General features: G+C 64.4%; 48 protein-coding genes, 1 tRNA gene and 3 pseudogenes (2 of these 52 running past the window's edge). 27 read left to right on the forward strand and 25 right to left on the reverse strand.

Annotated features, from left to right (window positions below):
* On the forward strand, positions 1 to 958 hold the 3' portion of the coding sequence (locus tag AC5Y4F_RS15250; RefSeq protein WP_067939882.1) for a YibE/F family protein. It extends 308 nt beyond the left edge of the window; only the last 958 of its 1,266 coding nucleotides appear in the window; the start codon falls outside the window, past its left edge; its stop codon occupies positions 956 to 958.
* Here AC5Y4F_RS15250 and rfbA read toward each other — a convergent pair.
* The 10 genes from rfbA to AC5Y4F_RS15300 all read right to left on the reverse strand — a co-directional run bounded on the left by rfbA (position 900) and on the right by AC5Y4F_RS15300 (position 12,532).
* Positions 900 to 1,775 (reverse strand): glucose-1-phosphate thymidylyltransferase RfbA, encoded by an 876-nt coding sequence (gene rfbA / locus AC5Y4F_RS15255; protein WP_067939870.1) that lies wholly within the window; start codon positions 1,773 to 1,775, stop codon positions 900 to 902. The two genes, AC5Y4F_RS15250 and rfbA, sit on opposite strands and share 59 nt — an antisense overlap.
* A gap of 29 nt (positions 1,776 to 1,804) precedes the next feature.
* Complete coding sequence (locus AC5Y4F_RS15260; RefSeq protein WP_067939874.1) at positions 1,805 to 2,176, reverse strand: hypothetical protein; 372 nt, start codon at positions 2,174 to 2,176, stop codon at positions 1,805 to 1,807.
* 29 nt (positions 2,177 to 2,205) lie between these two features.
* On the reverse strand, positions 2,206 to 2,961 hold the full coding sequence (locus AC5Y4F_RS15265; protein ID WP_499997505.1) for a maleylpyruvate isomerase family mycothiol-dependent enzyme: 756 nt from the start codon (positions 2,959 to 2,961) through the stop codon (positions 2,206 to 2,208).
* Between the two features lie 226 nt (positions 2,962 to 3,187).
* Positions 3,188 to 4,513: a UDP-glucose dehydrogenase family protein gene (locus AC5Y4F_RS15270; RefSeq protein WP_499997506.1), complete on the reverse strand. Its 1,326-nt coding sequence runs from the start codon at positions 4,511 to 4,513 to the stop codon at positions 3,188 to 3,190.
* A gap of 90 nt (positions 4,514 to 4,603) precedes the next feature.
* Positions 4,604 to 6,061 carry a DUF7159 family protein gene (locus AC5Y4F_RS15275; protein WP_499997507.1) on the reverse strand — a complete coding sequence of 486 codons (1,458 nt, stop codon included), beginning with the start codon at positions 6,059 to 6,061 and terminating at the stop codon, positions 4,604 to 4,606.
* Between the two features lie 165 nt (positions 6,062 to 6,226).
* The gene (locus tag AC5Y4F_RS15280) at positions 6,227 to 7,372 is read right to left on the reverse strand and encodes a DUF7159 family protein (RefSeq protein WP_499997508.1); all 1,146 of its coding nucleotides are present in this window, start codon (positions 7,370 to 7,372) and stop codon (positions 6,227 to 6,229) included.
* Between the two features lie 181 nt (positions 7,373 to 7,553).
* Positions 7,554 to 9,008 (reverse strand): DUF7159 family protein, encoded by a 1,455-nt coding sequence (locus tag AC5Y4F_RS15285; protein ID WP_499997509.1) that lies wholly within the window; start codon positions 9,006 to 9,008, stop codon positions 7,554 to 7,556.
* Between the two features lie 246 nt (positions 9,009 to 9,254).
* On the reverse strand, positions 9,255 to 11,162 hold the full coding sequence (locus AC5Y4F_RS15290; RefSeq protein ID WP_499997584.1) for a DUF7159 family protein: 1,908 nt from the start codon (positions 11,160 to 11,162) through the stop codon (positions 9,255 to 9,257).
* Positions 11,163 to 11,294: 132 nt separating this feature from the next.
* Positions 11,295 to 11,867 (reverse strand): dCTP deaminase, encoded by a 573-nt coding sequence (gene dcd / locus AC5Y4F_RS15295; RefSeq protein ID WP_067936810.1) that lies wholly within the window; start codon positions 11,865 to 11,867, stop codon positions 11,295 to 11,297.
* Positions 11,868 to 11,896: 29 nt separating this feature from the next.
* Positions 11,897 to 12,532 (reverse strand): VldE C-terminal domain-containing protein, encoded by a 636-nt coding sequence (locus tag AC5Y4F_RS15300; protein WP_499997510.1) that lies wholly within the window; start codon positions 12,530 to 12,532, stop codon positions 11,897 to 11,899.
* A 219-nt stretch (positions 12,533 to 12,751) separates the two neighbouring features.
* Here AC5Y4F_RS15300 and AC5Y4F_RS15305 point away from each other — a divergent pair.
* Positions 12,752 to 12,825: transfer RNA gene (locus AC5Y4F_RS15305), tRNA-Gly, on the forward strand.
* Positions 12,826 to 12,906: 81 nt separating this feature from the next.
* On the opposite strand, the gene AC5Y4F_RS15310 is transcribed toward AC5Y4F_RS15305, so the two are convergent.
* Together AC5Y4F_RS15310 and AC5Y4F_RS15315 are read right to left on the reverse strand one after the other, a co-directional pair.
* A complete protein-coding gene (locus tag AC5Y4F_RS15310) occupies positions 12,907 to 14,076 on the reverse strand; it encodes a tyrosine-type recombinase/integrase (RefSeq protein ID WP_499997511.1) in 1,170 nt (389 codons plus the stop codon).
* Complete coding sequence (locus AC5Y4F_RS15315; protein ID WP_499997512.1) at positions 14,069 to 14,614, reverse strand: hypothetical protein; 546 nt, start codon at positions 14,612 to 14,614, stop codon at positions 14,069 to 14,071. The genes AC5Y4F_RS15310 and AC5Y4F_RS15315 overlap by 8 nt, the downstream gene beginning before the upstream one ends.
* 54 nt (positions 14,615 to 14,668) lie before the next feature.
* Here AC5Y4F_RS15315 and AC5Y4F_RS15320 point away from each other — a divergent pair, with 54 nt between their 5' ends.
* From AC5Y4F_RS15320 to AC5Y4F_RS15375, 12 genes are all read left to right on the forward strand, one after another.
* Positions 14,669 to 14,863 carry a hypothetical protein gene (locus AC5Y4F_RS15320; RefSeq protein ID WP_499997513.1) on the forward strand — a complete coding sequence of 65 codons (195 nt, stop codon included), beginning with the start codon at positions 14,669 to 14,671 and terminating at the stop codon, positions 14,861 to 14,863.
* Positions 14,864 to 15,098: 235 nt separating this feature from the next.
* Entirely contained in the window at positions 15,099 to 15,911 is an 813-nt protein-coding gene (locus AC5Y4F_RS15325) for a hypothetical protein (RefSeq protein WP_499997514.1), read from the forward strand.
* On the forward strand, positions 15,881 to 16,306 hold the full coding sequence (locus AC5Y4F_RS15330) for a helix-turn-helix domain-containing protein (protein ID WP_499997515.1): 426 nt from the start codon (positions 15,881 to 15,883) through the stop codon (positions 16,304 to 16,306). Before AC5Y4F_RS15325 ends, AC5Y4F_RS15330 begins: the two co-directional genes overlap by 31 nt.
* Positions 16,303 to 16,467 carry a hypothetical protein gene (locus AC5Y4F_RS15335; protein ID WP_499997516.1) on the forward strand — a complete coding sequence of 55 codons (165 nt, stop codon included), beginning with the start codon at positions 16,303 to 16,305 and terminating at the stop codon, positions 16,465 to 16,467. Before AC5Y4F_RS15330 ends, AC5Y4F_RS15335 begins: the two co-directional genes overlap by 4 nt.
* A gap of 22 nt (positions 16,468 to 16,489) precedes the next feature.
* Positions 16,490 to 16,843: a hypothetical protein gene (locus tag AC5Y4F_RS15340; protein WP_499997517.1), complete on the forward strand. Its 354-nt coding sequence runs from the start codon at positions 16,490 to 16,492 to the stop codon at positions 16,841 to 16,843.
* 25 nt (positions 16,844 to 16,868) lie between these two features.
* Complete coding sequence (locus tag AC5Y4F_RS15345; protein ID WP_499997518.1) at positions 16,869 to 17,432, forward strand: hypothetical protein; 564 nt, start codon at positions 16,869 to 16,871, stop codon at positions 17,430 to 17,432.
* 173 nt (positions 17,433 to 17,605) lie between these two features.
* Entirely contained in the window at positions 17,606 to 17,938 is a 333-nt protein-coding gene (locus AC5Y4F_RS15350; protein ID WP_499997519.1) for a hypothetical protein, read from the forward strand.
* A 230-nt stretch (positions 17,939 to 18,168) separates the two neighbouring features.
* Entirely contained in the window at positions 18,169 to 18,363 is a 195-nt protein-coding gene (locus tag AC5Y4F_RS15355; RefSeq protein WP_499997520.1) for a helix-turn-helix domain-containing protein, read from the forward strand.
* A 2-nt stretch (positions 18,364 to 18,365) separates the two neighbouring features.
* Positions 18,366 to 21,635, forward strand: coding sequence for a helicase-related protein (locus tag AC5Y4F_RS15360; protein ID WP_499997521.1), 3,270 nt, complete (start codon positions 18,366 to 18,368; stop codon positions 21,633 to 21,635).
* Positions 21,632 to 22,288: a DUF4391 domain-containing protein gene (locus tag AC5Y4F_RS15365; RefSeq protein WP_499997522.1), complete on the forward strand. Its 657-nt coding sequence runs from the start codon at positions 21,632 to 21,634 to the stop codon at positions 22,286 to 22,288. The genes AC5Y4F_RS15360 and AC5Y4F_RS15365 overlap by 4 nt, the downstream gene beginning before the upstream one ends.
* A 3-nt stretch (positions 22,289 to 22,291) precedes the next feature.
* Positions 22,292 to 24,241: a site-specific DNA-methyltransferase gene (locus tag AC5Y4F_RS15370; RefSeq protein ID WP_499997523.1), complete on the forward strand. Its 1,950-nt coding sequence runs from the start codon at positions 22,292 to 22,294 to the stop codon at positions 24,239 to 24,241.
* A gap of 4 nt (positions 24,242 to 24,245) precedes the next feature.
* The gene (locus AC5Y4F_RS15375; protein ID WP_499997524.1) at positions 24,246 to 27,338 is read left to right on the forward strand and encodes a type III restriction-modification system endonuclease; all 3,093 of its coding nucleotides are present in this window, start codon (positions 24,246 to 24,248) and stop codon (positions 27,336 to 27,338) included.
* A gap of 34 nt (positions 27,339 to 27,372) precedes the next feature.
* On the opposite strand, the gene AC5Y4F_RS15380 is transcribed toward AC5Y4F_RS15375, so the two are convergent.
* The gene (locus AC5Y4F_RS15380; RefSeq protein ID WP_499997525.1) at positions 27,373 to 28,377 is read right to left on the reverse strand and encodes a hypothetical protein; all 1,005 of its coding nucleotides are present in this window, start codon (positions 28,375 to 28,377) and stop codon (positions 27,373 to 27,375) included.
* 531 nt (positions 28,378 to 28,908) lie between these two features.
* On the opposite strand from AC5Y4F_RS15380, the gene AC5Y4F_RS15385 reads away from it, so the two are divergent.
* Together AC5Y4F_RS15385 and AC5Y4F_RS15390 are read left to right on the forward strand one after the other, a co-directional pair.
* Entirely contained in the window at positions 28,909 to 32,064 is a 3,156-nt protein-coding gene (locus tag AC5Y4F_RS15385) for an adenylate/guanylate cyclase domain-containing protein (RefSeq protein ID WP_067938209.1), read from the forward strand.
* A gap of 16 nt (positions 32,065 to 32,080) precedes the next feature.
* Positions 32,081 to 33,319 carry a glycosyltransferase gene (locus tag AC5Y4F_RS15390; protein WP_499997526.1) on the forward strand — a complete coding sequence of 413 codons (1,239 nt, stop codon included), beginning with the start codon at positions 32,081 to 32,083 and terminating at the stop codon, positions 33,317 to 33,319.
* An 89-nt stretch (positions 33,320 to 33,408) separates the two neighbouring features.
* Here AC5Y4F_RS15390 and mtnA read toward each other — a convergent pair whose 3' ends face one another.
* A complete protein-coding gene (mtnA, locus tag AC5Y4F_RS15395) occupies positions 33,409 to 34,389 on the reverse strand; it encodes an S-methyl-5-thioribose-1-phosphate isomerase (protein WP_499997527.1) in 981 nt (326 codons plus the stop codon).
* 126 nt (positions 34,390 to 34,515) lie between these two features.
* A complete protein-coding gene (locus AC5Y4F_RS15400; RefSeq protein WP_067938214.1) occupies positions 34,516 to 35,175 on the reverse strand; it encodes a cutinase family protein in 660 nt (219 codons plus the stop codon).
* Positions 35,176 to 35,336: 161 nt separating this feature from the next.
* On the opposite strand from AC5Y4F_RS15400, the gene AC5Y4F_RS15405 reads away from it, so the two are divergent.
* From AC5Y4F_RS15405 to AC5Y4F_RS15420, 4 genes and pseudogenes are all read left to right on the forward strand, one after another.
* The gene (locus AC5Y4F_RS15405) at positions 35,337 to 36,680 is read left to right on the forward strand and encodes a lipase family protein (protein WP_067938216.1); all 1,344 of its coding nucleotides are present in this window, start codon (positions 35,337 to 35,339) and stop codon (positions 36,678 to 36,680) included.
* 713 nt (positions 36,681 to 37,393) lie between these two features.
* The gene (locus tag AC5Y4F_RS15410) at positions 37,394 to 38,218 is read left to right on the forward strand and encodes an ANTAR domain-containing protein (protein ID WP_499997528.1); all 825 of its coding nucleotides are present in this window, start codon (positions 37,394 to 37,396) and stop codon (positions 38,216 to 38,218) included.
* Positions 38,219 to 38,322: 104 nt separating this feature from the next.
* A pseudogene (locus AC5Y4F_RS15415) lies at positions 38,323 to 38,420 on the forward strand (WhiB family transcriptional regulator); the annotation flags it as partial.
* 248 nt (positions 38,421 to 38,668) lie between these two features.
* On the forward strand, positions 38,669 to 41,872 hold the full coding sequence (locus AC5Y4F_RS15420; RefSeq protein WP_499997529.1) for a Kelch repeat-containing protein: 3,204 nt from the start codon (positions 38,669 to 38,671) through the stop codon (positions 41,870 to 41,872).
* Positions 41,873 to 41,890: 18 nt separating this feature from the next.
* Here AC5Y4F_RS15420 and AC5Y4F_RS15425 read toward each other — a convergent pair whose 3' ends face one another.
* The 3 genes and pseudogenes from AC5Y4F_RS15425 to AC5Y4F_RS15435 all read right to left on the reverse strand — a co-directional run.
* Positions 41,891 to 43,012 (reverse strand): ABC transporter permease, encoded by a 1,122-nt coding sequence (locus AC5Y4F_RS15425; protein WP_499997585.1) that lies wholly within the window; start codon positions 43,010 to 43,012, stop codon positions 41,891 to 41,893.
* A 42-nt stretch (positions 43,013 to 43,054) separates the two neighbouring features.
* Positions 43,055 to 43,573, reverse strand: a pseudogene (locus tag AC5Y4F_RS15430) (ATP-binding cassette domain-containing protein); the annotation flags it as partial.
* 18 nt (positions 43,574 to 43,591) lie between these two features.
* A pseudogene (locus AC5Y4F_RS15435) lies at positions 43,592 to 44,515 on the reverse strand (FHA domain-containing protein); the annotation flags it as partial.
* A gap of 301 nt (positions 44,516 to 44,816) precedes the next feature.
* On the opposite strand from AC5Y4F_RS15435, the gene AC5Y4F_RS15440 reads away from it, so the two are divergent.
* A complete protein-coding gene (locus AC5Y4F_RS15440) occupies positions 44,817 to 45,635 on the forward strand; it encodes a L,D-transpeptidase (RefSeq protein WP_067938224.1) in 819 nt (272 codons plus the stop codon).
* 180 nt (positions 45,636 to 45,815) lie between these two features.
* On the opposite strand, the gene AC5Y4F_RS15445 is transcribed toward AC5Y4F_RS15440, so the two are convergent.
* Both AC5Y4F_RS15445 and AC5Y4F_RS15450 read right to left on the reverse strand, forming a co-directional pair.
* On the reverse strand, positions 45,816 to 46,355 hold the full coding sequence (locus AC5Y4F_RS15445; RefSeq protein ID WP_067938261.1) for a hypothetical protein: 540 nt from the start codon (positions 46,353 to 46,355) through the stop codon (positions 45,816 to 45,818).
* 260 nt (positions 46,356 to 46,615) lie between these two features.
* Entirely contained in the window at positions 46,616 to 47,392 is a 777-nt protein-coding gene (locus AC5Y4F_RS15450; protein ID WP_067938225.1) for an SDR family oxidoreductase, read from the reverse strand.
* Positions 47,393 to 47,614: 222 nt separating this feature from the next.
* Here AC5Y4F_RS15450 and AC5Y4F_RS15455 point away from each other — a divergent pair, with 222 nt between their 5' ends.
* The 4 genes from AC5Y4F_RS15455 to AC5Y4F_RS15470 all read left to right on the forward strand — a co-directional run bounded on the left by AC5Y4F_RS15455 (position 47,615) and on the right by AC5Y4F_RS15470 (position 51,378).
* The gene (locus AC5Y4F_RS15455) at positions 47,615 to 47,956 is read left to right on the forward strand and encodes a DUF732 domain-containing protein (RefSeq protein WP_067938227.1); all 342 of its coding nucleotides are present in this window, start codon (positions 47,615 to 47,617) and stop codon (positions 47,954 to 47,956) included.
* A 186-nt stretch (positions 47,957 to 48,142) separates the two neighbouring features.
* Entirely contained in the window at positions 48,143 to 48,487 is a 345-nt protein-coding gene (locus AC5Y4F_RS15460; RefSeq protein ID WP_067938228.1) for a DUF732 domain-containing protein, read from the forward strand.
* A gap of 48 nt (positions 48,488 to 48,535) precedes the next feature.
* Entirely contained in the window at positions 48,536 to 49,939 is a 1,404-nt protein-coding gene (locus AC5Y4F_RS15465; protein ID WP_499997530.1) for a mannitol dehydrogenase family protein, read from the forward strand.
* The gene (locus AC5Y4F_RS15470; protein WP_067938231.1) at positions 49,936 to 51,378 is read left to right on the forward strand and encodes a xylulokinase; all 1,443 of its coding nucleotides are present in this window, start codon (positions 49,936 to 49,938) and stop codon (positions 51,376 to 51,378) included. Before AC5Y4F_RS15465 ends, AC5Y4F_RS15470 begins: the two co-directional genes overlap by 4 nt.
* Here the strand turns inward: AC5Y4F_RS15470 and AC5Y4F_RS15475 are convergent.
* Positions 51,323 to 52,822 carry a bifunctional phosphatase PAP2/diacylglycerol kinase family protein gene (locus tag AC5Y4F_RS15475; RefSeq protein ID WP_067938233.1) on the reverse strand — a complete coding sequence of 500 codons (1,500 nt, stop codon included), beginning with the start codon at positions 52,820 to 52,822 and terminating at the stop codon, positions 51,323 to 51,325. The genes AC5Y4F_RS15470 and AC5Y4F_RS15475 overlap by 56 nt on opposite strands.
* A 28-nt stretch (positions 52,823 to 52,850) precedes the next feature.
* Between AC5Y4F_RS15475 and AC5Y4F_RS15480 the strand changes: the two genes are divergently transcribed.
* Entirely contained in the window at positions 52,851 to 53,624 is a 774-nt protein-coding gene (locus tag AC5Y4F_RS15480) for a hypothetical protein (protein WP_067938263.1), read from the forward strand.
* Here the strand turns inward: AC5Y4F_RS15480 and AC5Y4F_RS15485 are convergent.
* The 3 genes from AC5Y4F_RS15485 to AC5Y4F_RS15495 form a co-directional block, all read right to left on the reverse strand.
* Positions 53,612 to 54,283, reverse strand: coding sequence for a GAP family protein (locus AC5Y4F_RS15485; RefSeq protein ID WP_067938265.1), 672 nt, complete (start codon positions 54,281 to 54,283; stop codon positions 53,612 to 53,614). The two genes, AC5Y4F_RS15480 and AC5Y4F_RS15485, sit on opposite strands and share 13 nt — an antisense overlap.
* Positions 54,284 to 54,349: 66 nt before the next feature.
* Positions 54,350 to 55,003 (reverse strand): GAP family protein, encoded by a 654-nt coding sequence (locus AC5Y4F_RS15490; RefSeq protein WP_197520660.1) that lies wholly within the window; start codon positions 55,001 to 55,003, stop codon positions 54,350 to 54,352.
* Between the two features lie 72 nt (positions 55,004 to 55,075).
* The gene (locus AC5Y4F_RS15495) at positions 55,076 to 55,381 is read right to left on the reverse strand and encodes a hypothetical protein (protein WP_067938237.1); all 306 of its coding nucleotides are present in this window, start codon (positions 55,379 to 55,381) and stop codon (positions 55,076 to 55,078) included.
* Between the two features lie 171 nt (positions 55,382 to 55,552).
* Between AC5Y4F_RS15495 and AC5Y4F_RS15500 the strand changes: the two genes are divergently transcribed.
* Positions 55,553 to 57,055, forward strand: a complete 1,503-nt coding sequence (locus AC5Y4F_RS15500) for a glycosyltransferase family 39 protein (protein WP_499997586.1) — start codon at positions 55,553 to 55,555, stop codon at positions 57,053 to 57,055.
* Here the strand turns inward: AC5Y4F_RS15500 and AC5Y4F_RS15505 are convergent, their stop codons facing one another.
* On the reverse strand, positions 57,056 to 57,671 hold the 3' portion of the coding sequence (locus AC5Y4F_RS15505; RefSeq protein WP_499997531.1) for a glycoside hydrolase family 16 protein. It continues 206 nt past the right edge of the window; only the last 616 of its 822 coding nucleotides appear in the window; the start codon falls outside the window, past its right edge — the gene reads right to left on this strand; it ends in the stop codon at positions 57,056 to 57,058.

Raw genomic sequence — 57,671 nt, forward strand, 5'->3', positions numbered from 1 at the left:
GACCCAGGTTTCGATCGATTCCGGACCAAACGCCGGGGCCCAGACACTCCTGGAGTCCTCCCCGGGTCCGGGTCAGCCGAAATTCGCTGTGGGCGACCACATTCGGCTCGTCCGTCAGGTCGACGACCAGGGCACCACCAGCTATGCGTTCTACGACTTCGAACGCGGCTGGGCGCTGGGCGGTTTGGCGATCGCATTCGCGGTGGTGATCGTGGCCGTGGCCCGCTGGCGCGGGCTGCTGGCGCTGGTGGGCATCGTGGTCGCGTTCGTGGTGCTGGTGACGTTCCTCCTGCCGGCGCTGCGCGACGGCGCTCCGGCGGTTCCGGTGGCGCTGGTGGCGTCGGCGGCGATCCTGTACGCGGTGATCTATCTCGCGCACGGGGTGAACCTGCGGACCAGCGCCGCACTGCTGGGCACCCTGTCAGCGCTGCTGCTCGCCGCCGGATTATCATGGGCGGCAATACAGTTGGCGCACCTGACCGGGCTGTCGGACGAACAGAACAGCACCGTCAGCGCGTATCTGGGCAGCGTGTCGATCGGCGGCCTGCTGCTCGCCGGCTTCATCATCGGGTCGCTGGGCGTGCTCAACGATGTGACGGTGACCCAGGCCTCGACCGTGTTCGAGCTTGCCCACCTCGGGGGCTCGCGGCGGGCGATTTTTTTGGGCGCCATCCGCGTCGGCCGAGATCACATCGCCAGCACGGTCTACACGCTGGTGCTGGCATACGCGGGCAGTTCGCTGCCGCTGCTGTTGCTGTTCAGCGTCGCCAACCGGTCATTGACCGACGTGCTGACCAGCGAGAGTGTGGCGATCGAGATCGCCCGCTCGGCGGTTGGTGGGATGGCGCTGGCGCTCTCGGTGCCGTTGACGACGGCGATCGCCGCGGTGCTGGCCAAACCTACTGAAATCGACTCCGCTCCAACAGGTCCAGCAGATAGCCGCCGTAGCCGGACTTGAGCAGCCCATGTGCACGCTCGGCCAGCTCGTCGTCGGTGATCCAGCCTCGCCGCCACGCCACCTCCTCGGGGACGCTGACCTTCAGGCCCTGCCGTCGCTCCAGGGTGCGCACGAAATCGCTGGCGTCTAGCAGCGAGTCGAACGTCCCGGTGTCCAGCCAGGCCGTGCCGCGGGCCATCACCTCGACCGAAAGCCGGCCCCTGCTCAGATAGATCTGGTTGACCTCGGTGATTTCGTACTCACCGCGCGCCGATTTCTTCAGGCCCTTCGCGATCTCGACCACGTCGTTGTCGTAGAAGTACAAACCCGGCACCGCATAGTTGGATTTCGGCGTCTTGGGCTTCTCCTCCAGCGACAGCGCCCTGCCGTCGTCGCTGAACTCGACGACGCCGTATGCCGAGGGGTTGGCGACCCAGTATGCGAAAACCGCTCCCCCGGTTACGGATTGGAAGCGGCTCAGGCTGGTGCCCAGGCCCGGGCCGTAGAAGATGTTGTCTCCCAACACCAACCCCACCGCATCGTTGCCGATGTGCCTGGCGCCCAAGACGAACGCCTGGGCCAGGCCATCCGGCTCTTCCTGCGCTACGTAGGTGATGTTGACGCCGAACTGCGAGCCGTCGCCCAGCAGTCGCTGGAATCCGGGCGCGTCATGTGGCGTGGTGATCACCAGGATGTCGCGGATTCCGGCCATCATCAGGGTGGACAGCGGGTAGTAAACCATCGGTTTGTCATAGACCGGCAGCAGCTGCTTACTTATCCCCGTGGTGATCGGATGCAGGCGGGTGCCCGATCCGCCGGCCAAGATGATTCCGCGCATTAATTCAGCTCCTGTTGCCGTGATCGGCCCTATTCGACGGCGTCGGCCTCGGTGAGCTCGGTGGCCGCCAGCGCCGTCGCCAGGCTGTCGTGCCGGAAGACCGAGGTGACATGGTCACGAACAACGCGGAATGCCAGCGCGTCGGTGGCCGCGCCGGGACCGTCAGGACTGCCCAGTTTTTGTTCGGCGACGACGACGCCGTCATGCACATACAGCTGGCCGAGCTGCGCTGTCGACCGGTGCGAGGTGGCCCAGTCGCGCAGCGCCTGATGGCCCTGCGCGGCGCCGTGCGCGTCGCCGATCTCGATGTCTTCGCTGGACAAGGACTCCAGGGTGGCCAGGTCAGAAGCGCTGAGTGCGTCGTGCCATGCCAGTACGGTTGCGATCTCCGATGTGGTCATGGTGTGCAAGTTACCGTGCGATCCCTCGCCTAGAGAGGCGTACGGGCCAACCAGCGCTCCCACACGGCGTCGTCACCGAACAGCTCGATGCCCGTCTCGGCCAGCGGCCGACGGCGCAGAATCGCCAGCAGCAACTCGGTCGCGCCACCGCGAAGCGCGGCGCTGCCCTTGCCGTGTTGGTGCGACCAGGTGATCCGGCCCTGCTCGACGGCGATCGTCCACTCGCCGTCGTCCCCCAACCCGGCATCGGTGGCGTGCAGATGCAGAGTGTCGCCCTCCTCGAGCGGAAGCGGAGCGCCCTCCCCACCGGCCTGGAGCGCCACCCGCTCCAGCCATTCGGTGATCCCGTCGGCGGCCACGCCCGGTTCCAGAGCGAAATCGCTGCCCAGTGCGATCGCCGCGTCGGCGCGGTGCACCGCGACCTCGTGCAGGCGGCGCCGGACCCACCAGTTCGCCGGGCGCGCCCCGAGGAAGGTCCAGACCGGTGTTTCCACACCGGTCAGCTCGACCGCGTCGATCAGCCGCTGAGCACCGCCATGCAACCAGGCAATGGCGCCGGCCGGATCGGGCGGTGGCTTGCCGCCCTCCACCGTGCGGGGATCGACGTAGCTGTCGGGTCGCTCGCGGACGATCTGTGCCGCCCAGCGATCGCCGCGACCGACGTGCCGAAATAGTTGGCGCAGGGTCCAGCCGGGGCAGGTGGGTACCGGCGTCGCCTCATCGACATCCTGAAAAAGCTCTGCGAAGGCTCGATTCTCCTCGAGGAATGCGCCGGCGAAGTCCACGCGGGTCACGCTACCCGCATGGCGTGCGCACCGGCACGCCCACAAGCCGCCTCCCCCTCCGACTTTCGCCGAAATGGTGAACGCGGCGCAGCATGCACCCCCAGCCACCGCGACACCGCGACACCGCGACACCGCGACACCGGCAAGCAGCCCTTCGCCCACCGCAACACCCGCCAGCAAGCAACCGGGTGCCCGCACCGCGACCCGCAAGTGTCGACCCGTTCTCCTAGGGTCGCGGGGCGCCCAGTCGGTATACCCGCCAGCCCGCTCGCCGCCAGCGGGCTGTTTCCAGGCAGTTGCGGCCGTCCACGATGACGCGGGCCCGCACGCGGTCGGTTAGGTCGTTCGGGTCCATCTCGACGAATTGGCGCCACTCGGTGAGCACCAGGACCGCATCCGCTCGCTCGCAGGCCTCTTCGACCGAGACGGCGTAGTTCAGAGTTGGGAACAGGCGCTGCGCGTTGTCGAGGGCCTTGGGGTCATAGACGTTCACCGCCGCCCCGTTGAGCTGCAGCTGGCCGGCGACGTTTAGCGCGGGCGAGTCACGCACATCGTCCGATTCAGGCTTGAACGCCGCGCCTAGCACCGCAACGTTGGCGCCCAGCAGCGAGCCACCACAGGCCGCGCTGGCCAGCTCCACCATCCGCGTGCGGCGCCGCATGTTGATGCTGTCCACCTCGCGCAGGAACGTCAGTGCCTGGTCGGCCCCCAGCTCGCCGGCGCGCGCCATGAACGCGCGGATGTCCTTTGGCAGGCATCCGCCGCCGAAACCCAAACCGGCATTGAGGAATTGGCGTCCGATCCGGGTATCGTAGCCGAGCGCATCCGCCAACAGGCTGACGTCCGCGCCCGCCGCCTCGCACACCTCGGAAATTGCGTTGATGAATGAAATCTTGGTCGCCAGAAAGGCATTGGCGGAAACCTTGACCAACTCCGCAGTCTGTAGATCCGTCACCAAAAATGGAACTCCAGCCTCGAGCATCGGCCCATACAGCTCCCGAACGGCGGCCTCAGCGCGGGTCGAATCCTCGTTCACGCCCAGCACAATCCGATCCGGATTGAGGGTGTCTTGCACCGCGTAGCCTTCACGCAGAAATTCTGGGTTCCAGGCGATTTCGACATGGACACCCTCCGGCGCCAGCGCGGCGGCCCGCTGGTTCAACTCGGCCGCGGTGCCCACCGGAACGGTCGACTTGCCAACCAGCACCGCCGAACTCGTCAACCGCGGCACCAGCGCATCGATGACGGCATAGACATGGCGCAGGTCGGCGCCATATTCGCCCTTCTTCTGCGGTGTGCCTACACCCAGGAAATGCACGTCAGCGAAGTCGGCCGCCATGTCGTAGTCGGTGGTGAACCGCAGGCGGTCCGCAGCCAGGCCCTCCTGCAACAGCTTTCGCAGGCCGGGCTCGTAAAAGGGAATGTCGCCCCCGGCGAGCTTGGCCACTTTGCCGGGGTCGATATCGATCCCGAGCACGTCGTGCCCCAGTGCCGCCATCCCAACCGCGTGGGTGGCACCGAGATAACCGGTGCCGAACACGGTGCATCGCATACAACCGGTGTAGGTGCCCCCAATGAGCTAACCGCGTCGCGGGGCTAAGCGAAAGGCAAACGGCAGATGACAGGTGGTCGCCGTCAGGCGCTAGTGCCGACCGAAGCCGCCATGGCCTCCGCCGAAACCGGGGAAGCCGCCGCCGCCATGGCCCCCACCACCGCCGGGAAACCCGGGGAAGCCGCCGCCACCGTGCGGCCCGCCGCCGCCACCGTGCCCGCCCCCACCAGGCGGTCCACCGAAGCCCGGGCCACCCAAGCCCGGTATCGGCAGCGGAATGGGCACCGGAATCGGCGCCACCGCGGGCGGAGGCGGAGGCGGAGCCGCCGGAGCAGGGACCTCCGGCACCGGGATAGGAGCGGGAGCCGCTGGCGCCGGGGCAGGGGCCGGAGCCGCCGGCGCTGGGGCCGGAGCCGCCGGCGCTGGGGCCGGAGCCGCCGGCGCCGGAGCGGGCGCCTGCGGAACGGCCTCGGGGGCAGGCGCCGGGGCCGCGGGAGCCGGAGCCGGCCGGGTGGGCGCGACGACGACATTCTGGTTCGGGTCGGGTCGCACATTGGCCGTCGGCCGGATGGCGATGGCCAGCGACACGACAAGCGCCACCACGCCGATGACGAAGATCCCCGCCACCGCGGATCCGACCAGCCTGAACCGGCTGCGCTCGTGGTAGTCCTCGTTGACAAGTGCCGTCGCGGCGGTCTGCGAGCCGGTGAAGAACTCGTCCGCGTCGTCGGGCACGGCGCTGTACGCGAGTCCCTCCGCGCCGGCTTCGACCGGGGTTTCGAAGTAGCCGGGCGCAATGGCGAACGGGTTGATCGCACCGGTACCGGGATCCTGCGCGTAAGCGAGCGCTGCGGTCGACGACGAGAACAGCGGAGCATGCGCCGACGCCAGGGCCGCACCGCGGGCCAGCGCAGTGTCCGGTTCCTCGGGCGCGGTCAGCGGCAGGGTTGTCGCCGCCTCCAACGCGGGCTTGATCAGCGGGATGTCGATCCCAGAGCCGACGACGAACACCGCGTCTGGACGTGTCTCCAGGTGTTCTGCGTTGGACACCATTGCGGCCAGCTGGGCGACCGCCGCCTCGTCATCCGCGGGCAGGGCCTGCCGTGAAACGTCGGTGATCGATCCGTCCGCGCTGTCGACGACCGCCAGCGTCGCGGTGTCGGGCTCGATGTACAGCAGCGCCGTCTGCGCGTAGTTGGTCCGATGGCCCACCGCCTGAGCCAGCGCCGCCGCGGCCAGGAAGGCCGAGACAAGCATCACATTTTCGACCTTGTGGGCTGCCAGCTTGTCGCGCAGTGCGGCGGCCTCGAGAGGGTCGGTGAACGTAACGCCGGTCGATGCCAGCTGATAGCCGCCTTCCGTTGCGCCCTGACGCGTCCCCAAGATGGCCGAGACTACCTGGTCCGAGGCGGCTACCGTTGCTGCATCGTCAGCCGGGGCGACGTCGAAATTGTCTTCATCGACGGTCGCACCATCGCCGTTTTCCCCCTCGACCAGCACCATCCGGACTGCGGTCGGCGCCATCGACACACCCAATACGGTGTCCAAAGCTCCTCCAATTAGTCGGTTGCTAGCCATTCACGGCGGGGACGGGCTCGTCGCACGATCCATATGGCGCGAAACCTCGCCAAGGTCCCACCGGTATTCCCCTTAAGACCCGACTTTACGCGCGTCCAGCCCTCGGGCGGTGGCCCGGGACCGGCCCGAACCGGCCTACGGCAACGGAATTTGAGTGCCCAGGTGGCGGTGCAGCCAATCATCCCAGTGTTGGTGGTCACCAGAATGCGGCGAGGGTTGCGGTGCCGGCGGGGGCGCTTGGGGAGGTGCCAGCGGGGGCGATTGCGGAGGTGCCGCCGGAGCGTCCGGTGGCGGGGGCGGCCCGGGCGGGCCTGCATCCGGATTCTGCGGGGCGACGATGTCGTTCGTGCTGACGTCCGGTCGCTGGTCTGCATGCGGCCGGATACCGAAGGCCAGAGCCAGCGCCAACGCCACCAAGCCGCCGATGAACACCACTGCCACGGCCGCGATGGTCAACACCGACTTGCGGCTGCGCCGCCGGTGCGAAGGGGGGCCGGCCAGTCGATGGGCGTCGGACGCCGGATCGTCTTCGGCGCTGTAGGCCAGTTCGACCGCAGCGGCTGAGGAAGTCTGCGCGGCCGGCATCGAGACCGTCCGTGGCGCTCCCAGGTTTGCGTTCGCCGCGGCCAATGAGGCACCCCGCGCCAGAGCCATCTCGGATTCCTCGGGCGTAGTCACGGACAGTGCTGTCGCCGCCTCGAGCGTCGGCTTGATCGACGGGATGTCGACCTCGGAGCCGACCAGAAACACCCCGTCGGGGCGCGCCCTCATCGATTCAGCACCGGAGATCAGTTCGGTCAGCTCCGCAAGCGCGGCGTCGTCGCTGCCGGGCAGCGGGTGCCGGTGCAGGTCGGTGACCGTTCCGTCGGAGGTGTCGACGATCGCCAGGGTCGCGCAGGCAGGCTCGACGAGCAGTAACGCGGTGCGGGCCCAATTGGTTGCGCTACCCATGGCCTGCGCAAGCGCCGCGGCGGCCATGACGGCCGAGACCAGCATCACGTTCTCAATCTTGCGTGCCGCCAACGCGTCTCGCAGCGCCGCTGCCTTGACGGGATCGGTCCAGCTCACTCCGCTGGATCTGAGGCGATACCCGCCCTGAGCCGCGCTGTCTCGGGTCCCGAGGATGGCCGCGACGACGTGATTTGCTGCGGCGATGGGTGTTTCGCCGTCCTCGACGGTGAAACCGTTCTGGTCGACAGTCACCCCGCCGGCGGCTTCGCCTTCGACGAGCACCATGCGGACCGTCTCAGGCGCCATAGACACGCCAAGTACGACGTCCACCGCTCCTCCAAATCGTCCAAATTGGTTGCTGCGCTATGCCAGTACAGCTACGTTGCCGCCGCCTTGGGGCCTCGCGATTCGAGGGTCAACCGGGCACCTGGGAAAAAGTTCCGGCCGCGGCCACACCCTAGTCCGCCACCCTAGCGCGCCGGGTCAGACACGCGAGCGAACCGCCAGTGCGCTACCGATGGCCGAAGCCGTGGCCACCGCCGAAACCGTGGCCGCCGAAGCCATGACCGCCACCAAACCCATGCCCCCCGCCGAACGGACCGTGACCACCGCCGAACGGTCCATGGCCGCCGCCGAATGGACCGCGGCCGCCGAACGGTCCGTGACCGCCCAAAGGCCCGTGACCGCCCAAAGGCCCGTGGCCCCCGCTGCCACCGCCCAGCCCGGGCACCGGCAGCCGAGGCGGCGGGACGAACACGGGCGGCGCCGGGACCGGTATGGGCGGAGCCGCGGGAGCTGGCGGCGCGATGGGTTGCGGCGCCGCCAATGGTTGTGGCGGTGCGATTTTCGGTTGAGCCTGCACGGGCGGGCCGGGCTTGGGTGGGGCCGGCGTGGGGGCTGGGGCGACGATGTTTTCATTGGGGCTGGGCCGTAACGCGACGGTGGGACGGATGCTGATTGCCAACGCGATTTCCAACGCCACCACCGCGGCGATGAAGATCACCGCCAGCGAGCTGCCGACCAGCATCAAGGACTTGCGCCGACGAGCGCGTTCGTCCAGTCCGATCAGGCTTTTCGTGACGGCGTCATCGTCCGCTACGGCGCTGTAGGCGACGTTGCTCTTTCCCTGGTCGACGTCCGCGGCCAGGGCCGCGATGTGGCTGCGGTATTCGGGCTGATAGCCGGGCAACAGGCCGGGATATTGTCCCGCGAGGGCCAGGGGGTCGACCTCGCCGGTGCCCGGATCCAGCGCGTAGGCCAACGCGGCTGTCGATGACGCGAACAGTGGCGCATTCGCCGAAGCCAGCGCGGCACCTCGCGCAAGCGCCATCTCTGGCTCGTCGGGCACGGACAAAGCGAGCGAAGTCGCGGCCTCCAAAACCGGCTTGATCAACGGGATGTCGACGCCGGAACCGACCAGAACCAGGCCCTCCGGGTGTGTTTCGAGCGCTTCGGCACTGGAGGCCATGTCGACGAGTTCGGCTACCGCTTGGTCTTCGTCATCCGCGAGTGCTCTGCGGCGCACCTCCGAGACCGAGCCGTCAGCGGTGTCGACCACGGCCAGGGTTGCACTGTAGGGCTCCACGAAGAGCAGCGCAGTGCGCGCGTAGTTGGTGGCGTCCCCAACAGCTTGCGTCAGCGCAGCAGCGGCCATGAAGGCCGAGACCAGCATGACGTTTTCGACCTTGTGCGAAATCAGGGCGTCGCGCAGCATCGCCGCTTCGACGTGATCGGTCCACGTCACACCCGTCGAAAGCAGTTGGTAGCCGCCGTCGGCGGCGCCTTCCCGGGTGCCGAGAATGGCCGAGATCACCTCATTGGGAGCGGTGGCGGGGCTGGCAGTGCGTTGGGTGTCGACGTCGAAGTCGTCCTCGTCGACGGTGACCCCGTCGGCGCATTCTCCTTCGACCAGCACCATGCGCACCTTCGTCGGCGTCATCGAGACGCCAAGCACGATGCCCACCACCGCTTACGCTCCTCCTGCCCAATGTTTGCTGTGGTGCCCAATATCCTCGTGGGCAACATCACTGTTTATCGGTCACCAGGAATTCGTGCCATACCAGAGTGAAAGCCGCATGCCCACTCATGTTGCTGGGCTGATGAAATTCTGGCGGGTGAGGCGGCAATCATTTGGCCGGCCTCTATGCCTCGACCCTACCCGCGTGATCTCGGCGGTGAACGCCGATTGCTGTGGGTTGGTTGGCAAACCGGACTAGTGGTGCCCGCCGCCTCCGCCGCTGTGGCCGCCACCGAAGCCCCCGCCGCCACCACCGAAGCCGCCACCGCTGTGGCCGCCACCGAAGCCGCCGCCGCCACCACCGAAGCCGCCACCGCTGTGACCACCACCGAAGCCGCCGAGCCCACCACCACCGGGAGCCGGAGCGTGGCCGCCACCGAAGCCGCCAAGCCCACCACCGGGAGCCGGAGCGTGACCACCGCCAAAGCCGCCAAGCCCACCACCGCCGGGACCACCTGCGGGAGGGGTCGGAACGTGCCCACCACCCAAACCTCCCGGGCCGTTCTCGCCAGGCGTCGGAACGTGCCCACCACCCAAACCACCCGGACCGCTACCGGGCGTCGGAACGTGCCCACCACCCAAACCACCTTGACCGGTACCAGGCGTCGGAATGTGCCCACCACCAAGACCACCCGGGCCGTTCTCGCCAGGCGTCGGAACGTGGCCGCCTCCGTAGTTACCGGGACCGTTCGGCTTGGGCGCGGTGCCCGCACCGGGGGGAGTTTGGTGCGGTGGTGACTGCGGGACGCCGACCTTCGGGGGTGACGGTGGCTCGGGGATGTGCACCGGCCGCTGGGGCTGCACCGGCTGCGGGATGGACAAGCGCGGGGCTTCCAGCATCGGGGGGCTTTCGACCGGGTTGGGAAGCGGAATGCGGACGGGCACCGGAACCGGCACCGGAGGAACCACGACGGGTACCGGAACAACCGGGGCCGCGGGCAGCGGAGGCGCAGCGGGCGGCGGAACCGCGGGCAATGGCGCCGCGACCGGGGGGCTCAACGGCTGGGGCGCGGCCGCGGGGGCGGGCGGGCTGATCTTCGCCAGCGGTTCGGACGCCTGCACCGGCGCCGGGGCAGGCGCCTGCTCGGGGACGATCAGGTGCTGGCCCGGGGTCGGCTGCAGGCCAACGGTTCCCGTCGTGCGGATACCGATGGCCAACGCGATCTCGAGCGCCAGCACCGCGCTGATCCCGACCACCGCCAGCCCGCTACCGACCAGCAGGACCGGCCGCCGCTTCGGCTGGCTTTCTTCGGAAAGGAAAAGCTTCTCGATGACTACGGTCGGTGAATCGGCTTCGTCGTCGCCCACTGCGCTGTAGGCGAGCTCGTCGTCGCCCTTTTCCTGCCCGGACGGGACATACAGGTACTCGGGGAGGGAATACTGGTCGACGGCGCCGGTACCGGGGTCTTGCGCGTAGGCCAGCGCGGCGGTCGACGAGGCGAACAGCGGCGCGTTCGCCGAGGCCAGTGCCGCGCCGCGGGCCAGCGCCGTCTCGGGCTCCTCGGCCACACTCACGTCGAGGGACGTCGTTGACTGCAACACCGGCTTCAACGGGGCGACGTCAACGCCCGAGCCGACCAGGAACAGCCCGCCCGGCAGGAGTTCCAGCTTCTCCATCCCGGCGACCATCGCGCTGAGCTGCTCGCCGGCGTCGCCGTAGGAGTCCGCGCGGATCTGCTGTTTGTAGACGTCCGGGATGGAACCGTCGGCGGTCTCGACGACCGCCAGCGTCGCACTGTCGGGCTCCACCAGCAGCACGGCGGTGCGCTCGTAACCCATTGCGCCGCCGACGTTTTGCGCCAGCGCCGCCGCTGCCAAAAAGGCCGAGACCAGCATCACGTTGTCGATCCGGTGAGCGGTCAGAGCGTCGCGCAACGCCGCGGCCTCGAGGGGATCCGTCCACGTCACACCGATGGACGACAAGTCAAGGCCGGCATCGATCGCACCCTCGCGGGTGCCCAGGATGGCGGAGATCACCTGATCGGGTCCGGTAGTGGCGGCCGCATCGTCGACGTCGGTGACGTCGAACGTGTCCTCTTCTACGGTCGCACCGTCGGCGTATTCGCCTTCCAGGACGACCATTTGGATCGATGACGGTGCCATCGACACCCCGAGCACGATATCCAATACAAACCCCTCCAAAGGTATTGCACGATGAACCATGGCCAGGCGGAGGAAAAAAACCATGGCTAACTAAGTATCGCGCACCCGGGGAACGAGAGAGCCCCGCAGAACCTATGTAGTCCGTATGAAGTTCTGATAGGAGCGCGACGGGGTCGGTCCCCGCTGGCCCTGATACTTCGAACCTACTTTGGTACTGCCATAAGGGTGTTCGGCCGGACTGGTCAGCCGCAGTATGCACAGTTGACCGATCTTCATCCCGGGCCACAGGGTGATCGGCAGGTTGGCGACGTTGGATAGTTCGAGCGTGATGTGCCCACTGAAGCCGGGGTCGATGAATCCGGCGGTCGAGTGCGTGAGCAGGCCGAGGCGACCCAGTGACGACTTGCCCTCCAGGCGCCCGGCGAGGTCGTCGGGCAAGGTGATGAGTTCCAGCGTCGATCCGAGCACGAATTCCCCGGGATGCAACACGAACGGCTCCCCCGCGGCGGGTTCGACCAAGCTAGTCAGCTCGTCCTGCTGCTTGGCCGGGTCGATGTGGGTGTAGCGGGTGTTGTTGAACACCCGGAACATGTTGTCAAGCCGCACGTCGATGCTGGACGGCTGCACCAGGCTGTCTTCGAACGGGTCGATGCCCAACCGGCCAGCGCTGATTTCGGCCCTTAGGTCGCGATCGGAGAGCAGCACGCGACGAGCCTAGCTTCTGCGGATTGCGCTCAGCGGAGATAGACCTCGCTGCCGCTGGGATATCCGCCGCCGACGGTGGTGACGTGCACGTGGTCATAGTGACCGAGCCGGCTCGGCTGCGCTCCGCCGGGCGTGTAGTAGACGCCGCGCCAGATCGCATCTTGGATGCCGAACCGGTTGGCGTTCTGCAGCACATAGGCGACGATCTCGTTGCCCAGTGCGATGCCCTCGGCCGATTGCGGGTCGGGAATAATCACATCGAGCGCCAGGCCGAGGGGGTGCCACGGCAGCGGATCCGGGCGCACTCCCCCGATCTCGTGGATCTGCGGGAAGTCCGCGGTGATGCTGCGAGCGGTCAGGATCGTCCGGATCTGCAGGCCGTGTTCCGGGGCGAGGTCGGCGGTCAGGAAACGGGCACGGGTGTGATACCGCGACGCCGCGGTGGGCTCGCCGTCAGCGGCTTCCTTGATAAGCCGATGCGATGCGGCGGTCACGATTTCCGCGCAGCATGGGGTGACGTCACTGATAACGGGCTTGGCTTCGGTACGGGGCGCAAATGGATGGACGTCTGCGGACACCGCGAAGAACACGGCCGCGGGGGCGAGCACCGCTGCCAGGGACACCGACGGTTTGCGCCGCTTCCTGGCTAATCTGTGTCGACCCATCCCGAGCACATTACGGTGCGATAACGAAATAATAAACATGGGTTGTTTAAGAATTGCGTCACAGCCGGCTCAGATTTCGCGCGTGCGTGGCCGGGCAAGCTGCCGATCAGGTTTGGTATATGTGCTCTAATGACCTCGCGCAATGGTGGTCGTCCTAGCCCGGCCGCCGTTGCGGGCGAGCGGCCGGGGCGTCGAATGCTAGCCTGCTGAGGCCACCACGCCGATGTAGTTCAATGGCAGAACATCAGCTTCCCAAGCTGAATACGCGGGTTCGATTCCCGTCATCGGCTCCAAGCGCCCTGGTAGGGGCCGCACGAGAATTCGCCAGCTAACCTGCAAGCTCGAAAATCCGTACTTTCCCCGTACATTCGATTTCAAGACTGGTTGCTGGCCCAAGTCTCCAGCACGGCGCGGGCATCTGGGCCGGCCGTCACTCGCTGAACGTAATGACCCTCTGTTGTGGCGAGCTGGGCATGCGCAAGCTGCCGCTGCGCCGCCTCGACACCGAGCCCATCCCGCACGACGGTCGCGACGGTCCGCCTGAAACTATGCGGCGTCACCCACTTGAGGTGTTCGTGGCCGGCGAGCGCTTCCCGCAAGGACGATCGGATGTTCGTCAGCGCCACCAGGCCGCCATCACGGTTGGTCAACACCGGTCCGTCTGGGCCCGTCACCGCGTACAGGTCTGCGAGCACCTGGACACCGAACGCCGGCAAGCTCACAGTGTGCGGGGGTGCGCCGCCTTTGCGTCCGTCCTGCCGATGAAGCGGCTTGCCAGCCACTCTGCCAGCGTCGACCACGGTGCCGTTGACCGTCACGGTCGGGGGTGTGCCGAGTAGGTCGATGTCCTCCCAGCGGATCGCCAACACCTCCCCCGGCCGCGCGCCGGTGGCCGCCAGTAGCTCGACGAACGCCGGTAGCATCGGGGCCCGCCGGGGCCCAGGCCCCTTGCGTGCACAAAACGACTTAACCGCCAGACGCACCTGCTCAAACTCCATCGCCGTCAAAGCCCGCGCGGGCTTGCGATCAGGTTTCGCGGTCCGCGTCTCCCGTATCGGATTGTGACCCATCACGTCGAATCTGACGGCCAACGAGTACATGCCCGACAGGATGATGCGCAAATAGGTGGCCGGCGCCGGCGGCAGCGCCTTCAAGTAGGAGTCTGCGCGGCTAGTCGACAGCTCCGAGATCCGGAGCGCACCGAGCTGCTGGTCACCGTGCAATCTCCACGTATCCCTGTAAAGCGTTCCTGTCCGCTCCCCGATCCGATCCTCAGTGACTTTCACCGGCATCCACGCGTCGAACAGTTCGGAAAGCGTTGTGCGATGGTTGATCACGCCGGTCGGTTCCCCTGCTACTAGCTCCGCGGCGATACGTCGCTTGAGCGTTCGACGGGCATCTTCGGCGGACTTCGTAGACCGCGCCTCACGCTCTCGCCTTTTGCCGCTGTGCAGTCTGACATACGTTGTCGCATAGAAAATTCCGTTACGTTCACGTTCGGTGATCTTCCCATGCTCACCGGGTGCCATCCGCTGCCTAGGCATCGTCTTCCATTCCGCGCAGATCTTCTTGGTACCGATCGAGGGCGACTTCGAGCGACTCGATGAGTTCGCGGTACCGTTGCGCTTCATCGACGAGCCGCTCGCGGTACCTCTCGGGCATATTCAAGCGCTTTGCCCCCTCTTCGGCCTGGAAAAGATTGTGGCGCTGCGTTTCTAGCTTCTCTTCGACTTCGGCTATTAGCATCCGCAGGACCGCCCGATCAGAACGAGCGCCTGGAATGTCGACCCCCGCAGTAGCCCTATCCAGCCACTTGGACCAATCTGCCTCCAGTGCCACGCCCAGCGCGATCAGCTCGGGCAGCGTGACCCCCTGCTCGCCCTTTTCAATCCGCGGTATTGCCACCCGATGGACAGGAGCGCCAATCTTCTCGGTCGCCTCGGCTAGGCGGACATACGACATGCCCCGTTCTTCGCGGGCTGCCCTGACGGACTCGCCCACTCGTTCTGCGACCTCTTGCGGCCAGCCCGAACTGTCGCCCATGACGACATCATTGCACAGCTTCTGTTGACTTTCCGACATCTGAATGTACTGTCGAGTCCGCGACAGCACGGTCGCGAACTCGACAGGAGCCAGATGAACAGGAATAACAACCACGCCGAGGTGGGCGCTCGCCTCGGCGTCAGCCGAACAGTGGTTTTCAACCTTTGGGCGTCAGGCGAGCTGGCGTCGGTCACCATCGGTCGCCGGCGTTTTAGCACGGATCGGCAGATCGACGACTACCTCTCCCGACTTGAGCGGGCCGTCCGGCCGGGGCCGGACGCCGCCTGATGCGCTGGCCACAGGAGGATCACGCCGACCTCGGCCTGATTCCTGATTCTGACCAAACCGAGGACATGCGGCGTTCAGCGTCTGGCTCGTCGAGCTACACGTTGTGCCGCCGCACTACCTCTCGATTCGTCCGCATGGTCGGAATCGGGGAATCCGATATACAAGGGCCCTCTGCCGATCCCGATATTCGAGCAGGGCGGCACGATGGAAACAATCGTCTGGATCCCTTCGGATAATGAGCGGCCAGCTCGTCGGCGAGGTGATCGCCGCTTCCGACACCCTGCGGGCGCGCGGGGTGTCAGAGCGTGGGTTCCAAGCACTGATCGCGATCGCGGAGAAGGCCAACACCAAGACCCGGCAAGCATCAGTTCGCTGGGATCACATTCGGGCTGTGCAGTACGGCACGTCGCTCTCGACCGCGAAGCGAGCCGTCAAGGAACTTCTAGACGCTGGCTACGTTCGAAAGATCAAGCGCGGGTTCAACAACCAACAGGGCAGGTCAGCAGCGCCGGTCTACGAGTTGCCGACAATGCCTGTCCGGGCGGACATCACGCGGACGTCCGGGCGGACATCACGTGACACGAACGGGTCATCCATGGTGACCCATTCGGGGGTGGGCGAACGGTTCACTCAGGCTGACCCAATCGGTACCCTCATCGACGATTTGCTGGACTTGGACTCGGACCGAACGAATCATGAGACGGGGCCGAACGGGTCATATCCGGGGACCGAACGGGTCAAATTCGAGACCGAACGGGTCACCCAGGATGACCTACTTGACGGGTTAACACTTGACGGGTTAACACCTGACGCTGCGCAAAAACCCTCTGACGAAAAGCATCTGAGGTTTCGTGACGGGGGTACGTCACCAGGGGCCAGTCGCAAGGAGCCAATGCATTTCGACAATCTCGCTCAGCTGCTGTACGCCGACGCCGATATGGACCGTCAGTGCCCGTACTGTGGCGCCGACGCCCATGAGTGGTGTCGTTTAGACGATGGCTCGCATAAGCGCATGCCGTGCCTGACCCGATCCCGAAGGCCAACGTGACGTCGCGAGTGTTCGGAGGGTTCTACACAAAACCGATCGCCATCACGTTCAGCGCGACGGAGGCCAAGCTGCTGCACTACGCCGTTCGTGACCTCGTCGTTCGCGCCGATCTCGGCATTCGACCGCCCTTGTCAGGTGGGTTCGACGCCGTGCACGCCAAACTGGTCAGTTTCCTACACGAAACCAAAACTTGTGCTTCACAACCACACCCGCCACCGTCGGCAATGGCAGAACTGATCGACACGTCCGCAGCAGCCGCGCTCCTGCACTGCTCGCCGCAGTGGGTCCGGCGCATCCGAGCTCAACTCGACGGGCACAACGTCGGCGGTCGATGGCTCTTCTCGCGGAAGGCCGTCGTCGAATACGCCGAACGAAAGGTAGGACAGCGCAGATGAACCCAATCGATTACCTACGGCTGGGAGTCGAGCAGTACCTTCGAGAGCTGCCCGACGACGAATTCAGCGGCCTCATTCAGCGGGTGCGCCCACCCAGCGACAAGCCGGCGGGTGACGACCGAGCGTCGTTCGCGCGCAACCTGTTCAGCGGTGGCAATTAACATGGCGGGCGCGTCGCCCAACATGACCGTCGTCGAGCGCTGCATGGCAAAGGTGGACCACGCGGCCGTCAAGCGCGCCGAGCAGGACCGAGTTGCGCAAGCCACCGCGGAACGCATCAATTTCCTGTACTCCCGCCTTTTCGGAAGGGTCGTCCCTAACCGAGTTGTGGCGGCTCTCCACACGGAGAACGCGGCGCGCGAGCTACTACAGTCCGCCGAAAGCAACCTCGTGCAAGTCGAAATCTTGCGCGTAGCTGTCGACAACCGATGGGCCTCTGTGGTCGAAGCCTTCATCAAAGTCTGGGACGGCGAGCACCCAATCGCGGTCACTGTCCAAGAACTGTGGAACCTCACCACCGGCCGCGCCTCGGCCTGAACCACCCCGAAAGGAAACCAACGCAATGTCTCTGGCACAGCTCGAATCCCAGATCGACGATCTGCGCAGGCAGGCTGCGAACATTCAGAGCCGATGGGCCCGCACCACCGACCTACTCGACTCCGACAACACCCTCACCGACACCGGGAAGCGGGCCAAGCTCGACAGCGAGCACGCACAGGTGAGCGCCAAACTGAGCGACCTCCGCAAGAAGGAGAAGGAGCTCATCACCAACAAGCGTCAGTCACTTGAGAAGTCGCTGTTCGGGCTCTCCAGCGTCACGAGCAGCCATCCCGGCCAGATCATCGCCTATCGCGACGCACAAGACCGCGCAGCACGACTCACCCAAGCCGACGAAGCGGGCGAGGTATTCGCGGCAGCAATTCGCTCCGACGACAACACCCTTGCCGCCGCAGTACTTGCGCGAGCACTCGAAGCTGGTTGGAGAGGCATCGTCGCCGAATACATCAAGCAAAACCCAGGCGCCAAAGAGCAACTCGACGACCTCGCCAAGATTCAGAACTATGACTCGTTCGGCGCGAACCTGTCCTACGCCACGCTGAGCCCGTCTTTCCGCGGCGGCTGGTAGCCACCTGACGGTTTCGGGCCGGCGCGAACGGAGTTCCCGTCACCCGCGCCGCGCCGCCGCGAGGCCCAAACACTACCGGGGGTGACCCCCACCCCGCCCCGTCGCTGCACCCCGTGGCATAGGCATTGCCCCCTCCGCCCCGTTTTTTCCAACGAGCAAAAGGAACTCGTGACGTGACCGAGCGCAGATTGCGCGCTGTGAAGGCGGACGAGAAAGCGCCGGCGAAGCGGACTGCGCGGAAAGCGGCGCCGAAGTCGGTTCTCGATGCTGCGAGGAGTGCTGATCGCCGGCAGCTGCTCGTCGCATTGCAATATCGGATCGCAAAGGCCATCGACGACCCGAAGACCGCAGGTCCGGCGTTCGCAGCGTTGATCAAGCAGCAGCGCGAGATAGCAGCCGAGATTCACGCGATAGACCTCGCTGCCGAAGGTTCCTCGTCGACGTCGGGTTCCAAGTCGGCGATCGCCTCGACGCCCGACGAGCCGTGGGATGAATCGATGATTTGAACTCGGGTCAGGGTGAGACTCGACCCATCCGCGGTCAGAAGCCGCTGGTGACCCGGGCGCCGGGCGGAGAAACGACCCATGCGTGCTCTCCGCGTAGGCCATGACCTGCTCCCCGCCAGGGTAGAGCTGGTGTCACCCGCCTAATTCGGTCGAAACCAGGCTAAACCAGTTTGCTGTCCCTTAGGCTCTCCCCGTCCAGGCACCGATGTCGATCAGCCAGGGGGTCGCCCATGTCAGAGCCCTGGCTGTCGGCAGACGAGATCGCTTCCCACCTCGGCGTCACCAAGGACACCGTCTACACCTGGATCGCAGAGAAAGGCATGCCGGCCCACAAGGTGGGCCGGCTGTGGAAGTTCCAGACCGTTGAGGTCGACGACTGGGTGCGCCGCGATGGCGCGGCGGCCGACGACACGGCCGGGGGCTGAGCATGCGCATCATCGACAACGTGAGTGAACTGCTTGGTGACGATCTCAAGGGTGAGGTTCGCCAAGGTTCCAAGCTCCGGATCGCCGCTTCGACGTTCTCGATCTTCGCGTTCGAGGCGTTGCGCAAAGAGTTAGAACGGGTCGAGGAGCTCCAGTTCGTTTTCACATCGCCCTCGTTCGTCGCCGCCAACGCCACCGATCAGTTACCGAAAGAACGCCGACAGTTCTTCATCCCCACGGCCCGAACCGGGGAATCCTCCCTTTACGGTTCGCAGTTCGAGATCAGGCTACGAAACCAGTTGACACAAAGAGCCATCGCTCGAGAGTGCGCGGACTGGGTGCGCCGCAAGGTCCGATTCCGCTCAAACCGGACCGGAGCGCCGATGCAACAGTTCGCAGTCGTTGACGACCGGGTCGCCTACCAACCAATCCAAGGCTTCACCTCTGCTGATCTCGGTTACGAACGTGGAAATGCGGTCTCCAACATCGTCACCAAACTCGACGAAGCACCGATGGCTACACAGTATGTCGCGCTCTTCGAACAGATTTGGAACAATCCGAGCCAGCTCCAAGACGTCACCCAGTCGGTGCACGACCACATAGCAAGCGTGTATGCGGAGAACTCGCCGGCTCGGATATACTTCGTGGTCCTCTACAACTTATTCTCCGAGTTCCTCGAGGACATCAACGAGGACGTTCTGCCCAACGATCGCACCGGCTATCAGGAAACGCAGGTCTGGAAAAGCCTGTACAACTTCCAACGTGACGCCGCGACCGGAATCATCAACAAGTTGGAGACATATAACGGCTGCATCCTCGCCGACAGCGTCGGCCTGGGCAAGACGTTCACGGCGCTGGCAGTCGTCAAGTACTACGAGCTGCGCAACAAGTCCGTTCTCGTCCTAGCGCCGAAAAAGCTCGCTGAAAACTGGACCAACTACAACGCCAACCTGACCACCAACATCTTCGCCGGCGACCGGTTCAACTACGACGTTCTCGCCCATACCGACCTCTCCAGGGCGAAGGGAGAATCGTTGGGCTTGCGTCTCGACCGAATCAATTGGGGTAACTACGATCTCGTCGTCATCGACGAGTCCCACAACTTCCGCAATGCCGACTACGCACAAGAAATGGAATCGCGCTACCAACGGCTCATGCGGCAAGTTATCCGCGAAGGCGTAAAAACCAAAGTTCTTATGCTGTCGGCCACCCCGGTCAACAACCGCTTCAACGACTTGAAGAACCAACTCCAACTCGCTTACGAAGGCGACTCGGAAAACCTCGCCCAACACCTCAACATCTCCACCACGATCGACAAGGTCTTCAGCGACGCACAGCGCGTCTTCAACGAGTGGTCCAAACTTCCTGCTGAATCGCGAACTGCCGAACGAATTCTGCAGATGCTCGACTTCGATTTCTTCGAGCTCCTCGACTCGGTCACAATTGCCCGATCCCGCAAGCACATCCAGGCGTTCTACGACACGACCGAGATCGGCACATTCCCCAAACGTCGCCATCCAGAGTCGATCAGGGAGCCACTCTCGGATCTACCCGACGCGCCGACCTTCAACGACATCTTCGCCCAGCTCCAAGTACTCACCCTGGCTGTATACACCCCGCTCGCTTACGTTTTTCCCAGCCGAATCAGCAAGTACGAAGACCTCTACAACGTCAAGGGCGGTACCGCACGCTCCAACATCGGACAACGCGGCCGTGAGCAGGGCCTCAAGAAGCTCATGACCGTCAACCTGCTCAAGCGCCTGGAGAGCTCGGTAGAGGCGTTCCGTCTCACCCTCTCGAAAATCGAAGCAGCAGTTGACCGCACCCTTGATCGAGTCGGATCACGAACCGGATCCCTCACCGACCTCAACGTCGACTTCGCCGGACTCGACCTCGATGTCGACGACGAAGACGACGCCAATGTCGAAGCCCTCTCATTCGGAGAGAAAATCAAGATCGACCTCAACGACATCGACGTGGAATCCTGGCAGCGCGACCTGTCTAACGACCGCGAGACCCTGCGCGCGCTCCTGGACGAGATGCACAAGGTCACCCCGGCGCACGACCTCAAACTCCAGAAGCTCAAACGTCTCATCGCGGATAAGTCCGCCAACCCCTTCAACCCCGGGAATCGCAAGGCTCTAGTATTTTCCGCCTTCGCCGACACCGCCGAGTACCTCTACCGGGAACTTGCGCCATCATTTCGCGACGCCGAGATCCAGACCGCGCTCGTCACCGGAGGTGCCCACACGGCGAAAACGACATTGGGTACCGGCTATGACTTTCAGCAAGTCCTTACACTCTTCTCTCCGAGGTCCAAGCAACGCCACCTCACCATGCCCAAAGAGACCGCCGAACTAGACCTGTTGATCGGCACCGACGTGATCAGCGAGGGGCAGAATCTCCAAGACTGCGACTATCTCGTCAACTACGACATTCACTGGAACCCCGTCAGGATCATCCAACGATTCGGCCGCATCGACCGTATCGGCTCGACCAACGCCGAGATCCAACTCGTGAACTTCTGGCCAGACATCTCGCTCGACGAGTACATCAACCTCAAGGACCGCGTCGAAAGCCGCATGGTGATCGCCGACCTCGCCGGCACCGCGGACGACAACGTCCTAACCCTAGAGGACAGTGACGCAGCCTTCCGCAAGGAACAACTCCGCAAGCTCCAGGAGGAAGTCATCGAACTCGAAGACGTCCGTACCGGTGTTTCCATTACCGACCTCGGGCTCAACGACTTCCGCATGGACCTCCTCGGCTATCTCAAAGAATACGGCGACCTCGCCACTGCCCCGAAGGGGCTTCACGCCGTAATTCCCGCCGACCCAGCGAAAGGCCTGTACCCCGGCGTGCTTTTCGCCCTGCGCAACGTCAACGCCGACGACAACATCAACCGTGGGAATCGGCTGCATCCGCACTACCTCGTATACCTCGACAACGATGGCAACGTCATCGCCGACCACACCGAAGCCAAACACCTACTCGACTTGATCCGCACCGGATGTCGCCCCTACGACGAACCCGTCACCCCCGTCACCCGCATCTTCAACGACACCACTCGAGAAGGCGCAGAAATGGGCGCTTACTCTCAACTACTCACCGCCGCAATCCATTCAATGATCCAGGTCACCGAAGAACGGGACATCGACAGCCTCTTCACCGCCGGCGCGACCACGGCACTAACTCAGACCATCGCCGGCCTCGATGACTTCGAACTTATTGCCTTCATCGCCGTTGTCGATCCCGGCCCGGCAACAGCATGACCGGGGTCCTCTACCATTGGCCGCCCGCCGCCAAGTTCGGTCGCCAAGTGCCGAAAATAAAATTCTACGAACACGGCGCAGTCTCCACTGCTCTGCGCGAGAAGTTCGTCAACGAGGTTCAACGCATCACCTGGGCCTACAAACTCGCCGAGTCGACCATCAACCTCACCGGTGACCCGCAAGTCCCCGAGATCCAGGTCTTCCAGATCGTAGCCAAAGGCGACGACGTCAGCGAGCCCGTGATAGCCGCTATCGACAAAGCTGTCCAGACACCGATCATCTTCGAGGTCACCAGCAGCGACGGCCGCACCCGCATGACAGCAACCCACAAGCAGGTAGCGTCACCCACACCCAAGCTCGGCGCTTACTACACGACCCGATGGCACGCCGAAAACGCCGCACGGGAACCACTTCCAACCGCCATAACGCTATCGGCCCTCTACACAGCACTTGTTCAATCTCTCACCTCGGTGTCAACACGACCTGGCGAAGAACTATCAGAAGCAGCTGCGCGGCTGGATACCGTCCGCAAGCTCGAGCGCGAAATCGCCGCCCTAAAGCGAAAACTCCGTGCCGAGCCGCAACTCAACCGCAAGGTGGAGCTTCGGCGTGCCCTGAAAACGAAGCAAAGAGAACTGGAAGAGCAGAGGTAGCAGGTGGAGAAACTTTCCATGACATCGCCGGACTTTACCGAGGCCAATATTGCCAAGCTGGCGGGGCTGTTCCCCAATGTCATCACCGAGTCGCTCGACGTCGAAGGGAATCCAAAGAAGGCGGTCGACTTCGACATGCTGCGCCTGGAATTGTCAGATCATGTTGTCGAAGGCCCGCAAGAGCGCTACCGGCTGGACTGGCCCGGCAAACGAGAAGCGGCTTTCGCCGCCAACGCACCAACCGCCAAAACCCTTCGGCCGGTCCGCGAGGAATCTGTCGACTTTGACGTCACCAAGAATCTATTCATCGAAGGTGACAACCTCGAAGCCTTGAAGCTGCTGCAGGAGCCGTACCTCGGAAAAGTCAAACTTATATACATCGACCCGCCCTACAACACCGGTAATGACCTTGTTTACGCGGACGATTTTGCAGAAAGCACCGCTGCGTATCTCGAGCGCTCCTGCCAGGCTGATCCAGACGGTTCGCGGCTCGTCGCGAACCCCGAATCAAACGGGCGGTTCCACTCCAACTGGCTCAACATGATGTACCCGCGCCTCAAGCTGGCGAGGAACCTGCTGACGGATGATGGCGTTATCTTCATCTCCATTGGCGACAACGAGCAAGACAACTTAAAGAAGGTATGCAATGAGATATTCGGGGAAGCCAATCTTATTGCAGTTGTGCCCCGAATCGCCAAACGGACATCAGACAAAGGGACGCATTTCCGCCCCACTAAGGACTATGTACTAGCCTACGCGAGGAACATAAGTGCCCTGCCCGAGTTTGGCGTTGCCAAAGAACGCAATGAGAGTGATTATCGTTTAACTGAAGCCGATGGTCGAAGGTACAAAAAGAGCGGAGCTTCTTTGTATCAGCCGTCGTTAGACTCGAGACCGAATCAAAGGTATTACATTGAGGCACCAGATGGCAGTCTAATCATTCCGCCCGGAACAGTCTTTCCTGAAGAAAAGGAAGACGGAGCAAAAGTCACGCCAGTTTCGAATTCTGACAAGGTATGGCGTTGGTCGCGTGACACATATCTGGAGAAGAAGGATCTTTTAATTTTTACGAAAGGCTCTGACCGAAATCCATTGCTTGACGAAAATGGAAAACAATCGAATTGGAATGTATATCCGAAGGTATACTATGACGAAGATGTAGAATCCACCCTTCACCCCGAAGATGTCATATACGACTACCCTAACTCACAGGCTACAAAAGAGCTTCTTTCTTTGAACATTCCGTTCAGCTTTGCAAAACCAACAGGACTCATTTTATTTCTTTTAAAACTGCTGAATGACGATCAAATGATCGTGTTGGATTTCTTCGCAGGAAGTGCTACGACGGCCCACGCTGTGATGCAAATGAATGCAAACGATGGTGGTCGGCGCAGCTTCATCATGGTTCAGGGAGACGAGAAGCCGGATCCGAAATCCGATGCCGCGAAGGCTGGTTTCAACACAATCGCTGAGATATCTCGTGAACGCATCAGACGGGCTGGCGTTAAGGTGGTCGACGAGTCAGGATTCGCCGCCAATCAACTCGATGTGGGGTTTCGTTCGCTCAAGATCGACACGTCGAACCTGTCCGATGTGTTAAGCACACCCGACGAGACGCGCCAAACTGAGTTGATCCGTCTGGTCGACAGCATCAAGGCTGACCGGTCGGGTGAGGACATGTTGTTCCAAGTTCTTCTCGATTGGGGACTTGAGGTGACGATGAAAATTGGCGTCGAGCAGATCGACGGCCACGAAGTGTTCGTCGTCGAAGACGACGCATTGGTGGCCTGCTTTGACAGCGTAGTCAGTCCGGAGGTGGTGCGGGCCATCGCGAGGCGTGAGCCGCTGCGAGCCGTATTCCGCGATTCCGGTTTCGCCTCTGACGACGCTCGGATCAATGCGGAACAGATCTTCCGTGAGATTTCTCCGGCGACGGACGTGAAGGCCATCTGAACTGATGAGACTGCAGTTCAAGACTCAGCAGTACCAGACCGATGCCGTGGATGCGGTTGTCGAGGTCTTCGCTGGACAGCCGAAACATGATGGTGTCGCCTATCGAATCGATCCAGGGAGGGCGAATCCGGCCACCGCGCCGATGCTGTTTGACCCGAGCGCGACTCCCGACTCGGGGCTGCGTAACGCGGAGATCGCCCTGACGTCAACGCAACGGCTAGAAAACGTTCAGAAGGTACAACGATCACGAAACCTTCCGTTGTCAAGCAAGCTAGTAGACAGCAGTGCCGCTCCAGGCGCTCCGAATCTCGACGTGGAGATGGAGACCGGTACGGGCAAGACCTATGTCTACATCAAAACGATCATGGAGCTGAACAAGCGTTACGGCTGGTCGAAATTCATCATCGTCGTTCCATCGGTCGCTATCCGCGAGGGCGTGAAGAAGTCGTTCGATGTAACGGCCGAGCACTTCCAGCAGATGTATGGAGCGAAACCTCGGTCGTTCATCTACAACTCGTCCCAACTTCACGAGCTCGAGCGGTTCAGCTCAGACGCGGGAGTGCAGGTGATGATCATCAACATCCAGGCATTCAATTCGACGAGCAAGGACAACCTCCGAATATACGAAGTGCTCGACGACTTCCAGTCCCGCAGACCTATCGATGTCATCAGCGCCAATCGACCTATTGTAATCATCGACGAGCCGCAAAAGATCGGTGCGCCAAAGGCATTGGAGGCGCTTTCGCAGTTTAAGGCGCTTATGGTGTTGCGCTACTCAGCAACTCACAAGGTCGAGCACACTAAAGTCCACCGGCTGGATGCCGTCGACGCCTTCAACCAGAAGTTGGTCAAGCGGATCTCGGTGCGAGGCATCACCGTAAAAGGACTTGCTGGCTCCGCGGCATACCTCTACCTCGATGCTATCGAGATAGATAAGAATGCCAAACCGCGGGCTCGCGTTGAGATCGAAGTCCAGAGGAAGAACGGACCGATCATCCGTCAGACCAAGCGCCTCGATGTGGGTGCCAACCTCCATGATATAGCGAATGGCATCGAGGCTTACAAGCCCGACGGTCATCCCTTAATAGTGACGGACATCGATGCAAACCGTGACGTAATCGAACTTAGCAATGGCGAGATTGTCGTCGCTGGGCAGCTCGCGGACCGCGATGTCACCGAAGAAACCAAGCGGCGCATCCAGATTCGCGAGGTTGTCCGAGCACACCTCGACCGAGAGCGTGAACTGTTCACGCAAGGCATCAAGGTCTTGTCGCTGTTCTTTATCGATGAGGTCGCGAAGTATCGAGACTACGAGCGCGAGGACACTCTCGGCGAGTACGCGCGGGTCTTCGAAGAGGAGTACGGGACGGCCGTCAACGAGATCCTCGGTGAGCTCGAACTCGATGCGGCGACAGCGGCATACCGAGAGTACCTGTGCCGCGACGACGCACATGCGGTGCATGAGGGCTACTTTTCGATTGACAAGAGGACCAAACGTCAAGTCGACCCCATCGCAGCCAAGCGTGGAGACGAAGTCGGCCAGTCAACCGATCCCGACGCTTACGACCTAATCCTCAAAGACAAGGAACGCTTGCTGTCGTTGGCCGAGCCAGTCCGCTTCATCTTCTCCCACTCCGCCCTTCGTGAAGGCTGGGACAACCCCAACGTCTTCGTGATGGGCATGCTCAAGAAAAGCGACAACACCGTCTCTCGGCGCCAAGAAATCGGGCGCGGACTACGCTTGGCCGTCGATCAAAACGGCGAACGCATGGACAACCCCATCACCGTGCACGACATCAACGAGCTGACTGTCGTCACCGACGAGTCCTACACCGACTTCGTAACAGGGCTGCAGAAGGAGATCGCCCAGACTCTCAGCGCGCGTCCCCGCAAGGCTGAAGTTAAATTCTTCACCGGCAAGACAATTCAGGTCGAGAATGGTGAGTCAATCGTCGAGGAAGCCCTGGCCCGTGCGCTGCAGATGTATCTCATAAAGAATGACTACCTCAACGAGGATTACACGCTCTCCGATACATACCGCGCTGCGAGGGAGGCTGACAGACTTGTAGAGCCTTCGTCCGAAGTTCTAAAGCCGATGATCACGTATCTTCTGCCATTGGTTGATTCTCTCGACCAGAACTTGCCTGTGCCCAAAGACAGCCGCAAGGGCAAGAAGATTCCGCTCAACGAAGCCAATTTCGCCAAGAAGGAATTCCAAGCACTATGGAGTCGCATCAACCATAAGGCCGTATATCAGGTTGAGTTCGACTCTGCGGAACTCATCAGCAAGTGCGTACACAGGCTCGACAACCACCTCATTGTCGCTGCAATGCAGTATGTCGTTCAAGCTGGAACTCAGATCGACTCCCTCGACGCCGACGACCTCTCGGCAGGTAGAGGGTTTGGCATCTCGAATACGGCTACGCACACCGAGACCGCCTCGGCCGGGTCCCAGGTCAAGTACGACTTGCTCGGTGAAGTCACCGATAAGACTCAACTCACCCGACGGACGGCTGCTGCGATACTCGGGGGGATCAATCCAGATACGTTTGCAAAGTTCCGGCTCAACCCAGAGCAATTCATCACCGAGGCTGCTCGGCTCATCAATGAGCAGAAGGCCACGGCGATCGTCGAGCATCTGACCTACGACACCCTCACAGATCGTTTCGACACAGCAATTTTCACCGAGAATCAGACCACGCACGACTTCGCCAACGCTGGACCCAAGCTGACGAAGCACATCTATGAATATGTCGTCACTGACTCCAAAGTGGAGCGAAAGTTCGTCACCGAACTCGATACCAGTAACGAAGTCGCCGTCTACGCGAAGCTGCCACGCGGATTCTTCATCCCGACTCCGGTCGGGGACTATAACCCTGACTGGGCCGTCGCCTTCACCGAAGGAACGGTCAAGCACATCTACTTCGTAGCTGAAACCAAAGGCTCGCTTTCGTCTCTCCAACTGAAGGGAGCTGAGGCGGCCAAAATCGAATGCGCCCGCAAGTTCTTCAAGTCACTCAACGAGAAGAACGGTGACGACGTCAAGTACGACGTCGTTACCGACTACACAGAACTCATGCAGCTGGTGACAGTTTGACTGTTCTGCCACTTCGCCCTCGCGCCCGCAGGCCCTAGTCCGAGTCGTAGTACGCGTCGATGGCTGCCTCCTGAGCAGCACTGATCTCGTCAGGTGTAGCTTCGTCCTCGTCCCACTGGGTCTCTCCCATATGTTCGAGGGGGAGGAGGTCGTCGCTCAGTCGGAGGCCGCAGACGGAGCATTCGAAGGCCTGGGGCTCGCGGATAACTTCCACGAACGGAATTCCGGGCCTGCCGTCGTCGTCGAACTCGACCTCAATCGCGCCCCGGTGGACCGAATACTCGAGCCATCCCTCGTAATTGCATACCGGACACGTCGTGCGCGTCCATTCGTCTTCGTCGACGTAGTATCCGGCCGGCAAACGCTCTGCCCACTCCGACAGGACGTCGTGATCCAAGCCTCGACTCTGGAGTCTCTCCAATTCCCGACGCGCAGCCGCCTTCAGTTGCTCTAGCATCAGGCGCTTAGCTTCGGCCTGAACTTTCATACGTTCGTCGACTTGAGCCAGGAAGTCCATGCCCCAGTACGAGGTGCGATCCAGCGAGGGGTCAAACTCACCGATCATCGCGATGACCTGTTCAGACAGCGCGACCATTGCGGTTAGGGCAGGTTCAAGCGTCGTGAAGTCGACGCAACCCAGGTGTGTCGCAAGGTTCCGCACGTCGAAGACGACGGAATCGCGTTCGGAGTTGTAGTCGAATGGACTGCATTGTTTTAGAAGCATCAAGCATTCGGTGGCCGATCTCGTCTTCGCCTTCTCTGGGATGAGTTCACCTACGCCCACAAACTGCAAGAGATGCTTCGACTGTCTGTCCTCCGCCAGCAGCACTGGGCTGATGCTGGTGACCGCGGCTTTGGCAAGCAGCTCGACGGAAGTGCCGATTGAAACAGCTCGATCCAGAATTGATAGGTCGTCGGATGCACTTGCCAGTGCACGTCGAGCGTGCAGAGATGCAATCCGGAAGAGATGCTCGGGCAAGTCGCTCTGTGGCACCGCTCTGCCGATACCGGGCCAATCCGGCGGCGTGATGGTCAACATCCCAACAACGCTATTCCAACCTGCTCTTCATCGCCGTCCTGCCCCGGAGACAGGTTTTACCTTCAGCGGGCATGCGTTTGCTCGCGCTCCGCACTTTCCCCGCATAAACGCGCCCAAATTTGCATGAACTTACCTGTATCTCGCCGTACTAGATAAACCCGAATGTGTTGCCTCGCAACATCTTGAAAAACCCTCGCGTACTGCGATTGACGACACGCGCCAAGCTGAATACGCGGGTTCGATTCCCGTCATCGGCTCCACTCTGCGATTGTTCGAACTGTTCGGCTCCGGTGTCGGAGTCACCGCAACCGGCTCAGTCCGTCGCCTACAACATGTGCGGTTCCAACATTGGGACTCGAATCGCCGATTGCAGCCGACTCCGCAGTCATCACAAGCGTTGACTCGGGATGGCTGATCGTCTGGTTCCGAGCGTGATCGCGTCGGACCAGATTGAATGGTTCCATATACGACACATGTCAGATCAGCGATGACAGGATAGTGCCGTGAAGAACCATAGGCTGGTCGCTTGACATGACGGCGGCAGCCCTCGTGTGTAGGTCGTGCAGCGCTGAGCTGCCGCCGAACTCGAAATTCTGCAACGAGTGCGGCGCGGCCGTCGCCGCCACACCGGCCGAGTACAAACAGGTCACCGTCTTGTTCGCCGATGTGGTGCACTCGATGGATATCGCCGCGGCGGTAGGTGCCGAGCGGTTGCGCGAGATCATGGCCGAGCTTGTCGGTCGTGGCGCAGCAGTGGTGCGCCGGTACGGCGGCGCAATGGCAAAATTCACCGGTGATGGCCTGATGGCATTATTCGGGGCACCGGTCGCAATGGAGGACCATGCGATCCGGGCGTGCCTGGCGGCGCTGGCCATCCAAGAGGAGACGAACCGTTTGGCGGTTGAGGTGCGACGCCGTGACGGCGTAGATCTGCGGTTGCGGGTGGGTCTGAATTCAGGCCGAGTGGTTGCCGGCGAAATCGGTTCGGGCGTATCGGGTTACGCCGCGATCGGGGAGCAGGTGGGGTTAGCGCAGCGGATGGAGTCGGTTGCCCTGCCGGGTGGAGTGATGCTCAGCGAGGCCACCGGTCGTTTGGTCGAGCAAGCTGCGGTGCTCGCAGACACCGAACTGGTGTCGATCAAGGGCAGGGCCGACCCGGTTCCAGCGCGCCGGCTGCTGGCGATTCAGCCGCGTCATGGCGTGGCCGGCGGCACCGAGTCCCGCTTGGTCGGTCGGCGTTGGGAGATGTGCGCTGTGGAGGCCATTGTCGACCGGGCGGTGAGTGGTCGAGGCGGTGTGGTGAATGTGGTGGGGCCGCCGGGCATTGGCAAGAGCCGGACGGCCCGTGACACCGCCGCTCTGGCAACCGCTCGTGGGGTCGACGTGTTTTGGACATTCTGCGAATCCCATGCCCGCGATATACCTTTTCAGGTGGTGGCACGCCTGCTGCGGGCGAGCTTCGGCATTACTGAGCTTGAGGGCGGAGCCGCCCGGGCCCGAGTCCGCGAACAAGCTACGCGTGCCGATCCGCGAGATCTGCTGTTGCTTGATGATCTGCTCGGCATCGCCGACCCCGACGTGCCGCTACCCCAGATCGACCCGGACGCGCGACGGCGTCGGTTGACCGCGCTAATCAACGCTGTGTCGCTGGCCCGGACCGAGCCCGTGGTCTACATCGTCGAGGATGCGCACTGGGTCGATGCGGTTAGCGAGTCGATGCTCGCCGACTTTTTTACGGTTATCCCGCAGACCAAGTCGACAGTGCTGATCACCGCTCGCACCGAATATGAGGGAGCATTGACGCGGGTGCTCGGCGCCCAGACGATAGCGCTTGCCCCACTGATCCATTCGGACATCGCAGCACTGATCGGTGAGCTGCTGGGTTCACATCCTTCGGTCGGCGACCTGGCGGCCGCCATCACCGAGCGGGCCGCAGGCAACCCATTTTTCGCCGAGGAGATGGTGCGCGACTTGATCCAGCGCGGGGTGCTGACTGGTCAGCACGGGAAGTATGTCTGCCGGACGGATGTAGCTGAGGTGAGCGTGCCAGCAACGGTGCAAGCGGCCATCGAGGCGCGCATCGACCGGCTCGACACCGCAGCCAAGAAGACGTTGAACGCGGCGTCGGTGATCGGCGCTCGCTTTGAGGCGGAGCTGCTGGCCACGCTGGGTGTCGATGTGGTGGTCGATGAACTGCTCAGCGCGGAGCTCATCGATCAGGTGCGGTTCACCCCGAGCGCCGAGTACGCCTTCCGGCATCCGCTGATCCGCGCGGTGGCTTACGAATCGCAGTTAAGCGCAAGCCGCGAGCAAACGCATCGCAAGGTGGCCGCCGCGATTGAGGCACGCGACCCCAGCGCCGCCGACGAGAACGCAGCCCTGATCGCCACACATCTCGCAGCGGCCGGGCAACTCGCCCAATCCTGCCGCTGGTACCTGCGCGCGGCGCAATGGCTGCGGCCTCGTGATCTCCTCGCTGCACGTGCACAGTGGGAGATCGCGCGACGCATCGCAGACGGATTGCCCGACGATCACGACGAAGCCATGGCGCTGCGAATCGCGCCACGGACGATGCTGATCTCGACGACGGTCTTCGTAGGCAGTGGTGCAGACATCGACCAGCGCTACCGCGAGTTTCGTGACCTGACAACGCAAACGGGTGATCTGACGTCCCTAGCGCTTGGGACAGCCGGACTCATCTTTTCTTTCGCCGTCAACGACAACCGCGTTCCCGAGGCCGCCGCCCTGGCATCGGAGCTCGACGATGTGGTCAGCCGCATTGACTGCGATGCCGAGACCAGAAGCATTATCCTCAATGCGCTGGGTTTTGTCCGGTTCGCAAATTGCGAATTCGATGCCGCGCTCAAGGTTGTCGATGTGATACGCGCACTAGCTCCAGATGCACCTGAAGACGAACTTATTTCGGCGAACACTCTTCTTGCCGTCATCGAGACGTGCGCCGGCAATTACGAGCAGGGCAGACAGCGTCTGCGAGAGCAACTTCAGTTCGCCCACGCGCGCCAATCGATCCGCTACTCGTCGATTCTGATCTACCTCGTTGTGACGACGGCGCTCGGTGTGGATGAGGCTCATGAGACGCTCGACCACGTGCGCGAGGGGTTGCTGCGGGCTGAATCGTTTGGCGCTATGAGCGGAATCATCCTCGCCGAATTTGCCTGCGGCAAAGTGCTACTGCGCGGGGACGATGCGGCGCGCAGCGAGGCGATCGACGTGCTTCGTAAGGCCCACAAGAACATTCGCCAGCACAACAGCCTGACCATCACGCTTCCGGCCGTCACTGCCGACCTGGCGATCGACGCTGCCGGCCAGGGGCGAATTGACGAAGCGATCGATGAACTTCATGCCACGTTCGCGTCACACATGGCTGGCGGCTCGCGCGTCTTCGTCGGTTGCGCCGGTGAGGCACTGGTCGGCCTACTCATCGAACGGGGATCTGCCGACGACCTCGCCCAGGCGCACCGAATCGTCGATCAATGGCAGGAACGTCGGCCCGGCATTCCGGCACTGGATCTGTGGTGGCTGAAATCGAAGGCGCTGGTGGCGAAGACGGAGGGCGACTCGGAGGGATTTGCCGAGCTCGCAGCCCGGTACCTTGAGCTGTGTGAGAAGCTCGACGCCCGTGGACGGCTGGATGAGGCGCGCCAAATGGTCAACCAAATAGCCTGAGTGACAGCGAAAGAAGATGGCGACAATACTTGCTTACACCTCACCTGCGCTTGGTCACCTATTGCCGATGAGCGCACTGTTATCCGAGCTGCACCGCCGCGGCCACACCGTTCATCTGCGCACGCTTTCCACCGGTATCGAGATCGGCCAACGACTCGGATTCACCACCGAGGCGATCGACCCGCGTATCGAGCAGGTCGAGCTCGACGACTGGAAGGCCACCAATCCTGTTGCGTCGCTGAAACTATCGGTCGAAGTTTTCGGCCACCGCGCCACGCACGAAGTCGCCGACCTGGCCGAGACGGTGGCCCATGCACGCCCTGACGCATTACTTGTCGATGTGAACTGCTGGGGTGCTCAGTCCGCAGCCGACGCGGGTTCCATCCCATGGGCGTGTTTCTCCCCGTACACCCCGCCGTTGCGATCGGCGGGAGTGCCACCGTTCGGGCTGGGCCTCAAGCCGATGTCCGGCGCGGTCGGCCGAATGCGCGATGCAGCCGTGCGGACAGCTGTGGTGGGCCGAGTCGAAGGGGTAATGCTGCCGCCGATCAACAGAATTCGCGCGACGGTCAAAGCACGGCCGGTCGCGTCAATCGACGAGTTCTTGCGCCGGTCATCCCTGTTACTGGTCGCCAGCGGCAAGCCGTTCCAATACCCACAAACGGACTGGGGCGATGCGGTGCAAATGATCGGACCCTGCGTGCTTGAGCCCGGTCCAAACGCGGACCCCGATTGGCTGGCCGCGGTCGACCGGCCGATCGTGCTCGTCACCACATCCTCGGAGAAACAAAACGACCGCGACCTTGTTCAAACCGCGTTGACCGCGTTGGCCGATGAGCCGGTGCACGTGGTCGCGACCATGCCGGCGGGGCAATCAGACGGAATTGAAACGTCGCCCAATGCGACGGTGTGCCAGTTCGTCCCGCACGGTGCGCTCCTTGAGCGTGCCGTGTGCGCGGTGACGCACGGTGGCATGGGCGCGACCCAAAAGGCGCTTGCCCATGGCGTACCGGTGTGTGCCGTGCCCTACGGGCGTGACCAGTTCGAGGTCGCGCGACGTGTCGAGGTAGCCCGATGCGGGACCCGCCTGCCGGCCAAGAAGCTTTCGCCGCCGCGACTACGAGCGCAGGTGCGAAAGGCGATGGCGATGACCGACGGTGCGAAACGGGTAGCGGAGGGTTTCTTGGCCACGGGCGGGGTAGCCCGCGGCGCTGACATCTTCGAGCAGCGGGTGCTCGGCATCAACACAGCCTGAATCGCGGGTCACGAAGTGGCACACTCCGAGCCTCGCCGATGGCTACCCGCCGAATGCACGGGTTTGCATGTTGTTCGGCACATCCACCGTTAACGCTGGACATCCTGCGGCCGGTAGCGGCCGTGCTCGGTGACGACGGCGGTGATCAGCTCAACCGGGGTCACGTCGAAGGCCGGGTTGAAAACGTCCGCGTCCGGCGGGGTGATCGCGGTGCCGGCGAATGTCCGGAGTTCGTCGGGGGCGCGTTCCTCGATGGCGATCTCGGCGCCGGTGGCGAGCGACTTGTCGATCGTGGACGAAGGCGCGACCACGACGAGCGGCACGCTGTGATGATGCGCCGCGATGGCCAGGCCGTAGGTACCGATCTTGTTGGCGACGTCGCCGTTAGCCGCGATCCGGTCGGCGCCGACGAGTACACAGTCGACGAGCCCGCGCGCCATCGCCGTCGCCGCGGCGCCGTCGGGCTGCACCCGGTAGGGCACGCCCGCCTGCGCCAGCTCCCATGCCGTGAGCCGGGAGCCCTGCAGCAGTGGACGTGTCTCATCGACCAGCACCGACTCGACCAGTCCTCGCTCGTGAAGGTGCCAGACGACTCCAAGGGCACTGCCCCAGGCCACGGTGGCGAGGTGACCGGCGTTGCAGTGGCTGAGCAGTCGCAGCGGGCGGCGGTCGCATAGTGCAAGGACGATCTCTGCGGCGTGGGCGGATGCGGCGCGGTTGAGGCGTTCGTCCTCGTCGAGGATTGCGAGTGCTTCGGCAAGCACGGCTTCGGCGCCCTCATCGACTTTCTCGAGAGCGCGCGCGACTCCCCAACTGAGGTTGACAGCGGTCGGTCGTGCCTTCGCGACTCGTTCGGCCGCAGCCTGGAGGTCGCCTCCCTCGCGGGCCGCCAGCACAACGCCGAGCGCCCCCGCCGCCCCGAGCGCCGGGGCGCCGCGCACGGCCAGGCGGCGGATCGCGTCGATCAGCTCGTCGACGGTGCGCAAGCTGACAACGCGATATTCGGTGGGCAGCGCGGTCTGGTCAATGATCGTGACCGCGTCGCCATCCCAATCGATGGTCCGGCGCACGAGCCGACCCTAACCCTCGGTTAGCGCACGCAGTGGTCATACCCATCCGCGGCACTCGCTCGGTCGACTGAACACAGGCCGCTCGTGACCAACAGCTTCTTCATTGCGCGGGATGTCCCCCGGCGCCTACAGCTTGCCGGCGACGAAACCGGCGGCCTGATCCACCAGTCCCGAGTCGATGTATGAGGGCTGCAGATGCGACGGCCAATTCCTGCCGCCCCCGCAGATGGGATCGCCGGCTGCGCACTGATCGATCGTCTTACCGGCGAAGGCGGGGGCGAGCCGCCGGGTGCCATTACCGAACAACGCGACCGCCGCGATGTGCTGATCCATACCCGGCGGCAGTGGGTTGGTGAACCCGAATGCCGCACGACCCCCCGTCACGAGATCAGCCACCTCGGCACCCAGCGAATAGCCGCCGAGAACAATCCGGGTGTTGGGGCAACTTCCCGCCATCGATTGGACATGGGCACTCATGTCGTTCGCACCACTGACGGTGGTTATGTTGGCAGGGTAGTTAACCCCATAGACGCCAACCGACATACGCGTCTTGGCGCGCAGTGAATTGACGAATGCGTCCCCGACTGCGCCCACTCCCGGCGGCTCCTCGCGACCGCGAGCGAAAACCACTTCGACATCGGGGCATGCCGCCGATGCGGCCGGAATTAACACCGCTACCGGAGAGGGCGTCGCCGCCGGGCCAACCACCAATGCGCCGGCGAGCAGGGCGGCGCCCGCGAGGCTCAAGGAACGGTGCTCGCCTGGTGTTATCGCGAGAGGCCTCATGACGCGATATTACGGATTTACTGACAATGCGTTGACTAATCCGGATTTACGGTGGTAAAAGGTCGGTCCGTTTCGGAACCCGGTACCGCGGGTAATGCATTTGCACAACCGGGGCGGCGTGGGCGCGCCCCCGTTTGCCACACCGAGGGGGCGCCGTACCAATGAATAACGATTCCGCCACGTCAGTGCAAGTCGCGAACATTCCGCACGACGAGCTCCGGCGCGGTGATCATCCGATTACACCCGACGATGATCCGTTCTACCGAGCGCCAAACGGCTACGAGCACGCCGAACCGGGCACGGTGCTGCGCTCCCGTGATGTGGAGATCGGATTTCTCGGTCTGATCAACCAGCGAGTCAAAGCCACTCAGTTGCTGTACCGCACCACGAATCTGCACGAAGAACCGGAGGTCGCCGTGACGACCGTGTTCGTCCCGGCCCAGCGCGAGTCAGGCGTCGATTACCCGGTCCTGTCCTATCAATGCGCCATCGACGCGGTGGCGTCGCGCTGTTTTCCCTCGTATGCCATGCGTCGCGGCGCGCGACCGATCGGTGCGTTCGTCCAAGCCGAGTACTTGTTGGTGACAGCCGCGCTGGCCGAAGGCTGGGCGGTTTGCGTACCCGACCACGAAGGTTGTCATGGCATGTGGGGTGCTCCGGTCGAGCCCGGCTACCGGATTTTGGATGGGCTGCGGGCCGCGATGCGGTGCGAACGCTTGGATTTGTCACCGTCTGCCCCGGTGGGTGTGTGGGGGTATTCGGGGGGAGGACTGGCGTCGGCGTGGGCGGCCGAACTATGTGAGCGGTATGCACCGGAACTCAATTTTGTTGGCGCCGTTCTCGGTTCGCCCGTCGGCGATCCGGGCAGTGTGGCGCACCGCCTCAATCGCAGCTTCTTTGCCGGTCTTGCCGGGCTGATGATCTCCGCATTGACGCAAGTCTTCCCGGGCGCGCAACGGGTCGTCGATGAGCACGCGACTGACGAAGGCAAGGCGTTGCTCGACAAGTTGCAGACGATGACGACGGCCCAGGCAGTTTGGCAGCTCCGCAACGTCGACATCGGGTCCTACGTCGACATGACGGCCGAGGAATTGTGGGATCTACCCGAGGTGCGTCACATTTTCGACGAGACCAAGCTCGGCAAGTCCAGGCCCAAGCCTCCCGTGCTGGTCATCCAGGCGGTGCACGACGAAATCATCAGCGTCGACGACATCGATGCACTGGTGGCCGAGTACGAGCGCATGGGCGCAGCGGTCACCTATCACCGCGATCGGTTCTGTGGTCATCTGCTGTTGCATCCACTGTCGGCGCCCATGACGCTGAGATGGCTGCGCGATCGTTTTACCGACCGGCCGGTCGGCGAACACAAAACTCGCACAGTGTGGCCGACGTTGTTCAACCCCTCGACATACCTGGGAATGGCCAAGCTGGGCCTCATCACGGCGAAGGTCGTCCTCGGACGCTCAGTCGAACGCCAACCGCTGTCGACGACGGATGCCCGTTAATCCTTAGGCAACAAGCCGCTTACCCCGGCACCGAGGACGCCTCAGGAACGGATAAACCGTTGGCGCGCCCAGGAATGAAGCGCCCTCGGCGACCGCTTCATGAAAGGGTACGCCGATCCCACCGCGCGACCATCCGCAATAGCCAGGGGTTGCGGCCTTTTCGTTCACGAAGAGCAGCATCACACGCGGGACGCCAAATCCGTCGGCGAAATCCGCAAAGGGGTCGTCGACTCCGCGTGGCGCTCATTCTCGAGATGTCTTCGTCCGCAATACATTTGACAGCTGATGACTCTGGAACATGGACACGCGTTACACGTGCGAGTGGGCCTCTCGACGACCCAAAGCATGTGACGACTACGCGCGTTGTCGACGCAATTGCCGGTCCCGGGAATCTTCGAGCAGTGAAGTCGATGACGCGGGATTGATCGCCAGCAAAGTGACAGTAGGCGCAAACCGCCACCGTTTGGGCCGCTTTCGTTTCCGTTGTCGCAATATTCGGCCCAGCGACATTTGGAGGAGTAGGCTCTGCCTACGGCCACATGGCGAAGACTGCACGTAGTGGGACCGTGAACGAGACGTTTGTGTTCTACCGTCGTATAGCAGCAGCGGCGTCTTATCCGCCAGCAGCGGCGTTTCGTTAGCCACCGCTCCGTCAGCGAGAGGTCTGAGGCGATGCCTCGCGGGCTTTCATCGCAGGAAGTAGAACGAGCCGGATGACTTTGATTGACGACAATTGGTTTCGCGACCGGCAGCGATTCGTTGCCGACGCAGATAAGGCCACGCGACAAGGGGTGTGCCCCACACGCGATCACGGGTTCCCGTTGGGTCCTCTGGGTCGTCAGTTCGCGGCGCTGACCGCTGCGTTGCTCGATGCGCCCACCGTTCAGGATGTGCTCGAACAGGTTGTTGATGCCACGGTCAGGTTCGCTCCTCAGGCCGACGTCGTGAGCATGACACTCCGCAGTCCCGACGGGAGGTTTCACACGCCTATCGCTACGCATTCGGTGGCTCAGTTACTCGACGAGTGTCAGTACGAGCTCTGCGAAGGTCCATGTGTAACGGCAGCTCTTAACCCCGGTCCGGGCTTCGCGGCGTGGCCTGTGGACGGTCACGCCGATTCGCCTTGGCCCGGTTTCACACAAGCTGCACGCAAACTGGGTGTAGAAGCTGTTCTTTCGCTCTCACTGCTTCCGACGCCCGTTCCGCCACGGCTATCCGGAGCGTTGAACCTGTACTCAAATTCTGCCGACGGGCTCGAAGCCGTCGACAAAGACGCGATCTTGCTGCTAGCGACCCACGCTTCCCTGGGCCTGGCCACCACGGAAGCGGTGACCTCCGCAACCCTGCGTGAGGCACAACTGCATCAGGCGATAGATAGCCGCGACGTTATCGGCCAGGCGAAGGGCATCCTCATGGGAAGGCGAAATATCTCGGCTCATGAAGCGTTCGACATCCTGCGAGCTTCTTCGCAAAAGCTCAATGTGAAGCTCACCGAGATTGCGAAGGTTGTGGCGGCGCAGCCAGACATCTTTGATTGAGGGACACGGGATTCGCGGTCTACCTGGGTTCCGGCCAAATGCAACCGCACCCCGGACGAGGCGTCGGCGAGTTCGCGGCGTTGGTCAAGCCGCGCATCCGCCACGGCCGGATGACCGAGCGTCAGCGCGGGGCTCTGCTCAAGGAACATCCCGAGGCCGTGTCGTGGTCGCGCCCTTCGACAAGCGCAATGCCCGCTCCGTAATCGTTTCGCGGCCACCGCCGCCCTACCCGCATGTTCGAGCATGCGTCGGTGGGCGACGTGCGCGAGCTGTGCGCCGGCTCCCGTGCGGTCGGGGCGACGACCGTCCCTGCGTTTGGGAGGACACCAGCGGGACAAATCGTAGCTTCGCTTGTCCTTTCGATGATCGTGCCGGAACTGTACGGACGACGAGCGGATATTCGCTACGCTTGACCCGGTTCGTAAATCCCCGGGAAGTCGAGGCCAGATAATGGCTGAAAGACCCAAGGCTCACGCCCCGGCGTCGGGACGGAGCGAGGTTGTGGCGGAGTTAGCCGCTGCCGGGTTCGACAACGCGCGCCAGATCGACCGAGGCGCCGCCGGAGTGGTGTATTGCTGTCGCGAGACGGCACTGGGACGAAACGTTGCGGTCAAGGTGCTACCGCCATTCAGCGATGACGTCGGCCGGGAACGTTTTCTCCGCGAGGGCTACGCGATGGGCGCGGTCTCCGGGCATCCGAACATCGTCAATATCCTGCGGGTCGGCGTCACCCCCGGCGGCCGCCCCTACATCGTGATGTCGTACTGCCCCGCGGGTTCGCTGGGTCTACGGGTGCAGCGAGAGGGGCCCATCGCCTGGCCGGAAGCCGTGCGGATCGGCGTGAAATTGTGCGGAGCTCTGGAAACCGCGCACTTAAGCGGCACCTTGCACCGTGATATCAAGCCGGCGAACGTTCTCGTCAATGACTACGGCGAACCGCAATTGACCGATTTCGGAACCGCACACGTCCCCGGCGGCTACGAGACGGCGGCTGGATTCTTCTCCGGCACAATCGATTACCTGGCACCCGAGGTGATGGCAGGCGAGCCCGCGACGGTCGCAAGCGACGTTTACTCGCTCGGCGCCACGATCTATGCGCTCATCGCCGGCAACGCGGCATACGAGCGTCGCGGCAATGAAGACCTGCTAGCCCACTACACGCGGATCAATAGCACGCCAATCCCGGACTTGCGGCAGAACGGAATCCCGGACACGGTGTGCTCCGCGATCGAAATGGCGATGGCGCTGGACTTGGACGAACGCCCGGCGTCAGCGGCGGATTTTGGTCGCGGGCTGCAGGAGAGTCAGCGCCGTAACGGCCTCAAGCCCGATGCGATGGCCATCACTGCCGCCAGTGCGGGTTCGGGCCGCGCGATAGGCGCCGCAGCGGGTCTGCCGAAAACGCGGGCCCTGTCGCCGACCGGACCCGGCGGTAAAGCGGGCGCGCCGACCCAAAGACCGCCAAGGATCGCCAAACCCGGCCCACGCAGTGCCGACTCCGAAAGCGCCACCTCGCTGATCAATCCGCTCGGCGATCGCAAAAATACAGCGCCGCCGGCACGGCCCACCGGTGCACCACACTCCGGTCGGCGCGCTCCATTCGTCGACACCCGCGGACCAACTCCGGCCACACCAAACACATCTGAGCCGACCCAAGCGATTGCCGAGCCCACTAGTATGACCGAGGCGATCGCCCCGTACACGTCTCCGGACCCACCCGCGGTCGCGCGTCGCGGGCTGGCCGCCGGGGCAGTGGCGTGGATGGGCTCGTCGGGCAAGAGGCGCAATCGCGCGACGGCGCCACTGATCGCCGTGGGAATCGTGGTGGCGGTGCTGGTGCTGGGTATCGGTGTCTACGTGCTGCTTACGCACGGCAACAAGCATCATGGCGCGGTTGCGAATCAACCGGGTGGCCAACCGGTGAAATGGCAGCCGATCACCAATGCCCGCATCGCGCGCCAAGCGGCGGCGACCACGCAAGCCGACGGCACCATCTGGATCTTCGGCGGGATGGGCAGCAACCACGCGCTCGTGGCGAACCACGAAGGCTACGACCCGGTCATCGACAGCTGGAAAAGCGGCGACGATCTACCGGTTCCGGTTCAACACGCGATGGCGGTGACGTGGCAGGGCAACCCGATCGTGCTCGGGGGCTGGCGGGCCGCGGGTCCGCAAAAGGTTGCCAGCGACCAGGTTTGGCGGGTAGTCAACAGCCATTGGGTGGAACTCCCCCATATGTTGCAGCCCAGGGCGGCAGCGGCGGCCGCAGTGGTGGACGGACGCATCATCGTCGCTGGCGGCGTCGACTCGAATGGCGCGCTGCTGAACACAGTCGAGATATTCGACGGCAATTCCTGGACCCTGGGCACTCCGATCCCGACTCCCCGGCAGATGCTCGCCGCAGCTTCGGACGGGAAGCTGGTGTACGCGGTGGGCGGCACCAACGGGACCACCGACCTGGCGACGGTCGAGGCCTATGATCCTGGCGCGAAAAGCTGGACGCGATTGCCCGATCTTCCCCAACCGCGTGGAGACCTCGGTGTCGCAATAGCCGACCGGCGCCTGGTCGCGGTCGGGGGCCAGTCGGCGGGCCAAGTCCTCAAGAGCGTGTCGGTGCTCGATCTGACGACGAATACGTGGGGCGGCTTGCCGGACATGGCGACAGCGCGGCACGGCATGGCGGTCGCAGCGGTGGGGCAAGCCGTGTACTCGATCGGCGGGTCGAGTGACGTCGGTGACGGCCAGGCGACCTCCTCGGCGGAGACGCTGCAACTACCGCCGCGCCGAATGCAACCGGCCGCGCAATGGCGTTCCCTGCCCGACGCGCCGACGGCGAGATTGATGACGGCGTGGACCGTGCTCGACGACAAGATCTGGATCGTGGGTGGCTTGCGCGACGGAGTCGCGCTGCAGACGGTCGAGAGCTATGACCCGCGCACCGGCATCTGGCAACCGCAACCTCCATTGCCCATCCCACTGCATCACGCCGCGGCGGCAACCTATCGCGGCCAGGTGGTGGTGCTCGGCGGCACCAGCAACGACCTAGCCCAGGCGTCCGCCAAGGCGTTCGCGCTGCGCGACGGCAAGTGGGCCGAGTTGCCCAACCTCACCCACGCCCGCGCGGCGCTGGCAGCCGCAGTGGCGGGTGACAAACTCGTAGTCGTCGGCGGGCAGAACGCCAAGCAGCTCGTCCCGCAAACCGAGGTCTTCGACGGCAACTCGTGGCACGACGCGGCCAACATGCCGACCCCGCGCGAACACCTGGCTGCAGTGTCCGACGGCACTTACATCTACGCGGTCGGTGGGAGATTCCTGTCGGCCGACAAGAACTCCGCGGCGTTCGAACGATACGACCCGCAGGCCGGGACTTGGACCAAACTGGTCGACATGCCGACACCTCGTGGCAGCTACGGCGCCACATTCATCGATGGCCGGATCCTGGCGGTCGGCGGTGAGGAACCGACGCAGGTGGTGGGAGTGGCCGAGATGTACGACATCGCTGACGGAACGTGGAGCACGTTGCGTCCGATGCCCACCCCGCGCCACGCCGAGGTGGTCGCGACGGTGGGCAACACCGTCTACTGCATCGGTGGCGCCAACCGGCCTACCCACGAAGGCCCTGTCGCCACGGTCGAGGCGCTCGACTTCATCTAGCCGTGCGGCCTCCGTAGGTCAATGCCGCTTGAGCCGGCTGCGCCAACCGACGATCCCCGCGTACACGACCGTCAACACCCCAAGCATGCCCACGTCGAACAGCCAGGCTTGCGCCGTGTGTTTGAAGTGGCTGTCTTTCGGGGCGAGCGGTCCGGGCTCGATCGTCCACAAGTCAACCGTCGAGGCCTGCGCCGCGAATCCCCAGCGCGAGGGCACGGCCCACGACAACTGGTCTAGACCCAGCCGGTCGGTAACCGGGATCATCCCGCCGCACAGCACCAACTGCAACATGAGGGAAACGACCAACAGCGGCATGATCTGCTCGTTGGAGCGGGCGAGGGAAGACAGCACCAAGCCGATCATCGCCGCGGTGACGCACATCGCGGCGGTGGCGACGTACAGCTCGAGGGTTGCGCTGCCGAGGAGCAGGGCCGGCCGCGTCGGTGCCCCTTTGCCCAAAATCGTGATGGTCGTCGCGATCGCCGACTGAACCACAGCGAACACGGAGAACACGGCAATCTTCGCGAGCAGATAGGCCTTGGTGGACAGGCCGACCGCTTGTTCCCGACGGAAGATGGGGCGCTCGCCGATGAGGTCGCGGATCGTCAGCGCGGTACCCATGAAGACGGCGGCCATGGTGAGCAACATCAGCACCGAGCCGGGCTCATCGGAGCCGTCACCGTTTGGGTCGGCGACGCGGAATCCCGTCGATCCCGGAACGGTGAGCGCGAGCGCGCCCATCACAAACGGCAACAGCGCCAGAAATATGAAATAGGCACGGTCGGCGAAGATCAACCGAATCTGGCGCCGCGCGATCGTGGCGAACTGACGACGCGTGCTGGAGCGCGCCGGGGCACCCAGATCTGCCGGCTTCTCCGCCTCGGCTCCGGCCGGGGGTGGTTTGAGTTGGGCCAGGAAGCGACGGTTGGCTGCGTCGGGGTCCGCGCCCACCATGCCAAAGATCTTGGCCCAGTTGGTGGTTCCCATGGTCGCTTCGATTTCGTCGGGCGGGCCGCAATACGCCGTCTTGCCGCCGGGCGCCATCAGCAACACCTGGTCGCAGAGGTCGAGGTAGCTCAGCGAGTGCGTCACCACCAGCACTACGCGGCCGGCGTCGGCCAGCTGCCGCAGCATGGTCATGACCTGTAGGTCCAGCGCCGGATCCAGGCCAGAAGTCGGCTCGTCGAGGATCAGCAGCGACGGTCCGGTGAGCAGTTCGAGCGCCACCGAAGCTCGCTTGCGCTGCCCACCGGATAGCTTGTCGACCCGGGTGTCGGCGTGCTTGGTCAACCCGAGTTCCTCGATAACCTGCGCGACGACCTGCGCGCGGTCCTGTTTGCTGGTGTCGGGCGGCAGCCGTAACTCGGCGGCATAATTCAGCGCCTGGGTCACCGTCAGCTGGCGGTGCACGACGTCGTCTTGCGGCACCATCCCGATCCTGCTGCGCAGCGACGCGAAACTGGCGTGAATGTCGTGGCCCTCGAAGGTGATTGAGCCGGAAGTGGGACAGGTGGCGCCGGCGATCAGGCGCGACAATGTGCTCTTTCCGGCGCCGGACCCACCGATGAGCGCGGTCAACGTGCCGGGTCTGGCCGTCAGTGACACCTTCTGGATCAGGCGTTTGTTGTCGACTTCGAAGTCGACCTCGCGCACCTCCAACCCGCCGGTGCGGGTGGCGGCTTGGGCGCGGCGCAGCAACATCTCACCGTTGAACACCAGGTCGACGTTGCCGATCGTGACCACGTCGCCCTCGGTCAGCGGCGCCGACAAGATTCGGGTGCCGTTGACGAAAGTGCCGTTGATGCTATGCGCGTCGTGGATCTCCATGCCGGTCGGGCTCGAGACCAGATAGGCGTGGTGGCGCGAGGCCAAGACATCCGAGATGACGACGTCGCTGTCTTCGGCACGACCGATCACTATTGCGCCCGTTGGGGGTGCAGCGAGCGTCGATCGAGACCGCTGCACAGCACGCCGCAGGTTGGTGCTGTCGAACTGCGCGGCTTCGAGTGCTTCCGCTCCGATCTCGGTCAGCGGCTGGCCTTTTGCCGCCGGCTGAGCGGGTCGTTCGGGTGCCGGTGCCGGTTGGGGTCCGCGCGGCGGCAGCGATTGGCTCGGATAGCCGACGGCGCGCCGCGGGCCGCTGGCCTGTTGCGAGGCCGGTGGCGGCGGGCCGGACCGGGCGTAACGGAGCGGGGCGGGTTGGGGTCGTGCTATTCGGGGCGACGCGCCTCCGGGCTGCTGTGGGTGCTCCGGACGAGGCGGCCTCGGGGCGCCGGGGCGTGCGAGGGCCTGCATCCCCTCGACCGTTGGCGGCAGCTGGCCCACCGTCCTGTCGTGGCTTTCGAGCACGAAGCTCAATCGTGGCCCGTCGGGACTTCCGACGTTGAGGCTCTGGCCGTCACGGATGTCGACGACCGAAACCCGGTTGCCATTGACGAACATCCCCGTCGGGGACCCGTTGTCGATCGCCATCCATTTGCCGTGATCGAAACGCAACAGCAGATGTGCGCGGGCGATCTGCGGATGGGCCACGCGCATGTCGGCACGCAGGTCGCTTCCCACGACGACATCGTTACCGGCGGCAAAACTGCGCCGTGACCAGTCCGATTGAACCGTCAGCACGGGCGGTACAGGCCTACTCATCCACTCAGTATTCGACCCGGCATCGGCCCGCGCCAGGGTTTCGCCATATTGGTCCGCTGTCCACGACGGTATTTGCTATCGCGTTCGTCGCCGTCGTGCACGAGGCTCCGAAATCGCGGGCGTCGCCAGACACGTAAGGGTCACGACACGATCCCGATTCACTGCCGTCCGCCGGACTGAACACCCTTGGTCAAAACGTGACCATTGCGTGGCCAAACATCAACGCGCCCTTTTACTTTCGCAGATCAACGCACATTTATCATCCCTATGACAACTAGGCCATTCAAAAGGAACTGGAGCCATGCGGACGGGTGTTCGGTGTGTCCTTGCGGTGATCGGAGCCGCTGCGAGCGTTGTCGTGACCCCGGCCGACGTAAGCCTCGCGGCGTCGAACCAGGCGCACGCGCTCGCGATCGCGTCGGTGCTGCCGGCGCGCGACGAGGTGGTCGGCGTGGCACACCCCGTGACGGTGAGATTCACCGCCCCCGTGACCAATCGGCAGGTCGCCGAGCATTACATTGACGTCAAATCAACGCCCGCGATGACCGGCAAGTTCGACTGGCTCGGCAACGATGTCGTCCAGTGGGTTCCGGACAGATACTGGCCGGCACACAGCACGATTGCGCTGACCGTGGGCGGCGTGTCCACCGAGATCAAAACGGGCCCAGCCGTGGTCGGCGTCGCCAACATCTCCGACCACACCTTCACCGTGAGCATCGACGGGATCGAGGCGGGACCGCCGACCTCACTGCCGGCGCCGCACCACCGCCCGCACTTCGGCGAGCAAGGCGTGATGCCCGCCTCGATGGGCAGGCCGGAATATCCCACCCCTGTCGGCACGTACACCGTCTTGTCCAAAGAGCCTGCGGTGACCATGGATTCGAGCAGCGTCGGCATTCCCGTCGATGATCCCAACGGTTACCTACTCACGGTGAATTACGCCGTTCGCATTACCAACCGCGGCCTGTTCGTGCATTCAGCTCCGTGGGCCGTTTCCTCGCTGGGCCTCGAGAACATCAGCCACGGCTGCATCAGCCTGAGTCCGGATGACGCCGAGTGGTACTACGACCACGTCAACGTCGGCGACCCGGTGATCGTCCAGGACTCTTCTTACAATTAGGAAGCTCTGCCCCAGGCCCAAGCCAGGTGCGGTGCTTAATCATGCTGACCTGCACGACGTTTCAGTCGTGCAGGCCCGCTGACACCCCGGACGGTGGGCGTATGTTGATTACGCAACCGAACGGGCCCGCTGGTAGGAAACCAGCGGGCCCGGCGCGTTCAATCCGAAAGCGAATTGGCCTCAGCTCGCGCCCGAGGGACCGGCAGGAACCGGCTGACCAGGCACCGGTCCGCCGGCGGGTGCCGCACCGGTCGGCGCGTCCTTCACACCGGACATGTCAATGATCGGGGCGGCCGCATCCAGGGGAGCACCGGCGGCCGCCGGCCCACCGAGCGCAATCAGCGGCGCACCGGCCGGCACCACCGGCACCGGCGGCACTACCGGGATCGGTGGCGCAAGGGGTAGCGGCGGCACGATCGGCACCGGAGCACCGATCGGCACCGGGCCTGGCACTGCCATCGGCACGCCGGACATGTCAATCATGGGCGCCGCACACATGCCCCCGGCAGCCGGCGCACCCGCAGCCACCGGTCCAGCCGCTGCGACCGGACCACCGGCGGCCGGCGCCGCCTCGCCCGCCTGCCCCTCGATGCACGCGTTGCCACCCGTGATCAGCGGGGCGGCCGCCGAGTCGGGGCTCAACGCGATAGCAGCTCCGCACAACCCAACGCCGGCAACTACTTTGATGTTGAACCGATCGACGATCGCCATCAGCGTCAACTCTCCTTCAATCACGCCCAGCAATTTCCGCAGTGGTGCAGCAGGCCCGCCTAGCCGTACCGAGGTCACTTTCGCGACCGCGCCAATTGTCGGCAGCAGACGCGCGACACGCACCACGCCGCACCGCGCCGTTTCCAAATGGTGACGTCACAACGGTGTCACGAATCGAAACACACTCCGCAGACACCGATCGACCTGTGCGAATGCGCTTGCGCCCTAGGCTTACTGAATGATTTTCGCCCAAATATCGGCACAACCGATCACAGGGTGGGGACCATACCGCCGTCGACTGTGACTCCGGCGCCCATCATGTTGGCACACCGATCGCTGGCCAGCATGACGACCAGATCGGCGACCTCGTCGGGCCTGGTGAATCGGCCGCTGACCGTTCCCGACGCGAATTCCTCGGTCACCTGCTCGGGAGACTTATCGGCGCCACCCAATTTGGCCGCAACCCCGTCGCTGCCCAGCCAGAAGTCGGTGGCGACCGGCCCGGGGTCAACGGTGTTGACGCGGATGTTGTGCGGCCCGAACTCTTTGGACAGCCCCTTTGCGAGGTTGTTGAAAGCCGCTTTCGCCGCGCTGTAATCCACGACCATCGGCAGCGGCAGCCGCGCGTTGACCGATCCGACGTTGACGATCACTCCCTTGCCGTGGGACATCATCGCGGGAATCGCGGCGCGGATCGCCCGCACGGCGGCCATGAAATTCAGGTCGAGGGTCTGCTGCCACATCTCGTCGGTGATCGCGAGAAATCCGTCCAGTCGCGGCGCCGCGAAGCCGACGTTATTGACCAGGATGTCCACCCGCTCCCCCGCCGCAGCGACCAACTGCGCGGGGCCGCCAGGCTCGGCGAGGTCGACGGCGACGGCCTCGACGGCTCCCGCATCGACCAGTTCGGCCAGGTCGGCGCTGACGCTGCGCGATCCGGCGATCACCCGGACACCCTCCTGCACGAAACGCCGGGTCACCGCCAACCCGATGCCTTTGCTGGCCCCCGTCACCACCGCCACCCTGCCGCCAAGACCCAGCTCCACGGCGCCCTCCTCTCAGCTCGGCAAATCGAGCCAAACATTACTGGCGGCGGCGAAACGCCACGAAACGCGAGGATCAAGGTTGCCAGGGGGCTCCGGAGCCCACGGAGCTCATTCTCGCGCAGGGCCCTCACAGGAAATTGTTGATGAACAGTTATCGCGCTGGAGGTTACATAAAAGTTAACATCGAGATTAGAACGGTTGACGCAAAGAGGAGAAGAGGCTATGTGCTCGCATCGTCTCACCACCGGGCTCATCGGTTCAGCCCTACTCGGCGGCCCGCTTCTGGCCAGCATCGTCTTGGCCGGCCCAGCGCAGGCCGACGAGACCGCTTTCATCAACGACATGCACAGAGACGGGATCCACGCCGTCGCAGGCGGTGACGCCGCGCTGCTGCAGGCAGGCCTGAACGTATGCCAGCAGCTGTCGTGGGGCGCTCCCGAATCCCAGCTCGTTGGCTTGGCGCTGCAACGTTCCAGCGAACGGCAAGGGGCCGGCGGGCTCAGTCCGCAGCAGGCCAACGACATCGTCGGCTACGCGGAGCGCGATCTTTGCCCCAACGTCTAACGCCGATCTGACGCTCCCGCAGTCCGGCGGGCCGCGAGAGCGGTCCATTGTTCGCACGCCGGTCCACCGGCGGCGCCGCCCGTTGTTGGCCGGCCGTTCACTATCCCGAATTGCTTGCGCAGCGGATCTTCGCACTCTTGTGTAAAAGTGCATCATCCGCATCGGGCGCAGACAAGGAGAAGGTTGATGGCGGCACGCAGGCATTTCGGCCGGCTCGTGGGCGCGGCCCTGGCGACCGGCCCGCTCGCACTCGCCGGGGTCCTTTGCGCCGGCCCGGCACGGGCCGATCAGGACGCCTTCATCAACGACCTGCACAACGCCGGTATCCACGCCGTGAACGGCGGCGACGCGGAGCTGTTGCAGATGGGTGCGGACCTCTGCCAACAACTTTCGTGGGGCGCTTCTCCGCAACAGCTGGAGGGTTTGGCGCTGCAACGCTCGGACGCCGACCAGGGCACCGGCGGCATCAACGGCCGACAGGCCGCGGACGTGGTGATCTTCGCCCTGCGCGATCTGTGCCCTAACGCCTGAGGCGGATCACCCCCCGCGCTCGGCGGTCCGCGCTATGGTGACATTCGAGTGAAGCTGAACGCACGGAACCTGGCCGGCCTCAAGATCCCGGTCCCGACATATGACCGCAGCCAAATCGGCGTCGGCATAGCGCATTTCGGTGTCGGTGGGTTCCATCGTTCCCACCAGGCCATGTACATCGATCGGCTGCTCAGCGACGGACTCGCCCGGGACTTCGGGATCTGCGGGATCGGTGTGCTGCCGCGCGACCGGCTGATGCGTGAGGCGTTGCGCGGCCAGGACCAGCTCTACACGCTGATCCTCGAACACCCCGATGGCACCCGGCAACCGCGGGTCATCGGCTCCATCATCGACTACCGTTATGCGCCCGACGATCCGGACTCCGTGATCGATCTGCTCGCCGATCCTGCCACCCGGATCATCTCGCTCACCATCACCGAGGGCGGCTATCAGCCACCGCTGAGCGCGGTATTCGGGTTGGTGGCCGAGGCGTGCAACCAGCGTCGCAAGCGAGACCTGCCCTCCCCCACGATCGTCTCCTGCGACAACATCGCGGGCAACGGAGACATGGCGCGACGCGTCTTCACTTCGTACGCCGAAGGGATCAATCCCGAACTCGCGCAATGGATGCGCACGAATACCACCTTTCCGAACTCGATGGTGGATCGGATCACGCCGGTGACCACGCCCGATGTGCTCGAGCGACTGGACTCCGAATTCGGTGTCGGCGACGCCTGGCCCGTGATCGCCGAGCCCTTCGCCATGTGGGTGGTCGAAGACAACTTCGCCGCCGGGCGGCCACCGCTGGATCGAGCAGGCGTGCAACTCGTCGACGACGTAGCACCCTACGAGGCGATGAAGTTGCGGTTGCTCAACGCCTCGCACCAGGGCCTGTGCTACTTCGCCTACCTCGCCGGATACCGGCTGGTGCACGAGGCCGCACAGGATCCGCTGATCGCCGAGTTCCTTGCGCGCTATATGAATTCGGAGGCGATGCCGACGCTGCAGCGCATCCCGGGGCTGGACGAGTTCCGGGACGGCCTCTTGCCGCGCTTCGCCAACGCCTACATCCGCGACACCGTGGCCAGGTTGTGCGCCGAGTCCTCGGATCGCATCCCGAAGTGGTTGTTGCCCGTGGTACGCGACAACCTGCGCTCCGGCGGTGCGGTGCGGCTTTCCGCGGCGATCGTCGCGAGCTGGGCACGCTACGCCGAGGGAGTCGACGAGCAGGGCCAGCCGATCGAGGTGGTGGACCGGCTCGCCGACTCTCTCGTTCCGATCGCCCGCACGCAGCGCGACGACCCGGTCGCATTCCTGGCCAACCGTTCGATATTCGGCGATCTCGTCGACCACGAGCGCTTCCGCGAGTCCTACCTGTGGGCGTTGGACTCGCTGCACCGCAACGGCGCACGCGCAACGCTGCGGGCACTGATCGGTGCCGGCCAATCATGACCCTGGTCGCCGGCATCGACTCATCGACACAATCCTGCAAAGTACTGGTCTGTGATGGCGCCACCGGCCGGGTGGTGCGCGAGGGACACGCCAGTCACCCCGAGGGTACCGAAATCGACCCGACGGCATGGGAAATCGCCGCCCACGAGGCCATCGCCGACGCGGGTGGCCTCGATGGCGTCGAGGCGGTCGCCGTCGGTGCCCAGCAGCACGGCATGGTGTGTCTGGACGGGACGGGACGGGTGGTGCGCCCCGCGTTGCTGTGGAACGACGTGCGATCGGCCGACGCCGCACGCGCACTCGTCGGCGAGTTCGGTGGCGCGCGGGCGTGGGCCCAGGCCGTCGGGGTCGTGCCACTGGCCGCCATCACGGTGGCGAAACTGCGCTGGCTGGCCGACCACGAGCCACAGCACGCCGACCGCACCGCTGCGGTCTGCCTACCGCACGATTGGCTGACCTGGCGGCTGCGCGGCGAGTCCGATATCGCGGCGCTGACCACCGATCGCAGCGACGCCAGCGGCACCGGTTACTACGACGCCGCAACGGGCGCTTACCGCTTCGATCTGCTAGAGCTGGCACTGCGCGACCGCCGCCCCCGGCTGCCGACAGTGCTGAGCCCTTCGGGTCGAACCGACAGCGGCACAAGCACATTCGGCGCCGGACTCGGCGACAATGCCGCCGCGGCGCTGGGCCTGGGTGCCGAAGAGGGCGATGTGATCGTCTCCATCGGGACCTCAGGAGTGGTGGCCGCGGCCACCGCGGACCCGGTCCGCGACGACGCGGGATTCGTCGCCGGATTCGCCGACGGCACCGGGCGCTATCTCCCGCTGGTGTGCACCCTCAACGGCGCGCGAGTGCTGGAGGCCGCCGCCGCGATGCTGCGAGTCGGCCGCGACGAGCTCTCCCGGCTCGCGCTGTCGGCGCCTCCCGGCAGCGCGGGCCTGGTGCTGGTTCCCTACCTGGAAGGCGAGCGAACTCCCGACCGGCCCAACGCAACTGGAGCATTGCACGGTCTGCGGGTCTCCAACGCGACTCCGGCCAATCTGGCCCGGGCCGCGGTGGAGGGACTGCTGTGCTCACTCGCTGACGGTATCGCGCACCTGGCCGCGCACGGTGTCGTAGCGCGCCGCATCCTGCTGGTCGGGGGTGGGGCGCAATCACGGGCGCTGCGCGAGATCGCGCCCGCGGTGTTCGGCATGCCGGTGCTCGCACCCACGCCGGCGCAATACGTCGCGTTGGGCGCGGCGCGGCAGGCGGCCTGGGCGTTGAACGGATCGCCCCATCCCCCCGCGTGGGATCCGCCGCCCACCAACGAATACACCGCCGACCCCGCGCCCGAGGTTCCCGCGCACTATGCACGGGTGCGCGACCTGACCGAGGGAGTCACTGGCCGTCGGGAAGCGGACGAAACACCGGAAGGATCCGATACTTCGCGCTGAAGCTTGCCTTGTCGTATTCGTCGCCTACCTCGCCGTCGCAGGCGATGACCGTGGGACCGTCGACGGCGCTGAAGCTGAATTCCGGCACCTGCAATTCGTGATAAAGCGGGCTGCGCTCCAGGCGCCCCAAGACGAGCGCGGTCAGAATTCTGGCCCTCGCCCAGCGGGGGCCGGTCTCGAGGATGCGGACATCGATCAAGCCGTCGTCCATGCGGGTTCGCCGGGCCGGCGCGAAACCGGTCGGCAGGTACAGCGAATTGCCCAGGAAGAACAGCGATGTCAGCAGGGTCTTGTTGTCATAGCTGATGCGCACTGGCTGGTCTTTGCGCAGCGTGTGCAGCATGGCGTAGAAACCCGCCAGCGGCTTGCCGATGCGCTTCTCGACTTTCTCGCGCTGCTGCACGAAGGTCGGGTAGGCGCCGATGCTGGCGGTGTTGAGGATCATCTGAGTTTCGTTGAGGCACACCAAGTCCACGCACGCCACGTGGCCGCGCCGGATCGCGTCTACCGTCTTGGCCACGCTGTCACAGCCGATGTCCTTGGCGAAGTGGTTGAATGTTCCGGCGGGAAAGACCGCCAGGGGGAGTCCCGCGTCGATAGCCACCCCCGCGGCGGCCGCGACGGTGCCGTCACCGCCGCCCACAGCCAGCACCTCGGCGCGCTCGGCCGCGCTGCGTAACACCTGCACCGGGTCGTCGTCGGGGCCCAGTTCGCGAATGTCGACCCTGGGCAGTTCCGCGCGCACCGCGTCGACGACCCGGGCGCCGGTCCCGCTGCCCGACTCCGGATTGATGACCAAGACCACGCCGGCGCCGTCAGGCCGCTCCGGCGCGGCGACACGGAGCGGTTCGGTTCTCGGAAGGGCTGTTTCGATGATCGGCGGGACGAGCCGGCCGCCCAACACGGCCAAGCCGGAGCCGATGCCGAATCCGGCGATGACGTCGCCCGGGTAGTGCGCGCCGGTCGCCACCCGAGAGAGACCCACCAGCCCGGCCAGCAGCGCCAGCCCGAAGCCCAGCGGTGGGTTCTCCAGGCCCACCCCGATGGCGAACGCCGCGGCGCTGGCGGCGTGCCCGGACGGAAGCGAGTTCGACGTCGGGCGTCGGCGGACCTGCCTGACCAAGGGCACCAAGTCATAGCTGGGCCGCGGCCGCCGCCGGATCCGCTTGGCGACCTGGTTGGTGACCAGGCTGGTGGCGGCCAACGTCATCAAACCGCGAGTCGCGCCGCGCTGCGCGCTTTGCCTGCCGGTGGCGAGCAGCGCCGCGCCGATGCCGACCCACAGCTTGGAATGGTCGGCCGCCCGGGTCAGTGGCGGCATGACCGCGTCCAGTAGCGGGGTGTCCGTCTCGGCGATGGCATCGAACAGCTCTTGGTCCAGCGTGCCCAAGCCCCGGGTGATCTGGTTGATGCCGCGTGCGCGTTGGCGGCGCCCCCTGTTCATTCGCTACACCCTAAATTGGTCCGAAGACATGGACGCACAGGGCTATTGCATGAGGTGGCAGGACAACGCCGAACGCCGCGGCGTGGCGGCGCACGCCGTCGCCGAGATCGCCCGCCGGCACGGCGTCACCGCCGCGCGCTTCGAAGCCCTCGAGGGCATGGCCGAGCTCAACGACCCGCACGGCAAGTCGTTCTTCCTGATCCCGGCGTACGCCGACGGCGCCCGGGCCCGCGACGCCGCACTGATGACCTACATCCTCAACGCGGATACCGGCTACGGTAAGCCGGACCGGCCGCCGACCGACTTTCCGGCAGCTCCCTACAGTGCCGTCGAGGTGGGGCGAATCATGTCCCGGCAGAACGCAAACCGCTGGAGCTACAGCCGCGACGTCCCCTTCGTACACCGCAACGGGGGGCGCCTGGTCGCGACCCCCAACGGCATGCTCATGGGTCTGGGCGGCAACTGGATTCAGCGGCTGTTCAGCCAGCGCGGCGGCACCACCTGGGGTGACATCTTCATGATGAACACGGGTAGGCCCGCCGACCCCGGCGGGCAGCTTCGCCAAGTCGTCGCCTCTGGGTATGCCTGGTATCTCGACGGCAGCGGCATACCCCGCGCGAGCCGCCTGGACCTGGACCGGGTGTTGCATCACGAAGAGCGCCACGCCGCGCAATGGGCAGACCGCGGCTACCTGGGCATGCTGGTCGGCTACGGTCGGGAGTTGTTCCGCGAGTTGGTCTTTGGCGCGGTGAACAGGTTCGAACAGGACGCGGGCCTGGCCGACGGTGGCTATAGGGCGTGAATCCCGTGGTAGAGCACCATCGCACCGATCACCACGAAGACCGCCGCGAGTAGGGCGCCGTTGTTGCGGTCCATCCAGTCCTTGAGCCGCGCCAGCGTGTCGTCGAGTCGGCTACCGGCCGCCACGTACGCCAATATCGGGATCGCCACACTGGAGGCGGCGATGGCCACGAAGAACGCGGCGGCCGCCCAGTCGCCGGCGAGGCCGAGCCCGCTGGTGCCGATGCCCAATCCCGCGGGGACGCAGATGAGCGCTACATCCGGACGCACCACGGCCAGCACCGCCCCGATGATCCCGGCGCGGGCCGGTGTGATGCTGGCGAACGAGCGCATCCAGGCCGGGGATTCGGCTTGACCGTGCCGGTTCAGCCATCGGTAGGTGCCGTACACGATCAGCGCCGACCCCAACACCACGCGCAGCCACGATGACCACCGCGGAGGCGCCTTGTCCAGGCCACCCAGCAGGCCAGAGGCCGCGACGGAAAGCGCCGTCAGCGCGGACAGGCTCAGCACCCAGCCCGCCAAAAACGCCAGGCTGCTCGGCCGCGGCCGCGGCGCCTGCAGCACCAACACCGCCGGAATGACCGTGAGCGGTGAGAGCGAGATGACCAGTCCAAGCGGAACGAGCCCCGTCAGCACCGTCCCCCAGCTTCCTGCCATGGGCGGCATCCTGCCATTGCGGTGCCGGTGCGGCGCCGAAACGCGCCGTACTCGCCCCGAACCGGGTCAGGCCAGGGCGCGAATTCCGTTGTAGAGCACTATCAACCCGATCAGGAACAGGATGACGGCCATCATCGCGTCGTGGTTCGCCTCCATCCAGGCCTTGAGACGTTCCAGGGCATCGTCGAGGCGATCACCGGCGCCCACGTAAGCCAATATCGGGATGGCGACCGTCGATGCCGAGAGCACGACGAAGATCGCGGCCGCGATCAGCTGGGCTCCGGCGCTCAGGCTGCTGTTGCCGACGGCCAGGCCGGCGGCCGCGCACAGGATCAATACCTCGGGCCGCACCGGCACCAGCACCGCCCCCATCAGCCCGGCACGTGCCGGGGAGAGCGTGGCGAACGAACGCATCCAACGCGGCATGTCGCGTTGGCGATGCCTGGTGAACCAGTGGTAGGCGGCCAGGGCGATCAGCGCCGCACCGAAGGCCAGTCGCACCCAGGATGCCCATTTCGGTGGGGTCGCGTGAAAGCCACTGAGCAGCTCCGAGCCGCTGACGAAAGCGGCCGTGAGGGCGACCAGGCCCAGCAGCCAGCCGCCCAGGAAGGCGAGACTGGACGGACGCGGGCGGGGCGCATGCAGTACCAGCACAGCGGGAATGACCGTGATCGGTGACAGCGCGATGACCGCCGCCAACGCGACGAGTTTGCTCAGCACCGAGGCCCAAGTTGCGTCCACGGGCAGCAATCATCGCACTGGCGTCACGCCCACGCGGCGGTTGACGTCCGGTCAGCCTTTGCGGCGCAGGGTCCACGCGGGCACCCAGTGCGTCACGGTTCTGCGTTTGGATCCGTACGCGACGGGATAGGTCACCAGCCCCCACCAGTCGCCCTGCTCGCACAGACCCCAGCAGCTCAGCCACCCCTCGACGACCTTGTGCAGCTGCAGACCATTGGGCTGATACCGCCCCGAGCGGTGCGGCTCGCGCGGGAACAGAACCGTGAGGTCGACCAGGACCGCGATCGCCGGACGCACCACCCGGAACGGGCTGCGGACCGGTTGGCCGTTGTACCCGATCGATGCGAGCGAACCCATTGATCGATCATACGTTCGAATGGTCGCTCGGTTGAGTCCCCTGATCGGCCCGGTTGGCCTCTGGCAACATAGCGGTGTGCTCAGCCGAACCGCGACGTCCCGGGCGGTTCGGTGAGCATCGAAACCACCGAAGAAGCACGGGGTCGCCGCGGCGCACCGGGCGGTCGCCGAATGGCCGCGCCGGCCGTGCTGGACCCGTTGGTCGTCGCGGTTGTGGCCGCCGCGGTGAGCCTGGCCGGTGCCGCCCGGCCGTCGTTCTGGTACGACGAGGCCGCAACCATTTCGGCCGCGTATAGCCGGTCACTGGCCCAGCTGTGGCACATGCTGGGCAATGTCGACGCCGTCCACGGTTTGTACTACGTCCTCATGCACGGCTGGTTTCAGGTCTTCCCGCCCACCGAGTTCTTCTCGCGCTCGCCCAGCGCCCTGGCGGTGGGCGGCGCCGCCGCCGGCGTCGTGGTGCTGGGGAAGCAGTTCTCGTCCCGCGGCGTCGCGGTGGCCTCCGGTGCATTCTGCGCGATCCTGCCCCGGGCCACGTGGGCGGGCATCGAGGCTCGCCCTTATGCGATGTCGATGATGGCCGCCGCGTGGCTGACCGTCCTGCTCATTTGCGCCGCGCGCCGTGACAGCGTGTGGCTGTGGGTGTCGTATGCCGTCGCGCTGGCCGGCTCGATCGGGCTCGACGCCTACCTCGCGCTGCTGCTGGTGGCATATGCCGTATTCGTCGGCGTGTACCACCGGAGCCGAATGACGCTGCTGGGCTTCGCGATCGCGTCGGCCGCTGCGGTGGCCGCGCTGTCGCCGTTCCTGACGACGGTCGCCGGGCAGGCACACCAGATCAGTTGGGTCGCACCCATCGGTCACCGCACCATCGAAGACGTGCTGATGCAGCAGTATTTCGAACGGTGCCCGCCATTCGCAGTGCTGGCGGCGCTGCTGATCGGCGCGGCAATCGTGTTGTGGCTCAGCGGGTGCGCGCGCCTGGCCGAGTCGCAACGCCAACTACTGGTGCTCGCGACGGGGTGGCTTGCGGCACCGACGGCAGCGATCGTGACGTATTCGGCGCTGGTTCATTCGATCTACACGCCGCGCTACTTGTGCTTCACCGCACCCGCGCTGGCGTTGATACTCGGCGTATGCGGTGGAGCGGTGACCGCCAAGCCGTGGGTGACCACTGCCCTCGTCGGCCTTTTCGCAGTCGCCGCAGCACCGAATTATGTTCGGGTGCAACGTAACCCGTACGCAAAATACGGCATGGACTATAGTCAGGTCGCCGACCTGGTCAACGCGAAGGCGGCGCCAGGCGATTGCCTGTTGGTGAACGACACGGTGACGTTCATGCCGGCTCCCATGCGCCCGCTGATGGCGGCGCGTCCGGACGCCTATCGCAAGCTCATCGACCTCACGCTGTGGCAGCGGGCGACCGACCGCAACGACGTGTTCGACACGAATCTGATCCCCGAGGTGGTGGCCAGACCGTTGAGCCAGTGCGGCGTCGTCTGGATCATCACCCAGGCCGACCCGTCCCAGCCGGCGCACGAGCAGGGCGCCGCGCTGCCGCCCGGCCCCGTCTATTGGGCGAGCACCGCCTTCGCGGTACCGCACGACCTGGGCTTCCGGCTGGTCGAACGCTGGCAGTTCAACCTGGTTCAGGTGCTCAAGGCGCAGCGATAGTCACCAGATGTGGATCCAGTCGACGAGCATGTCGGCCGGGTAGGTCGCCGCCGCGGGATCGCCGGCGCCGACCCCACCGACTGCGAGGGTGAACATGGGCGTCAGCCAGTAGCCGGGTTTGTTGAACGGCCACCGGAAGTCGTCGGGAGCGCCGCCGTGGACGTGTATTGGTTTGTTCGGAACGCTGAAGTACTGCGCCCCGTCTCGGGCGAATTCAAACCCTTCCTCGCCCCAGTGCATTCGCCAGGTGTGCCAGTTGCCGTCGACCATGCCGGGGATCGACTTGCCTTCCCACGTCTTTCCATTCGACGCGGCGTGCACCGTCGTCCCCGGAGGCCACGAGCCATTGCCGTACCACTCGAAAAGGTCAACCTCGCCGTCTGGCAGCGGATCCTCGTTGACACCCCAGAACGCGGACCAAAGGCCCGGGTCCAAGCAGTTCAGCTTTATTCGAGCTTCCCAAGTCTGGTTGATCATGCTGCGGAAGTTGCCCCGCAGTTTGGCGCCGTAGTAGGTGTCCCCTTCCTGGGTGGCGCGCAAAACGAGGTTGGAGTTCCCGTCTTGGAACACATTTCGGCGGTCGTCGCGATAAATCCCCGCGACCGGCGGGAACACG

It is taken from the genome of Mycobacterium sp. NGS56, assembly GCF_059812425.1.

Bases quoted from the DNA above. Each gene is read 5' to 3' on its own strand.
- AC5Y4F_RS15345 (WP_499997518.1), top strand. From the start codon at position 16,869: ATGTCTCTGGCACAGCTCGAATCCCAGATCGACGATCTGCGCAGGCAG.
- AC5Y4F_RS15390 (WP_499997526.1), top strand. From the start codon at position 32,081: ATGGCGACAATACTTGCTTACACCTCACCTGCGCTTGGTCACCTATTG.
- AC5Y4F_RS15440 (WP_067938224.1), top strand. From the start codon at position 44,817: ATGCGGACGGGTGTTCGGTGTGTCCTTGCGGTGATCGGAGCCGCTGCG.
- AC5Y4F_RS15375 (WP_499997524.1), top strand. From the start codon at position 24,246: ATGAGACTGCAGTTCAAGACTCAGCAGTACCAGACCGATGCCGTGGAT.
- AC5Y4F_RS15340 (WP_499997517.1), top strand. From the start codon at position 16,490: ATGACCGTCGTCGAGCGCTGCATGGCAAAGGTGGACCACGCGGCCGTC.
- AC5Y4F_RS15380 (WP_499997525.1), bottom strand. From the start codon at position 28,377: ATGTTGACCATCACGCCGCCGGATTGGCCCGGTATCGGCAGAGCGGTG.
- AC5Y4F_RS15480 (WP_067938263.1), top strand. From the start codon at position 52,851: ATGGACGCACAGGGCTATTGCATGAGGTGGCAGGACAACGCCGAACGC.
- AC5Y4F_RS15470 (WP_067938231.1), top strand. From the start codon at position 49,936: ATGACCCTGGTCGCCGGCATCGACTCATCGACACAATCCTGCAAAGTA.
- AC5Y4F_RS15290 (WP_499997584.1), bottom strand. From the start codon at position 11,162: ATGGCACCGTCATCGATCCAAATGGTCGTCCTGGAAGGCGAATACGCC.
- AC5Y4F_RS15310 (WP_499997511.1), bottom strand. From the start codon at position 14,076: ATGCCTAGGCAGCGGATGGCACCCGGTGAGCATGGGAAGATCACCGAA.
- AC5Y4F_RS15425 (WP_499997585.1), bottom strand. From the start codon at position 43,012: ATGACCATGCTGCGGCAGCTGGCCGACGCCGGCCGCGTAGTGCTGGTG.
- AC5Y4F_RS15460 (WP_067938228.1), top strand. From the start codon at position 48,143: ATGGCGGCACGCAGGCATTTCGGCCGGCTCGTGGGCGCGGCCCTGGCG.
- AC5Y4F_RS15335 (WP_499997516.1), top strand. From the start codon at position 16,303: ATGAACCCAATCGATTACCTACGGCTGGGAGTCGAGCAGTACCTTCGA.
- AC5Y4F_RS15400 (WP_067938214.1), bottom strand. From the start codon at position 35,175: ATGAGGCCTCTCGCGATAACACCAGGCGAGCACCGTTCCTTGAGCCTC.
- AC5Y4F_RS15500 (WP_499997586.1), top strand. From the start codon at position 55,553: ATGGCCGCGCCGGCCGTGCTGGACCCGTTGGTCGTCGCGGTTGTGGCC.
- AC5Y4F_RS15325 (WP_499997514.1), top strand. From the start codon at position 15,099: ATGAGCGGCCAGCTCGTCGGCGAGGTGATCGCCGCTTCCGACACCCTG.
- AC5Y4F_RS15405 (WP_067938216.1), top strand. From the start codon at position 35,337: ATGAATAACGATTCCGCCACGTCAGTGCAAGTCGCGAACATTCCGCAC.
- AC5Y4F_RS15385 (WP_067938209.1), top strand. From the start codon at position 28,909: ATGACGGCGGCAGCCCTCGTGTGTAGGTCGTGCAGCGCTGAGCTGCCG.
- AC5Y4F_RS15485 (WP_067938265.1), bottom strand. From the start codon at position 54,283: ATGGCAGGAAGCTGGGGGACGGTGCTGACGGGGCTCGTTCCGCTTGGA.
- rfbA (WP_067939870.1), bottom strand. From the start codon at position 1,775: ATGCGCGGAATCATCTTGGCCGGCGGATCGGGCACCCGCCTGCATCCG.
- AC5Y4F_RS15260 (WP_067939874.1), bottom strand. From the start codon at position 2,176: ATGACCACATCGGAGATCGCAACCGTACTGGCATGGCACGACGCACTC.
- AC5Y4F_RS15355 (WP_499997520.1), top strand. From the start codon at position 18,169: ATGTCAGAGCCCTGGCTGTCGGCAGACGAGATCGCTTCCCACCTCGGC.
- AC5Y4F_RS15410 (WP_499997528.1), top strand. From the start codon at position 37,394: ATGACTTTGATTGACGACAATTGGTTTCGCGACCGGCAGCGATTCGTT.
- AC5Y4F_RS15455 (WP_067938227.1), top strand. From the start codon at position 47,615: ATGTGCTCGCATCGTCTCACCACCGGGCTCATCGGTTCAGCCCTACTC.
- AC5Y4F_RS15420 (WP_499997529.1), top strand. From the start codon at position 38,669: ATGGCTGAAAGACCCAAGGCTCACGCCCCGGCGTCGGGACGGAGCGAG.
- AC5Y4F_RS15360 (WP_499997521.1), top strand. From the start codon at position 18,366: ATGCGCATCATCGACAACGTGAGTGAACTGCTTGGTGACGATCTCAAG.
- AC5Y4F_RS15300 (WP_499997510.1), bottom strand. From the start codon at position 12,532: ATGGGTCGACACAGATTAGCCAGGAAGCGGCGCAAACCGTCGGTGTCC.
- AC5Y4F_RS15270 (WP_499997506.1), bottom strand. From the start codon at position 4,513: ATGCGATGCACCGTGTTCGGCACCGGTTATCTCGGTGCCACCCACGCG.
- AC5Y4F_RS15495 (WP_067938237.1), bottom strand. From the start codon at position 55,381: ATGGGTTCGCTCGCATCGATCGGGTACAACGGCCAACCGGTCCGCAGC.
- AC5Y4F_RS15320 (WP_499997513.1), top strand. From the start codon at position 14,669: ATGAACAGGAATAACAACCACGCCGAGGTGGGCGCTCGCCTCGGCGTC.
- AC5Y4F_RS15365 (WP_499997522.1), top strand. From the start codon at position 21,632: ATGACCGGGGTCCTCTACCATTGGCCGCCCGCCGCCAAGTTCGGTCGC.
- AC5Y4F_RS15475 (WP_067938233.1), bottom strand. From the start codon at position 52,822: ATGAACAGGGGGCGCCGCCAACGCGCACGCGGCATCAACCAGATCACC.
- AC5Y4F_RS15315 (WP_499997512.1), bottom strand. From the start codon at position 14,614: ATGTCGGAAAGTCAACAGAAGCTGTGCAATGATGTCGTCATGGGCGAC.